Source organism: Streptomyces sp. NPDC102360 (assembly GCF_044766085.1).
Lineage (GTDB): Bacteria > Actinomycetota > Actinomycetes > Streptomycetales > Streptomycetaceae > Streptomyces.
On record NZ_JBIWLG010000005.1, the window covers coordinates 434,869 to 492,539 of the forward strand.

Genomic DNA, 57,671 nt, shown 5'->3' on the forward strand with positions numbered 1-57,671 from the left:
CGTCGAGCACGTGGAGGACCTGGCGGAGATACCGACGCAGCAGGTGCGTCCCGAACTCGACCGGCAGGGGCCCTCCGCGTGGGCGAAGGAACGCTGTGGGAGCGCGGCGCGGCGCGCCGAGGCGGTGGTCGACGGGCGCCGTACGGGGCTGAAGGTGCGTACGGCCGACGCCGTGCTGCGTCCCGGTCAGGCCGGGCTCAGGACGCTGCGCGTGGAGTGCGCGTTCGCGGCGCCGCTGCCGCGCGACGAGAAGGTGCGCGTCGAGCTGCGCACCGGCATCGACAGGGGCCCGGGGTGGCGGGAGATCACGGCGCGCGGCGACCGGATGACGTTGGCCGGCTCGAACGTGCCCGCCAAGTCGACATCGGAGCGCCTGACGCGCTACCCGAAGGACCTGCTGTCCTCTCCCCCGGACCGGACCTCCGCCCGGGTCACGGCCGTGCCCGGCGGCCCGGCCGCCGCGGGCGCCCCGGGCGCCGACGCGAGCGGTGGCGCGACCGGCTCCGAGATCCTTCCCCGCGGCGCCGACCGCTGGACCCAGTCCCTCACCGGCCTGGTGTCACGGCACGAACTCGGCCCCGGCTTCGCGGCGTTGGCCCTCGGCATCGCGTTGGTTCTCGGCGCCCTGCACGCGCTCGCGCCCGGCCACGGGAAGACCCTGATGGCGGCGGCCGCGGCGGCCCGCAGCCGGGCGAGGCTGCGGGACGTGCTGCCGCTCGCCGCGTCGGTGACGGTCACGCACACGCTCGGCGTGATCGCCCTGGGCATCCTCGTCACGGCCGGCTCCGCGGCCGCGCCCTCGGTGATCGCCTGGCTGGGCCTCGCGAGCGGTGTGCTGGTCACGGCGGCGGGAGTGGGCCTGCTCCGCAGGGCGTGGCGGTACCGGACGGCGGCACGGGCGCACACGCATCACCACGAGCACGCGCATGCCCACGACCACACACACCCGCACCCGCACCCGATGCCTCAACCCACGCTCCGGGGAACGATGTTCCTCGGATTCGCCGGAGGTCTCGTCCCCAGCCCCTCGGCGGTCGTCGTGCTCGTCGGCGCCGCCGCGCTCGGCAAGGCGTGGTTCGGCCTGCTGCTCGTGTTCGGATACGGCGCCGGACTCGCGCTCACCCTCACCGCGGTCGGCTTCACCGTGGTGCGGATCGGCGGCCGGATCGCACAGTCCCTCACCGATCTGTCTCGGCCCGGACGGGGCCCGCTCGCCGCGTTCGTACGCCGTGGCCTGAGCCGCGCGGTGCCGTTCGGTTCGGCCTTCGTCGTGGTGGCCCTCGGCTGCGGATTGGTGTTCAAGGGGGCGGCAACAGCGCTCGGTTGAGCTACTTTTGTTCAGACTTGTCGTGCCGCGCTTACTTGTCTTCCCACGAATGGGGGCGCCCGTGGTTGAGCGTGTGGTCGCCGGACGGTACCGGCTGCTCGACCCCCTCGGCGAGGGCGGCATGGGCACCGTGTGGCGGGCCCGCGACGAGGTGCTCGGGCGCGAGGTCGCCGTGAAGGAGGTGCGCGCGCCCGCCGGGCTCCCGGACGCCGAGGTGCAGCGGATGTACGCGCGCCTGGAGCGGGAGGCGTGGGCGTCGGCGCGGATCACGAACCGCAACGTCGTGACGGTCTACGACGTGGCCACCGAGGAACAACGCCCTTGGATCGTCATGGAGTTGGTCCGCGGTGTCTCGCTCGCCGAGCAGCTGGACGCGGAGGGCCCGATGCCCCCGGCGCACGCCGCGCACATCGGCGCCGAGGTGCTCGCCGCGCTGCGCGCCGCCCACGAGGCGGGCGTACTGCACCGCGACGTGAAGCCCGGCAACGTACTCCTGTCGAACGAGGGCAGGGTGGTGCTCACCGACTTCGGCATCGCCATGGTCGAGGGGACGTCGGCCCTCACCATGACGGGCGAGGTCATCGGCTCGCCCGAATTCCTCGCCCCGGAACGGGCGTTGGGGCGCACTCCGGGACCCGAGTCGGACCTGTGGTCGCTCGGTGTGCTGCTGTACGCGTCCGTGGAGGGGCACTCGCCGTTCCGCCAGGACACCCCGCTGAGCACGCTGCGGGCCATCGTGGACGAGGAGTTGCCGCCACCGCGCCGCGCGGGGCCACTGGCGCCCGTGATCGAGGGCCTGCTGCGCAAGGACCCGGCCGAGCGGACCCCGGTGTCCGATGCCGAGCGGGACCTGCGCATCGTCGGTTCGGGCGGCACCCTGCGCGCGGGCCCCGTGCAGGCATCCCCGCTCGCCGCGCGGCCGACGGTGACGTCGTGGCAGGCGCCCGCACCCACTCCTCCGCCGACGCCCGTCCCGATGGGCGCGGCGCAGACGGCCGCCACGACGCCGGTCCCCGCCGACCCCGACCCCCGCTATCCCCGCCGCGCCTCGATGGCCATGATCGCGGGCATCGTGGTCCTCCTCCTCGCCATCGCGGGACTCACGTACGCCATGCTCAACCGCGATTCGAACCCGAACGGGAACACGAACAACGGGGGCGGCACGTCCGGGGACGCGAACAACGGGGGCACCTCCGGCGGCAACAGCGGCGGCAGTGGGGGCGACAACGGCGGCGGAACCGGCGCCAACAACAACGGCGGCAGCGGCGGTTCCACCAACGGAGGAACCGGCGGCAACAGTGGCTCCGGCAGCGGCGGCCACGCGACCACCCCGGCCCAGTCCGTCCGGGTGAGCGTCCGTGCGGTGCGCGGCAGTTACTCGGGCCCGTGCCCGCCGCCGGCCGCGTCCGCCCCCGCGTTCGCCGCGACGATCACAGTGGGCCGCGCGCCGGCCTCCGTGCGGTACCGCTGGGTGGTGCGGAACGGCGCGGCCTCGGACCCCGGCTGGAAGACGCTGACCGTCCCCAAGGGCGCCGCGAACAAGGCCCGCACGGTCACCACCACACAGACGCGCTACGAGGAGGGCGGGACGCTGCGCGGCTACATCGGTGTCGAGGTGCGCAGCCCGGTGGCGGCGACGTCCAACTACGTCTCGTACGCGATCACGTGCAAGGTGGTGACCCCGACGAGCGGGGCCACCACCGGTTCACCCACGTACTGAGGTGCGCGTACCGAGAGGTGCACGTACTGCGGTGCACGCGCTGAGCTCCGCGCACCGAGGTCCGGCTACGCGGCGGAGGCGAACACGGGCAGGTAGCCGCTCGACTGTCCGGTGGCCGTGGGGTGGTACGACTCTCCGATGTTCGACCAGTTGACGCTGTGCAGCCACGCGGCGCCGGAGCAGATTTCGTGCCCGGAGAACGTGCTGGTCACGTCGCCGAAGGAGAAGCCCCGGGTCGCGGCGTTCTGCTTGATGGTGGAGTTGAGGAGGTCGGCGGCGCCGTTGATGGCCGAGCGCTCGTTCTCGGAGAGGCCCGCCACGCAGGTGCCGCTGAGCTTGTAGAAGCGGGGGTAGCCGAGCACCACCACGCGGGCGGCGGGCGCCTTCGTGCTGATCGCCGAGTAGACGTCGGAGAGCTTGCTCGGCAGCGTCGAAGTGACGTACGCGCGGGCTTCGTTGACGCGGTTCAGGCAGGTGGACTCGGAGTACAGGACGCAGGTCGTCATGACGTCGGCGAAGCCGGCGTCGTTGCCGCCGATCGAGATCGACACGAGTCCGGTACCCGCGCCGAGCGGGCCGAGCTGATTGGCGATGACATCACCCGTACGAGCGCCCGAGCAAGCGGTGAAGTTAAAGCTTGAGGGTGAGTGGGCCGCCGCCCACAAGGCGGGGTACGCCTTCGCGGAGCGCTTGCAGGCGCCGCTGCCGGCGTCGTAGCTGCCGGCGCCGACACCGGAGGAGTAGGAGTCACCGAGGGCCACATAGCCCGTGGCGGCGGCGGAATCGGAGGCTTGCGCGGCCGTCGCCCCGGTCAGGGCTGCCACCGCGGCAAGGACGAAAGAGGAGACGTGGGCCGCAATCCGGAAAGATCTCATGGAACCTCCCTTTAGCAGGATCAGCAGGGTCTCTGCCGACCGCCGTTGTTGCAGGTTCATGTCACCGATATGACATACCCTCAGCTCATCGGCGCTACGCCCGTAGAGCGCCGCCGGCCAACTGGACTGCAAGGCTCCGGAGTTGCCCCCGAGCCGCTCCCGAGTCACCCCCTGTTGTGTCCTTGACGCCGCCCCGCCGACTGCGCCACATTGAAGCCCGGCATCCGGCGCTTCGGGGGGCAAAGTCGCCAATGCAGACCATCGGCATCAAGCCGTCTTCATCGGACGGCCCGTACCTGCTCGCGGGGGCGGCCATCGTCGCGGGAGGCGCGGGTCTCGTCCTCGCGCTCTCGCACGCCGGATCTCCGCTGCGCGGACCACTCGCGCTCTTCTTCCTGCTCGCCGCGCCCGGCGCCGCATTCGCGTCCGCCCTGCGCGGTCTCGACCCGTGGGCCCGGACGCTCGTCTCGACGGCCGGCGCGGTCGCGGTCGTCATGCTGGTCGCCCAGGGCATGCTCGCCGTGCACCGCTGGTCGGTGACCGGCGGCGTGCTCACCGTGGCGGTACTCAGCGCTTCCGCTTTTCTTGTGCAATGGATCATCCGGCGGCTGCGTGGGGGCGCGGCCCAGGAGATTCGTAAACGGATCGGGAAAATCCACTAAGAGGGGACGCAAGTTAAGGGAATGACCAAAACAATAAAAACGTGAGTCCTCGTTCCAGGTCTTGCCATACAGTCTCAATCATCAATACCGTCGTACATCCACCCGCATCGGACCGGCACGAAATGCGATCTAGGGGAGGGACCGAGATCGCGAAGGTCCGGAGCGGGGCGCGGCAGGGGGGTGCCGCGTTCCGGTGGGCTCCGCTCGCTTCGGCGTCCTGGGTCGCCGGGTCGCGTGCCGCGCGACCGGTCCGACAAACCGGTGTGTATTGCCAGCTCACCCGGCCTGCACGGAGAGCTCTTCCGGCACGGCCGTAAGTGAGAACCCCCCTTTCGAACCGGACACGAAGCCGGACCGCCCGGGGGCGGGCGGTCCACCGGACGAGAGGGACCAGACTCATGAGCAGTTCCGTTGTGCCTCCGGTGATACCCGAGGGGACACCGCCGGAAGGAAGAATTCCCGCCCGCTACCGGGCCATCTCCACGCACTTGGCGATCGCGCCACGGGTCAGCGTGGTCATTCCGGCCATGAACGAGGCGGAGAATCTTCCGTACGTCTTCAAGACCCTTCCCGACTGGATCCACGAAGTCGTCCTGGTGGACGGCAATTCCACCGACAGCACCGTGGAAGTGGCCAGGGAATTGTGGCCTGAAGTCGTGGTCGTACCGCAGCGCGGAAAGGGCAAGGGGGATGCTCTGATCACGGGCTTCAAGGCCTGCTCGGGCGACATCATCGTGATGGTCGACGCGGACGGCTCCGCGGACGGCCAGGAGATCGTCTCCTACGTCTCCGCGCTCGTCTCCGGCGCCGACTTCGCCAAGGGCTCGCGGTTCGCCAACGGCGGCGGCACGGACGACATGACGCCCATCCGCAAGCTCGGCAACTGGGCACTGTGCTCGGCCGTCAACGCGAAGTTCGGGGCCCGCTACACCGACCTCTGCTACGGGTACAACGCGTTCTGGCGGCACTGCCTCGACGAGATCGAGCTCGACTGCACCGGGTTCGAGGTGGAGACCCTGATGAACATCCGGGTCGTCAAGGCGGGCCTGAGGGTCCAGGAGATACCGAGCCACGAGTACCTCCGGATACACGGGGCGAGCAATCTCCGGGCCGTGCGGGACGGGTTGCGTGTGCTCAAGGTGATTGTGCGGGAGCGGTCCAACCGGCGTGATCTTCGGCGCCGGCCGGCCACTCCGCGGCTCAACCTGGTTCGGGGTGACGGGTCTTGACGGAACGCCCACCTCAAGCCTCTGCGGCGATTGAGCAGCGGGGTCCGGGGCGGAGCCCCGAGGGCGCGCCCCGGCGTGCCGCAACACTCTCGGTGGTCATCTGCGTCTACACCGAAGACCGCTGGGGCGACATCCTCGCCGCCGTCGACTCCGTGCGCGCGCAGTCGCATGCCGCCCTGGAGACGCTGCTCGTCGTCGACCACAATCCGGTGCTGCTGGAGCGGCTCACCAACGAGTTCGACGGTGAGCCGGACATCAAGGTGCTGGCGAACGCCGGCCCGCGCGGCCTGTCCGCCGGGCGCAACACCGGGATCTCCGTCGCCCGCGGCGACATCATCGCGTTCCTCGACGACGACGCCGTCGCGGAGCGCGACTGGCTGCGCTGGTTCGCCGACGGATACGCCGACCCCCGCGTCCTCGCGGTCGGCGGGCACACCGAACCGATCTGGGCCTCGGGGCGCAGGCCCCTCTGGTTCCCGAAGGAGTTCGACTGGGTGGTGGGCTGCTCGTACAAGGGCCTGCCGCGCGGCAAGGTCGAGGTGCGCAATGTGCTCGGCGGCAACGCCTCGTTCCGGCGTGCCGCCTTCGACATCGCCGGCGGCTTCGCGACCGGCATCGGCCGGGACGGCGACAAGCGCCCGCTGGGCTGCGAGGAGACGGAGCTGTGCATCCGGATCACGCGCGCGAGACCGGACGCGGTGCTGCTGATCGACGACCGGGCCGTCATCCACCACCGGGTGCCGGCCGCCCGCGAACACTTCGCCTACTTCCGTACGCGCACCTACGCCGAGGGCCTCTCCAAGGCGCTGGTCACCCGAAGTGTCGGCGTCGACAAGGGACTTGAGACCGAGCGCGCGTACTCGACGCGAGTGCTGCCGGCCGGAGCCGCGCGCGGCGTACGGGACTTCGCGCTCGGCCGGGCCGGCGGCGCGGGCCGCGCCGGGGCGATCGTGGCCGGAGTACTGGCGGCAGCCGGCGGCTACGCACTCGGCAGCTGGCGGGCGCGCGGCGCGGGCGCGACCTTCACCGTGGCGGAGATCGACGCGCCCGCGAAGGAAGCCGGGAGAGCGGAGGCGGCGGCGTGAGCGTGCAGCAGCGGAGGCCCGACGGCGGGTCCGTACCGATCCTCATGTACCACGCCGTCTCCTCCGACCCGAACCCCGAGACCCGTCAACTGTCGGTGTCGCCCGCCCAGTTCGCCGAGCAGATGGAGCTGCTCGCCGACCACGGATGCACCCCGCTGACCACCGCCGAGCTCGCCGCGAGCTGGCGCGGCGGCGGCAGCCGGGCGCTCCCGGACCGGCCCGTCCTGATCACCTTCGACGACGGCTACGAAGGCGTCCACACGCACGCCCTGCCCCGCCTCGCCAAGCACGGCTTCGTATCCACCCTGTTCGTCTCGACGGGGTGGCTGCGCGGCGCGTACGACACCGGGGGCGGGCTCGACGCCATGCTCGACTGGCACCAGGTGCGGGCGCTCGCCGGGCAGGGCGTGGAGATCGGCGGACACAGCCACACGCATCCGCAGCTCGACCAACTCGACGACACCGACCTGGAGTTCGAGCTGCTCCGCTGCCGGGACATCATTACCGGCGAGCTGGGCCTGCCACCGGTCTCCTTCGCGTATCCGTACGGGCATTCCGACCGGCGGGTGCGGCAGGCGGTCCGCGCGGCCGGGTTCGCCCAGTCGCTCGCCGTCGGCAACGCGCTCGCCCGGCGTCCGCAGGGCCCCTACGCCCTGCGGCGGGTCACCGTGCGCCGCTCGACCGATGTCACGGAGTTCGAGCGGCTCATCGACGGCCGGGCCATCGGCCGTACCTTCGCCGGGGACCGCGCCCTCACCAAGGGCTACGCCGTGGTCCGCAGAGCCCGGCAGGCAGGCCGGAGGGCGGCCGCCCTGATGCCCGGCCCGCTCCGCCAGAAGGGCCCACGTACCCGTGTCTGACACGACGACCACCCGCGCCCATGGCACCCCGGCCACCACGACCGACGCCGGAACCCCGGCCGCCGCAGGACGCCGGCTCAGGCTGCCCGGCATAGGGCGCGGCAAGAAGGGCACAGAAGACGGCATGGGCGGGTCGGGGGGCGGGAGCCAGCTGTTCCGGAACGCCTATGCGCTGATGCTGAACACCGGCATCTCCGGCGTGCTCGGCGTCGGCTTCTGGCTGGCCGCGGCGCACTACTACACGGCGGACGCGGTCGGTCAGGGCTCGGCGGCGATCGCGGCGATGAAGTTCCTCGCGGGCCTCACCGCCGTGACGCTGACCGGGGCCCTCGCCCGCTTCATCCCGGTCGCCGGGCGCGCCACGGGCCGGTTCATCTTCCGTACGTACACGGGGAGTTCGGCGGTCGTCGCGTTCGCCGCGCTGATCTTCCTGCTCACGCTCGACGTGTGGGGGCCCTCGTACCGCTTCCTGCACGGAACGCTGCACGGGCTCGGCTTCGTCGCGGCCGTCGTCGCCTGGTCGCTGCTCACGCTGCAGGACGGGGTGCTCACCGGGCTGCGCAGCGCGCTGTGGGTGCCGGTGGGCAACACGGTGTTCTCGCTGGTGAAGCTGGGGCTGCTCGTCGCGTTCGCGGGTGCGCTCGCGACGACCGGGGTGTTCGTCTCGTGGGTCGTCGCGATCGCGTTCTCGGTGATCCCGCTCGGCCTACTCGTGTTCCGGAAGCTCGTGCCGCGGCACATCGCGGCCACGGACGGCAAGGCGGAGCCGCCCTCGTTGCGCGAGATGGGCCGGTTCCTCGCGGGCGACTACACGGGCTCGCTGTTCTCGCTCGCCGTCGTCTACCTGGTGCCGGTGATCATCGCCTCGCAGGTCAGCTCGGCGGACAACGCGTACTTCTACATCGCGACCACGATCGGCGGCACGGTCAATCTGCTGGCCATCAACATGGGCGCCTCGCTGACGGTGGAGGGCTCCCACGACCCGGCGCAGCTCGCCGCCAACACCCGGGCCGCGCTGCGCCGCATGGCCCGCATCATGCTCCCGATCTGCGCTCTGCTCTTCCTCCTCGCCCCGTACGTGCTTCATGTGTTCGGCGCCGACTACTCGGACGCGGCGACGCCGCTGCTGCGCTGGTTCGCGGTCGGGGCGGCGCTGCGGGTCGTCATGGAGACGTACTTCGCGGTGCTGCGCGCGCAGAGCCGCACCTCCGGACTCGCCTGGTTGCAGGGCCTGTTGTGCCTGCTCGTGCTCGGCCTGACGCTGCTGCTCCTGCCCCGGATGGGGCTCACCGGCGCGGGCGTGGCCGAGATCTCCTCGCTCACCGTGATCGTGGCGATCGCGGCGCCGAAGCTGTGGCGCGTGGTGCGCACCGCGCCCGCCGAACGGACGCCCGAGGACGCGCCGCCCGACGGCGACCTGGCCGATCTGGGCACGCCGAAGGCGCGGACCGCCACGGAGGAGAGCCCCAAGTGGGCGCTGCGCGACGCGATGGACTCGGACACGCTGCAGCTCGCGGTGCAGCTGAACCTGGACCACCAGGAGCGCCGCCCGGACGTCCGCCCGGGGCCCGTGACACCGCCGGGCGGTACGCATCGGCCCACCTGGGCCGACAAGCCTCCGTCCGCGTCCGCCTCGCAGGCGTCGAGCGGCATCCACGGTGAGGAGGACGGCTCGGGGGCGCCCGGTGCGCGGGAGGCCATGGGCCTGTCGACGGACGCGGGGCTTTCGGGGGACGCGGGCCGGAACACGGCGATCGCGGACACGGACGGCCCGGCCCTCGACCTCGACCCGCAGCCGGACTCCGTCGACCTGGCCTTCGAACCCGAGGTCGACCCCGCCCCGGCCCCGGAGCCCGCCGCCGCGCCCGTGTCCCCCGCCGCACCGGCGGGGCCGGCCCGCCTCACCCCCACCGTCGTCGTCCTCGCGCTGCTGCTCGTGGCGGCCGTCGGCCTCTACTGGGGGCCCGTACTCGGGATGGGCGACGCCGATCTGGACCGGATGGGCGGGCTCGGCCTGATCTCCGTCCTGTCCCCCGTAACGCTGCTCGGCGCGGCCCTGCTCATCGGCGTCTTCGCCTCACTCCTGTGGCTCGAACGCCCGCACAAACGCCTGCTGATGCTCACGCTGCTCGCCACCGTCGTGTCGCTGCACGCGCTGCCCGCCGTCATCGAGGCGGAGCCGCGGTTCGCGACGGCCTGGCAGCACCTGGGCTTCATGGACTACATCGACCGCACCGGCTCGGCGGTCCCCGACCTGGACGCCCGCTGGAGCTGGCCCGGCTTCTTCGCCGCGGCCGCGTTCCTCGCGAAGGCCTGCGGCGTCAACGACCTCACCGAGCTGATCCGCTGGTGGCCCACGGCCATCCAACTGCTCTACCTGGCACCGATGTTCCTGCTGCTGCGCTCGGTACGGGCGAGCTGGCGTGCCAAATGGTCCAGCGTCTGGATCTTCGTCCTGAGCGGCTGGGTGGGCCAGGACTACTTCTCGCCGCAGGGCTTCACCTACCTCCTCTATCTGGTCTTCGTGGCGATCCTGCTGGTCTACTTCCGGGCACCCCGCATGCTGTGGGGGAACCGGCGCCCCGGCGAGGCCGAGGTCGCGCCGACCGACAGACGGCAGCGCGCGGTGCTGCTCGTCGTCCTGATCGCCCTGTTCGCGGCGACGGTCCCGGCGCACCAGCTGACCCCGTTCGTGATGCTGGGCGTCCTCGCGGTCCTGGTCCTCGTCGGCAGGTCCGAACTGCGCGGGCTGCCCCTCCTCTTCGGCGTCATCGTCGTCGTCTGGCTCGGCTTCCTCGCCGAGCCGTACTGGTCGGGGCACTTCAACGACCTGTTCGGCGGGATCGGCGGCGTCGGCGGCAACGTCACGTCCTCGGTCTCCGGCCGTATCCAGGAAGGCAGTTCGTCCCACAAACTCGTCCTCTACACGCGCGTGCTGCTCGCCGGCGCCGTGCTGGCGTTCGCCTGCTACGGCTGGTGGCGGCGCCGCGACTGGAAGTACCGCGAGCGCTCGCTGATCGTGCTGGCCTTCGTCCCGTTCCTGGGCTTCGGCATGCAGTCCTACGGCGGCGAGATGGCGCTGCGGGTCTTTATGTTCGCCCTGCCCGGCGTCGCACTCCTCTGCGGGCTCGCGCTCTTCCCGCGCACGGGCGCCACGGCGAAGGAGCGCGACAAGGACCGCATCAGCCTCGCCCCGCTGGCCGCGCTCATGGCGGGCCTGATCCTCATGGGCGGCTTCCTGGTGGCACGCTGGGGCAACGAGCCGTTCGAGCGGATCCGGCCGGGCGAGGTCGCCGCGATGGACTACGTCTACGCCCACGACGACCCGACCGTGCGGCTGCTGTGGATGAGCAACGACACGGTCGACAACGTGACGCCCGCGCTGCCGTGGGGCGCCCGTGACATGGAGAAGGTCAACTACGTCCCGACGCTCGCGCCCGTCGACCCGGTCCTGGTCGGCGGCCTCGTCAAGGCGCTCAAGGACGCGGGGCCCAACTCGTACCTGATGCTCAACAAGAGCCAGGTCGTGTATCTCCAGATGGACGTCGGCTACTCCAAGGCCTGGCCCACGCGCCTCGTCGAGAACCTGGACCGGCGCGAGGAACTGAAGAAGGTCTACGTCAACGCGGACGTGACCATGTACCAGCTGCGCAAGGAGCCGACGGGCAAGGTCGCGAAGGCCGAACCCGGGCCGATCGGACCGCAGATCACCTGGACACCGTGGTCGCTGGTGGGCGCACTCGCGGCGGCCGCCCTGATCGTGCTGCTCACGGCACGCGAGGTGGTCCGCGTCGCACTCCGCCCGAGCGTGCGCCAACTCCGCTGGCTGCAGAGCACGTTCTGGTTCTCACTGCCGCTGCTGGCGGTGGTGCTCGCGTCACTGATCCAGCGGTTCATCACGATGGGGCTGAACTGAGTCCTGGGCCAAGGGGGGGCTGCGGTACTACAGGTACAACCCCGCCTCCGAACCGCCCCGTTGGTCCGGGACCGACGTGGGGGAGATGCCGCGCTTCAGGGCGTACAGCTCCGCCAGCGTCGCGCCCTCGCGGCCCACCCCCTCCTCCGACCCCAGCCACTCGACCGCCTCGCGGCGGGTCAGCGGGGAGACCTCGATGCGGGCCAGGCAGCGGCCGGGGCGGACCACCGCGGGGTGGAGCCGCTCCAGGTCCTCGTTCGTGGTGACGCCGACCAGCACGTTGCGGCCCTGGCCGAGCAGCCCGTCCGTCAGGTTCAGCAGCCGCGACAACGCCTGGCCCGCCGTGTGCTTCGCCTCGCCGCGGATCAGCTCGTCGCAGTCCTCCAGGAGGAGCAGGCGCCAGCGCCCGTTCGCCGAGCCGTCGTCCTCGCCGATCGCGATGTCCATCAGGTACCCGACGTCGGAGAAGAGCCGCTCCGGGTCCAGGACGCAGTCCACCTGGCACCAGTCGCGCCACGAGCGGGCCAGGGTTCGCAGCGCCGACGTCTTCCCCGTGCCCGGCGGCCCGTGCAGCAACAGCAGCCGGCCCGCGATGTCCTCGGGGCGCGTCTTCATCAGCCCGTCCATCGCCTCGGCGACCGGCGCCGTGTAGTTGGCCCGCACCTCCTCCCACGTGCCGGCCGAGATCTGGCGTGTCGTGCGGTGCGGGCCGCGGCGCGGTGACACGTACCAGAAGCCCATCGTCACGTTCTCCGGCTGCGGCTCCGGCTCGTCGGCCGCGCCGTCCGTGGCCTGCTTCAGGACCTTCTCCGCCAGCTCCGCCGTCGTCGCCGTCACGGTGACGTCCGCGCCCCTGCTCCACCGGGAGATGAGCAGCGTCCACCCGTCGCCCTCGGCGAGCGTCGCGCTGCGGTCGTCGTCGCGCGCGGAGCGCAGCACCCGGGCGTTCGGCGGCAGCAGCGTCGCCGCGGAGCGCACCCGGTCGATGTTCATCGCGTGCGAGTACGGCTGCTCGCCCGTGGCGAAGCGGCCGAGGAACAGCGCGTCGACGACGTCGGAGGGCGAGTCGCTGTCGTCGACGCCCAGCCGAACCTGCAGCGCGTCGAATGGGTTCGCAGACATGCCGCCATGATCCGGCACGAACGGGCCTCCCGCAGGCAATTTCCGCAGCGTGCCCCATCCTCGTACCGGACGACACCTGCACCCCGGCTGTCGAACCTCGTTACGAGTCCGTGGCAACGGAGCTGGTCCTTCCGCCAACTCTCCTCGTTACTCTTGTCCTTGATGGGACGTCATGGGTGGGAATCGGGGGCGCGGCGATGGCGGCTCGTCGCCCTGCTCGGCGTGGGTATGACCGTACTGGCCCTGGTGCTGACCGTGATCAGCACGCTTCCGGACGGCGGCCGCGACACGGCGGGCACCACGACCGACGGCGACAGGGTGCACGGCACGCCCGGCGAGCCGCCGAAGGAGCTCGGGCCGCAGGCCGGTTGGGGATTCACGCACAACCAGTTCTCCGCCGACGAGGGCGCGTCCGCCGCGACCGAGCGGGCGGAGAAGCTGCTCGGTGAGCGCCCGATGCCGCAGAACCAGGCGATCATGGGCTGGGGGGCGGACAACCCCGAACCGGTGAAGGGGCGTTACGACTTCGGGGCGCTGGATCGCCGCGTCGACTTCATCCGCAAGTCCGGCGGCACACCCGTGGTCACGCTGTGCTGCGCGCCCGACTGGATGAAGGGCGGCAGACCGGGCGTCGGCAACACGGACTGGAGCAAGGCCAGCCTGGAGACCGCGCCGTCCCCCGAGCACTACAAGGACTACGCGAAGCTCGCGGCGACCGTCGCCAAGCGGTACCCGTACGTCCGGCACTTCATCGTCTGGAACGAGTTCAAGGGGTTCTGGAACGACGGCAAGGGCCGCTGGGACTACGAGGGGTACACGAAGCTCTACAACCTCGTGTACAAGGCGCTGAAGGACGTCCGCGAGGACGTCATGGTCGGCGGCCCCTATCTCGTCATGGACAGCCTGAATCCCGGGCAGGCCGACGGCGCCTCCGACGCCGTCAAGGGCGCCTGGGGGCGGCTGGACCAGCGGATCGTCGACGCCTTCGACTACTGGAACAGGAACAAGGCGGGCGCCGACTTCGTGGTCGTCGACGGGTCCAGCTACACGAACGACGACGAGCTGCTGCCGGACGAGTTCGCCGCCACCGACAAGTTCACCGCCGTCGGCAAGTGGATCGAGCGGCAGACCGACGGGCTGCCGCTGTGGTGGGCCGAGTACTACGTGGAGCCCGCCGACAGCAGGGACGAGCGGCAGGGCTGGAGCGAGCCGCACCGCGTCGCCGTGCAGGCGTCCGGGATGATCGCGATGGTCAGGGGCGGGGCGACGTCCGGGTTCTACTGGAACCCCGAGGACGAAAAGGGCGCGAGCTGCGCCGGCTGCCTGTGGCGGCCCACCGACCGCGCCTCCGGCGGGGGCGCGCTGCCGATGTACGGCCTGGTGTCCCGGTTCAACGAGGAGTTCGGGCCCGGCACGAAGTACGAGAAGGTTTCGGTGGCGCGGGACGACGTGCCGAACGTGCGGGTGCTCGCCGACGACAAGACGGTGCTCGTCGTGAACATTTTGAAGAGGCCGATCAGCGCGAAGGTCGATGGGCGGCGGTTCGAGATGCGCGGGTACGAGGTGAAGTGGCTGCGGCGGTAGCACCCCGCTGCGGCCGACCGCTCCCGCGCCACGGGGCTCCGCCCCGGACCCCGCTGCTCAATCGCCGCAGGGGCTCTATTGTGCGTACGCCGCGCGCAACGCGTCCCGGGCCGCACGGAGCGCCGCGTCCTCCGACAGGCCGAGCCGGCGCACCCGCTCCGCGTACGCCTGCGCCGCCGACGACGCCTCCCGCTCCGCCGCATCCCCCGCCGCAGCGATGAACGTCCCGTTGCGCCCCCGCGTCTCGATCACCCCGTCCGTCTCCAAAGCCCGGTACGCCTTCGCCACCGTGTTCGCGGCGAGCCCCAGCTCCTCGGCGAGCCCCCGCACCGTGGGCAGCTTGTACCCGACGGGCAGCACCCCCGACCGGGCGAGCTCGGAGATCTGCGCCCGCACCTGCTCGAACGGCGCCGCGCTGTCGTCAATGCGGATATCGATCTTCATCGTCACGCGGTCGATTCTCCCGCAGCACCGAAAAATAGGAGGCACCCGGTAGCGCGCGGCGCGTAGCGTGCGCCCCCATGACCGTGATCGTGCGCACACTGCGCCCGGACGACCCGGCCGACACCGAGGCATTCGCCCGTATCCGCCGCACCTGCCTCCCCGCCATGCTCGCGACACCGTCCTCCGTCGCGTACGACGCCGCGCACGCCCACCCCGACGCCCACTACCGCCAGCTGATCGCGCAGACCGGCGACGGCGAGGCGATCGGCACGGCGCAGGTGGGCCTCGCACACGACAGCCCGGAGCCGGGCCAGGGCTACGCGAACGTATACGTACACCCGGAGCACACGGGCCACGGCGCCGGCACCCTCCTCCTGCGCACGGCCGAGGAACACCTCGCCCTGCACGGCGCGACGGAGGCGCACTGCTGGGCTCTGGACACCCCGCGCAATCTGGCCTGGGCGGCGGCCCGCGGCTACCGCGCGAGCCGCAGCGCCCACTTCCTCCGCCTCGACCTCACGGCCGGCGGCCTCCCGCCCCACGTGGAGTTGCGCACCGCCTCCGACTACGCGGCGGACCCCCGCCCCCTCTTCGACCTGGACGCGGAGGCCACCACCGACGAACCGGGCGACATCCAGGCCGAACTCACGGACTACGAGCAGTGGTTGCGCGACACCTGGCGCCATCCCCTCCTCAACCACGAGCTGACGACGGTGGCCGTCGTGGACGGCACCCCGGCGGCCTTCACCGCAGCCCTCACCGACGGCGAGGGGCGCTACGTGTCGGGCATGACCGGCACGGCCCGCGCCTTCCGCGGCCGCGGCCTCGCCAAGCTCGCCAAGAACGACTCCCTGCACCGGGCCCGCGCCGCCGGCATCACGGTGGCGTACACGGGCAACGACACCGGCAACGAGCCGATGCTCGCGATCAACAAGTGGTTCGGCTACGTACTCGACGCGACGGAGATCCGCCATGTCCGCACCCTCCCCCGCTGACACCACTGACACCACCCTCCACGTCCACCTGATCAAAGCAGGCCGCACAAAGATCAGTTACCCGGTGGACCTCCTCCACGACGACGGCACCCGCGTCACGGTCCGCGGCCCCTGGGCGGGCGACGGCGTACGCGACTTCGGCTTCGTCCAGTTCGCCCCCGGCGACGTCTTCACGGAGCACTACTGGTGCGACCGCTGGTACTCGGTGAAGGAAGTCCGCGCGGGCGACGGCACGCTGAAGGGCTGGTACTGCGACATCGCCCGCCCCGCCGTACGCACCGCCGACGGCGACATCCGCTGCGAGGACCTCGACCTCGACCTGTGGGTGTCGGCGGACGGCGGCCAGGTGATCCGCCTGGACGAGGACGAGTTCGCCGACAGCGGCCTCACCGACCGGGACCCGGAGGCCGCACGGAACGCGGTCCAGGCCCTCGACAACCTCGAACGCCTCGCCAAGCAGCGCGAATTCACCGCCCTCCTCGCCCACCGGCCGCTCACGTAACAGCGACCACCGCGTACCGCTCGTCCGAGACCTCCCGCCCCCACAGCCGCGCGTCCCCCGACAGCGACTCCCGCCGGACGTCCGCGACGAGCGGCGCCAGCGCGTCCACCAACCGCGCCGCAGGTATCCCGACCGGACTCACCTCGCCCCACACCCCCTCCACCAGCACGAGCCGCCCACCGGGCCGCAGCAACGACACCCACCGCCCCAGCACGGCCGCGACATCGGGCAGCATCCACAGCACGTGCCGCGCCAGCACCACGTCGTACGCCCCCTGCCGCACCGGCGGCTCCGCCGCGTCCCCGAGCAGAAACTCCGCGTCACGCCCCGCGAGCTTGCGCCGGGCGAGCTCCAGCATTCCCGGCGCGTTGTCCACCCCGGTCACCCGATGCCCCCGCTCGGACGCGAGGAGTGACAGACTGCCCGTCCCGCAGCCGATGTCGGCCACGTCACACCCCCGCTCCGGCAGCCACCCGCCAAGCCGCTCGCCCCAGGCGGCCCGCACCTCCGGATCCCGCAGCCCATGGTCGGGTTCCTCGTCGAATTCCCCCGCCATCGAGTCCCAGTCGATCACGCCGTCGACCGTTCCCCCATATGTCGTCATGGCCCCACCGTGACATCCGCCACTGACAATTGCGCATTGAAGGGCCACGCTCCGGGAACAGGTCTACAACGACGCGACGCTGGAACGCGTGTAGGCACAGGAGGCATCATGCGCCGAGTGACCATGCACAAACCGGTCGGGCCAAGCAGCAGCGCACGGCGACTGCAGGACGAGACAGCCGAACGCAAGCATGAACGGCCCGAAGTACGCGCGGACGTACGCAAGACGTGGTGGCCGGACGAGTAGAGCCATGGATCAGATGACGTCCAGACGTTGGCCCCACCCACACGGGTGATGCTGATCGATTGGGCACGCGGGATGGGCACATAGTGGCTAGGTTCTCGGCGTGTCTCGTTTCCGGATGTACCCGACGTGCGAGCAGGCCGACGTCATGCTCGGCCACTGCGCGCATGCCCGTTACGTCTGGAACCTCGCGGTCGAGCAGCGCGCGCACTGGCAGCCGGGGCGCAAGTCCGCACCTGGTTTCGCCGAGCAGTGCCGTCAATTGACAGAAGCCCGACGAGAGAACGCCTGGCTGGCCACAGGGAACGCGGATGTGCAACAGCAAGCTCTGAAGGACTTCTCCAGAGCGATCACGGCAAGGGTCCGTTCCGGGGCCGGCGAGCCGACCTGGCGCAAGAAGTACGTGCACGAAGGTTTCAGAGTGATCGGCACTGGCCGGGTGCCGGAGATGCAAGCAGATGGTTCACCGAAGCTGAACGCCAAGGGCAAGCAGGTGATGGGGCGTTCCGTGGCGGTGCAGAAACTCAACCGCCGGTGGGCGCAGGTCAAGGTGCCGGGTTGCGGCTGGGTGAAGTTCCGCCTCACCCGGCCTGAGCTGCCCCAGTCGAAGACATTCCGGATCACGTTCAAGAACGATCAGTGGCACGTCGCGTTCGCGATCGTGCCCGATCCGATCGACCGGCCAGGCACCGGTGCAGTGATCGGCGTCGACCGGGGCGTAACGATCACAGCGGCGCTCTCGGACGGCCGGAGGCTTAACTGCCCACAGCTGTCCGTCAAGGAAAACGCCCAGATCCGCAAAGGGCAGCGCCGGGCGGCACGGGCGCCGAAAGGGAGCAAGCAAAAGGGGACCGAATGCGCGAAGGTCTCCGTGCTCAGGGCGCGGCAGGTGAACAGACGCAAGGACTGGTGTGAGAAGACCAGCACCATGCTCGCCCGAACCTACGACGTGGTGCGGTTCGAGAAGTTGGACATCAAGAGCATGACCCGCTCGGCGAAGGGCACTTCTTCCGAGCCAGGGACAAGGGTTCGACAGAAGGCCGGGTTGAACCGGAGCATCCTCGCCCAGGCCTGGGGGCTCCTCCACCAACGGACCCAGGAGAAGGCTCGGGGCCGGGTAGAAGACGTCCCCGCCCCGTACACGTCATTGCAGTGCAGTGCCTGCGGCTGGATCGAGAAGAACTCGCGCAAGAACCAAGCCGAGTTCGTCTGTGTCTCCTGCGGGTTTGCCTGCAACGCAGATGAGAACGCAGCCATCAACGTCGCGGCAGGACAGGGCGGGATCTCCCGTCCCCGGTGCTCAGCCGGTGCCGGAGGGGTGACAGCGGCCACCGGTCGTTCGAGCGCCCGTGAACCTCGACCCAGCAGAGTTGAAATCCCCCTCGCTTAGAGGGGGAGGATGTCAAGTTGGGGCCCGTGTAGGCACCGAACGAGTAGTGAAGCCAGTCAGATCAGACCCTGCGCCACCCGCTTGCGGTAGTGGACGCGGTCGTACGGGCCGTCCGTGCGGCGCTCCACGACCTCGTATCCGTAGCGCGGGTACAGCTCTTGGTTCTCCCACATGAGGGCGTTCGTGTAGAGGCGCACCTCGGGGAGGCCCAGTACGCGCGCGTGCTCGTCCACGAAGGCGAGCAGGCGGCGGCCCACCCCCTGCCCGTGGGCGTCGGGGTGGACCGCGATGCTGTCGAGGAAGAGGTGGTCGGGACGGGCCTCGACCACGACCAGGCCGGTGACGTCCGGGGCGCCCGTGACGTGCACCAGGCCCGCCGCCACGTTCGCCGCGTGGTCGGCCTCCATGGGTACCGGTACGACGCCGATGCGGGCGATGTAGTGGTGGTACGCCGCGTCGGTGACCGCCTTGACGGCGGGCACGTCCGCGGCCGTCGCCCGGCGGATCTCGGATTCCCGGCTCTTGTTGGTCATGCCGTCCTGTCTACGTCACTCCCCCTCCCGCGCACCACCAGCTTCTTCAGCAGCGGCCACGCCACGATGAGCAGGACGACCGCGTAGACCGTCACGGAGAACGGGGTGTTGACCAGGCCGCTGACGCTGCCGTCGCTGATCTGGAGGGCGCGGCGCAGCTGTTGTTCGGCGTTCGGGCCGAGGATGACGCCGATGACGGCGGGCAGCACGGGCAGTCCGTAGCGGCGCATGCCGAAGCCGATGAGGCCGATGACCAGCAGAATGACGAGGTCGATGGACTCGCCACCGACCGCGTACGCGCCGACCGCGGCGAAGAAGAGGATGCCGGCGTAGAGGTACGGGCGGGGGATGCGCAGGAGCTTCGCCCAGACGGGGGCCAGGGGGAGGTTCAGGGCGAGGAGCAGCACCATGCCGACGAACAACGAGGCGATGAGGCCCCAGACCAGTTCCGGTTCGCGTTCGAAGAGGAGCGGGCCCGGCTGGATTCCGTACTGCTGGAAGGCCGCGAGCATGACCGCGGCGACCGCGGTCGTCGGGAGGCCGAGGGTGAGCATCGAGACCAGCGTGCCGGCGGCCGATGCGGAGGCCGCCGATTCCGGTCCCGCGACGCCCTCGATGGCGCCCTTGCCCCACTCGTCCTTGTGCTTGGACAGGCGCTTCTCGGCGACGTAGGAGAGGAACGTGGGGATCTCGGCGCCGCCCGCGGGGATCGCGCCGAACGGGAAGCCGATGAGGGGGCCGCGCAGCCAGGACTTCCAGGTGCGCTTCACGTCCGGACCGCCGAGCCAGGGGCGGCCGACCGGGATCGCCTCGCCGCTCGTGCGGCGCAGATGGGCGGCCACCCACAGAGCCTCGCCGATGGCGAAGAGGCCGACCGCGACGATGACGACGTCGATGCCGTCGGCGAGCTGCAACGAGCCGAAGGTGAGCCGCTGTTGGCCCGTCATCTGGTCCAACCCCACCAGGCCGATGGTGAGTCCGATGAGCAAGGACGCCAGGCCGCGGACGCGGGAGGAGCCCAGCACCGAGGTCACCGCGATGAACGCGAGGACCATGATGGCGAAGTAGTCGGGCGCGCCGATGTCGACGGCGAGCGAGGCGACCTTCGGGGCGAGGGCGACCAGCAGGATCGTGCCGATCATGCCGCCCGCGAAGTGTCCGATGGCGGCGGCCGCGAGGGCCTGCGCGCCGCGTCCGGACTTCGCCATGGGGTTGCCCTCCATGGCTGCGACCACGGCGGCGCTCTCGCCGGGCGTGTTCAACAGAATGGAGGTCGTCGAGCCGCCGAACATGGCGCCGTAGTAGATGCCCGCGAACATGATGAACGCGCCGGTGGGTTCGAGTCCGTACGTCACCGGGAGGAGCAGGGCGACGGCCATGGCGGGGCCGATGCCGGGCAGCACGCCGATGGCCGTGCCGAGCAGCACGCCGATCGCCGCCCAGAGGAGGTTGATGGGTGTGAGGGCTGTGCCGAAGCCGTCGAGGAGGGAGTTGAAGGCGTCCATCGCTTTTACAGCACTCCCATCAAGGGGCCGCCCGGCAGGGGGACGCCGAGCAGGTTGTTGAAGAGGACGAAGGTCAGGAGGGAGAGGCCCGCGGCGATCAGGGGGTCGCGCGTCAGGTGGCGGCTGCCGAGCGCGTACGCCGCGCCCCAGAACAGCAGCGCACCCGCGAGCGGGAAGCCGAGCGGTTCGATGAGCACGGCGGTGGCGAGGAAGACGCCCGCGAGCAGCAGCACGGTGCGCCAGTCGGCGGGTTCGGCCAGGTCGACGTCCTCGCCCGCCTCGGCCTCTCCCCTGCCGCCGCGCAGTACGTCGACGGCGAGCAGGACGGCGACGGCGAGGAGTCCGATACCGACGACGACCGGCACGGTCTTCGGTCCCACGGGGCCGCGCTGGGCGATGTCGACGTTCATGGTGAGCGCGTCGGTGAGGACGAGGACGCCGAGCGCCAAGAGGAGTACGCAGACGCCGAGTTCGGAGTGGGCGCGCAGCCAGGACCCGCGGTCCCTGGTGGTCTCCCGGACTTCGGTGGCGGTCACAGGCCCAGCTCCTTCAGTACGGACACGACGCGCTTGTCCTCGGCGTCGAGGAACGTCCCGAACTTGTCGCCGACGAGGAAGGCGTCGTCCCAGCCGTTCGTCTTCAGCGACTTCTTCCACTCCTTGGAAGCGTGCAACTTCCGTACGAGGTTGGTGAGTTTGTCGCGCTGGGTGCCGGAGAGGCCGGGCGGGGCGACGATGCCGCGCCAGTTGGTGAAGTCGACGTCGTAGCCGGACTCCTTGAGGGTGGGCCCGTCGAGTCCGGTGGCGCGCTTGGGTCCGGTGACGGCGAGGAGGCGCAGTTCGCCGCTCTTGATCTGGTCCAGGTACTCGCCGACGCCGGAGACACCGAAGGCGACCTTGTTGCCGAGGATGGAGGCGAGGAGTTCACCGCCGCCGTCGAACGGGACGTAGTTGACCTTCTTCGGCTGGATACCGGCGGCGCGCGCCATCAGCATGGGCGCCAGGTGGTCGGGGCCGCCGGGCGAGGAGCCGCCGCCGACGGGCAGCTTGCCGGGGTTCTTCTTCCAGGCGTCGATGAGCTGCTTGATGTTCTTGTACGGGGAGTCCTTCGCGACCACGACGACATCGGGCTCCTCGGTGAGCCGGGCGATGGGTGTGGTGTCGGCGAGGGTCTTCGGGGAGTGGTTGGAGCGGGCGGCGCCGACGACGCCGAGGCCCATGGACATGGCCAGCTTGCCGTTGCCGTGTTCGCCGACGAGGCGGGTGAGGCCGACGGTGCCGCCGGCGCCGGGCAGGTTGAACACCTCGATGTTGTGGGTGAGTCCGGCGTCCTCGGCGTTCTTGGCGGCGGTGCGTGCGGTGATGTCGTAGCCGCCGCCGGGGGTGTTGGGGACCATGAGGCGCAGGCCGGGTATCTGGGTACCGGTGTCGGCGCCGCTGCCCGAGGTGAGCAGCGGCGGCGCCACCAGGACGAGCAGCGCGGCCCCGAGCAGGGCGAGGGGTGTGCGCAGGCGCACGTGTGCCACCTACTTCTTGGGTTCGTTTTGACGGTGGGTTGGTTGTGAGGTGGCCCACATGTTGCCCACGCGTTAACAAGCTGTCTCCCTTCCGCAAGCAACGAACGTTGTGGTCGTTCTGGTCGCGCACCTACTCTGCGCCAGTGACAAAGGTCTTGATCAAAGTCTTGATCGTGGACGACGACTTCATGGTCGCGAAGCTGCACAGCCGGTGCGTGTCCGCGATGGACGGGTTCGTGGTGGCCGGGGTGGCGCACAGCGGCGCGGAGGCGTTGCGCGCCGCGGATTCGCTGCGGCCCGATCTGGTGCTCCTGGACGTGTACTTGCCGGACATGAACGGCGTCGAGGTATTGCGGGCGCTGCGGGCGGCGGAGGAGCGGGATCCGGCCCGTACCGCGGTGGACGCGCTGTTCATCACGGCGGCGCGGGAGGCGGAGGTGGTGCGGGCGGCGGTGCGGGCGGGGGCGCAGCACTACCTCATCAAGCCGTTCAACCGGGCCGCGCTGCAGGAGCAGTTGAGGCACGTGGCGGCGTTGCGGACCCGCCTCGACGACCTGGACGAGGCCCGTCAGGAGGACGTCGACCAGATCTTCGGCGCCCGGCCGCCGGGTTCGAGGGAGTTGCCGAAGGGGCTCGCGGCGCACACCGCGGATCTGGTGGAGCGGACGCTGCGCGCGCATCCGGCGGGGCTCTCGGCGACGGAGTGCGCCCAGGAGGCGGGCACGCTGTCGCGGGTGAGCGCGCGCCGGTACCTGGAGTTCTTCGCGGGGACGGGTCGGGCGCGGGTGACGCTCCGCTATGGCGGGACGGGTCGGCCGGAGCGGAGGTATCGGTGGGTGTCCTGAGGGCGGGCACGAGGGGCGACCCTGAGGGCGGGCACGAGGGGCGGCCCTGAGGGCGGTGCGAGGAGCGACCTCAGCGGCGGTCCCGAGGGGCCTGAGCGGGCGGTACGAGGGGGTGTCCTGAGGGGAGTCTGAGTGGCGTCTTAAGGGGGCCATAAAGATCCACTCGGAGCGCTCCCAGGGGCCGAACAGGGCGTTTTTTCGGGCTAACTTCCTTGCCGCACCCCCCAATGCACTCGATCAAGGAGTACCCCCATGCCCGCAAGCCGTCGCAAGCTCGCCGCACTCACCACGGTCGGCGCGATCCCCCTCGCGTTCACCGCCCTGTCCGCCACCCCCGCGGCAGCGCACGGCACGCTCGGGGATCCCGCCAGCCGGGTCGCCGCCTGTTACGCGGAGGGCGCCGAGAGCCCCACGTCGGCGGCGTGCAAGGCGGCGGTCGCCGAGGGCGGACCGCAGGCCCTGTACGACTGGAACGGCATCCGGGACGGTGCGGCCGGCGGCAAGCACCAGGAGAACATCCCGGACGGGAAGCTGTGCTCGGCGAACTCGGACGAGTTCAAGGGCATGGACCTCGCCCGCGACGACTGGCCCGCGACAAAGGTCTCGGCGGGCTCGTACACCTTCAAGTACAAGGTGACCGCCCAGCACAAGGGCACGTTCAACCTCTACATGACGAAGCAGAGCTACGACGCGTCGAAGCCGCTGAAGTGGTCCGATCTGGACCTGGAGAACCCGGTCGCGACGAAGACGGACCCGACGGCGTCGGGCGGCTACTACACGTTCTCCGGGAAGCTCCCGGACCGTACGGGCCGCCAGCTGATCTACGGCATCTGGCAGCGTTCGGACAGCCCGGAGGCGTTCTACTCCTGCTCGGACGTGACCTACGGCGGCGCGTCCACGGCCGCGGCGTCCGAGCCCTCGGACCAGCAGATCGCGGCGGACGCCGACAAGTCGACGGTCGACCACAGCGGTATGGACATGGGTGACGACGCCAACGCCCCTGCGGCGCAGGGTGGTTCGCAGAACCTCGCGGAGACGGGGGGCGACTCCACCACGCCGTACATCGCGATGGGCGGCGCGGCTGCCCTGGCGATCGGCGCGGCGGGCCTGTTCGCCTCAATGCGTCGTCGCGCCGCGGGGGGCCGCCACGTCCGCTAGCCCTTTCAAGCCCCTGCGGCGTTTGAGCAGCATCTTTTAAGCCCCTGCGGCGTTTGAGCAGGCCTTTCAAGCCCCTGCGGCGATTGAGCAGGCGGCTCCCGGGCCGAACCCCGGGGCTCCGCCCCGGACCCCGCTGGCTCTCGTTCGAACGGCGGGGCTTGATTTGCTCAGGCCGCCGCAGGGCGGACCGCGGCCGGGCCGAATTTGGTGCGGGCGCGGTCGACGGCCGCCTCGAGGCACCGCGCCCGCTCATCCGCCGGATCGAACAGAAGCTGCCGGGAGGCGAGTTCGGCCGGAACCAACTGCTCGGCCCGCAACGCGAAGGACCGCACACGGGCCCGCTGCAACCCGAGCCGCTCATGGAGCTCGTACGCGAGCGAGGTCAGCGTCGGGGTATGGGCGGACGCCTCACGCAGGCCACGCGTACGGGTCGTCGCACTGCGATCCACATAGCGCACGGTCAGTGCGAGCGCGCCGGCCGCCTGCTCCTCGGCACGCAACCGCAGCCCGAGCCGGTCGGTGAGCGCCAGCAGCGCCGCCCGCTGCCGGTCGCGGTCCAACTCGTCCTGCGGGAAGCCGTGTTCGACGCGGATCGAGCGGGCCGGGGCCGCCGGGACCACCGGTGTCGGATCGAGCCCGCGGGCCGCGTCGTGCAGCCGGCGCCCCGCGGCGGCGCCGAGGATCCGTTGCAGGGTGCCGAGCGGCGCGGCGGCGATCCGGCCGACGCTGTCGAGGCCGTACGAGGACAGGGTGCGGGCGGTCGCGGGCCCCACGCCGTGCAGGGCTGCGGCCGGTTTGCCCGCCAGGAAGTCGGTGACCGCGTCCAGATCGTCGGGGAGTTCACGGACCGCCGAGGGCGGCCCGTCGACGGCGACCATGCGGGCCAGCATCGGGTTCGCGGCGACGCCGATGGTCGAACGGAGCCCGTACAGGCCCCCGGTGCGGGCCCGGATCCGCTCGGCCAGGGCGAGCGCGTCCGTGCCGAAGTAGCGCAGGCTGCCCGTGACGTCGACGAGCGCGGCGTCCGGCGACAGCGCCTGCACGAGGGGCGTGAACTCGGCGAGGAGCGCGAGCAGATGGGCGTAGAGCTGCTCGTCCACCAGGTCGTGGAAGTGGACGTAGAGGATCTGCTGCATCAGGCTTCCAGCCCCTGTCGTCATCCCGCGCTCCCCGGACTCTGGTGCCACAACTTGCGGCTCTGTTTGACGGATTCGCCGGGTGGCTGGAGGTCCGCCCAGGGGTGGAGGTCGTAACCGGTCTCCAGGCGGATACTGCGGCCGTCCGTCGCGGCGGATGCCGGGGCGTGGGCCTCGGTGAGCCGGTCCGTCACCGCCGACAGGCCGCCCGTACGGCGAAGTTCGGCGAGTTCGGCCAGGTCCCAGGCGGCGGAGCCGGTGACCGAGAGCGCCTTGCCGTTGCCGCCGCCGCGGCGCTGCACCACGCCGCGTACGAGGAGCAGCCAGGAGTGGAAGACGGTGTGTGCGCTGGCGTCGTGGCTGTCCTCGAAGAACGCGCAGTCGACAAGGCCCGACGTGTCGTCGAGCGTCGTGAAGATGACGCGTTTGCCGGAGCGGACCGGTGGTGTCTGTACGGCGCCCTTCGCACCGGCGACCAGGACCACCTGCCCGTGCGGCAGGTCCCCCAGCCGGTGCGCGGAGGCCACCCCCAGTTCGTCGAGCAACTCCCGGTGGTCGCCCAGGAGATGACGCGAGGTGTCCATGCCGAGCACGCCGAGCTCGGCGCCGAGCCGTTCGGCGTCGTCGAGGTCGGGCAGCTGGGCGGGGGCGACCTCGGCGGGGGCCTCCCCCGTCTCGCCGAGCGCCAACTGGCCCTGCGCACCGCCCCGTCCGCTCCGCTGCGATTCGGCGATGTGCAGCATCAGGTCCCGCCGGTTGCGCCCGAAGGCGTCCAACGCGCCGACCTGCGCGAGGCGTTCGGCGACCGGCCGGGACGGGCGGGCGCGGGAGAGGAAGTCCTGAAGCGAGACATAGGGGCGCCCCGCGACGATCCGCTCCGCCTCGGCCTCGCTCATGCCGCGCACATCGCCGAGCGCGAGTCGGACACCGTGCACCAAAGCGGGACCGTCCCCACCATTCAGATCAGACACCAGTTCGATTCGATAGGCCAGTTCCGACGCGTTCACATCGAGCGGCAGCACCGGCACCCCCCACCGCCGCGCGTCCGCGAGCAGCAGCCGCTTCGGGTACATGCCGGGGTCGTGCGTGAGCAACCCCGCGTAGAACGCGGCCGGATGGTGCGCCTTCAGCCACGCCGACTGGTACGACGGCACGGCGAACGCGACGGCGTGCGCCTTGCAGAACCCGTACGCGCCGAACGCCTCGATGATCTCCCAGGTCCGCTTCACGACCTCCTCCTCGTATCCGCGCTTGCGGGCCTGCTCCGCGAACCAGGCGCGCACCCGGCCGAGCTGGTCGGGGCGTGAGAGCGCCCGCCGCGTGTAGTCGCCGAAGGCGAGGCCGCACCCGGTCATCACATGCAGCATCTTGATGATCTGCTCGTGGAAGACGACCACGCCGCACGTCTCCTCCAGCGCGTCCTTCAGATCCGGATGCGGGTACGCGGGCGCCTGCTTGCCGTGCCGCGCCTTGATGAACGGGTCGACCATGTTGGCCGCGACCGGTCCTGGCCGGAACAGCGAGATGTCCACGACCAGGTCGTGGAAGGTCTCGGGCCGCAGCCGCGCCAGCAGATCGCGCTGCCCCGGCGACTCGGTCTGGAAGCAGCCCAGAGTCTGGGAGTTCTTGATGAGTTGGTACGTCTTCGGGTCGCCCGGCGGTACCTGTTCCGGGTCGTCCAGGTCCACCCGCTCCCCGGTCGACCGTTCGATCTCGGCGACCGAGTGCGCCATCGCGGACTGCATCCGCACCCCGAGGACGTCGAGCTTGAGCAGGCCGAGGTCCTCCACGTCCTCCTTGTCGAACTGGGCCATGGGGAAGCCCTCGGTACTGGTCGGCACGACCGGGGTGCGGCGCAGCAGGGTCGTGTCGGAGAGCAGCACCCCGCACGGGTGCATGGCGATCCCGCGCGGCAGCGCGTCGAGCGCCTCGACCAGGTCCCACAGCCTCGGCGGGTACGCCTCCGGGTCGATGCCGCGCAGCTCCGGCAGCTCCTGGAGCGCGGAGCGTGCGTCGCGGGCGCGGATGTGCGGGAAGGACTTCGCGAGCCGGTCCACCTCGGCCGGCTCCATGCCGAGGGCGAGGCCCACGTCCCGTACGGCATGGCGGACCCGGTAGGTCTCCGGCATGGACACGGTCGCCACCCGCTCGGGCCCGAAGCGGTCCAGGATCGCCCGGTAGACGTCCAGGCGGCGGGCGGACTCCACGTCGATGTCGATGTCGGGCAGCTCCATGCGCCGCTCGGACAGGAAGCGCTCCATGAGGAGCCCGTGCTCGACCGGGTCGGCGGTGGCGATGCCGAGCAGATGGTTGACCAGCGAGCCCGCTCCGGAACCACGCGCGGCGACCCGGATACCCAACTCCCGCGTATCGGCGACCACTTGGGCGACGGTGAGGAAGTAAGAGGCGTAGCCGAGACGTTCGATCAGCCCCAGTTCGCCCTCCAGGCGCTCCCAGTACCGGCGCTTGTAGTCGTAGCCGCGGGCCAGCATCGCGGCGTCGCAGCGCGAGCGGAGCACCCGGTCGGGGGTGCGCCGGGCGGCGCCGACGAGGCCCGGTTCGGGGAAGTGCACGCGGCCGAGCCCGAGGTCGTCCTCGGGGTCGACCCGGCAGGCGGCGGCGGTGTCCTCGGTGACGGCGAGGAGGCGACGCGCGGTGTTCTCGCGGTAGCCGGCGGCCTCGGACACCTTCAGGGCGATGTCGGCCATGTCCTGGGCGGGCTTGAGCCAGCGTTCACCGCTGTCGAGGGCGCCGCGCGGGTCGATCGGCACCAGGCGGCGCGCGGAGTCGAGCACGTCCGCGACCGGGCCCTGCCCGGCGTCGGCGTAGCGGACGGCGTTGCTGAGTACGGGGAGGATCCCCTGCTCGGCGGCGAAGCCGAGGGCGCGGGCGGCGTGGCGCAGCGAGCCGAAGCCGGTGCCGCTCAGGCCGTGGGAGACGACCTCGATGCGCAGCGCCGCGCTCCCGTACCGCTCCCGCCAGGGCGCGAGCAGCCGGGCCGCGCGGTCCGGGCGCCCCGCGGCGAGCGCGCGGCCGACGTCCGAGTCCGGGCCGAGCAGCACGACGACGGGGCCGTGGTCCGCCCCCAGCACGCCCCAGGGCAACAGGGGGCGGCGGCTCTCCCCGGAGCCGACACCGGTGTCCCGGTGCGCCGCGGTGACGAGCCGGCACAGTTCGGCCCAGCCGTCCGCGCCGCCCTGGGCGAGGAACGTCACGCGCTGCGCCGACTCGTCGACGAACGCGCCGCCCCTGGCCGGTGCGCGCCGCCGTTCGGTGCGCTCGACCGCTTCGGCGGGCGCGGCGACGGCGAGGTCCACCCCGAACAGTGGCCGGATACCGGCCCTGCCCGCGGCCTTGGCGAAGCGGACGGCGCCGCCGAGGGTGTCCCGGTCGGTCAGGGCGAGGGCGTCGAGGCCGCGCTCGGCGGCGCGCTCGGCGAGCGCGTCCGGGTGCGAGGCCCCGTACCGCAGGGAGAAGCCTGAGGCGGTGTGCAGATGCGTAAATCCCCGCATCCGAACCACCTCGCCACTACTCCCCCCTCTATCCGACCTGTCACACCAGCCTCATCAGGGCCGATGCCCTCACCGTAAACCATGTTCGAATACTTGTGCGAGTCGAAACAGCCACCCCGGAACCCGCCGCCCACCCGTTCGGCCCTCCCCGACTGCACGAGCCGGGGCCTCGCCCGAGCGTTGAGGCATGAAGTTCGCCGAAGAGTTCAGATCCGCCGTCACGCCCAGAGCCGCGCTCCTCGTCATCGGCGTCCTGGCTCTCCAGCTCCTGTTCATCACCTCGTACGTGGGGGCGCTGCACAGTCCGAAGCCGAAGGACGTCGCGTTCGGCGTCGTCGCGCCGCAGCCCGCGGCGGCGAAGCAGCTCGCTCAGCAGCTGGACAAGCTGCCCGGCTCCCCGCTGGACACGCGGGTGGTCGACGACGCGAAGACGGCGCGCGAGCAGGTCCTGAACCGGGAGATCGACGGCGCCCTGGTGTTCAAGGCCAAGGGCACGCAGGACACCCTCTACGTCGCGTCCGGCGGCGGCACCGTACTGGCCTCCTCCTTGCAGGGTCTGGCCACCACGATCGACGCCCAGCAGCAGCGCACGGTGCGGACCGTCGACGTGGCGCCCGCCTCGCAGCAGGACTTCGACGGGCTCTCGGCCTTCTACCTGGTCGTCGGCTGGTGCGTCGGCGGCTATCTGTGCGCCTCGATCATGGCGATCAGCGCCGGGTCCAAACCGGCGAGCCCGCAGCGCTCCGCCATCCGGCTCGGCTCGCTCGCGGTCTTCGCGGTCGTGGGCGGCATCGGCGGCTCACTGATCATCGGCGACTCGATCCTGGGCGCGCTGCCAGGGTCCTTCTGGGGCCTGGCCGGGCTCGGCGCCCTGGTCACCTTCGCGGTCGGCGCGATCACGCTCGCCCTGCAGGAACTCACCGGTGTCGTCGGCATCGGTCTCGCGGTCCTGCTGATCGTCATCGCGGGCAACCCGAGCGCGGGCGGCGCCTTCCCGCTGCCGATGCTGCCGCCGTTCTGGCAGGCGATCGGCCCCTGGCTGCCGCCGGGCGCGGGCACCTGGGCGGCCCGCTCCATCGCCTATTTCAAGGGCAACGACCTCACCCAGTCCCTGCTCGTCCTGTCCGCGTGGGCGGTGGTGGGCGTCGTCGGGACACTGCTCGTGTCGGGTCTGCGCGAGAAGCGGCGGGGCGCGAAGGCGCCTCCTGAGCCGGCCCCGGAACCCGCCGCGTGAACCTCTCTCACCTGGTCCCGTAGTACGCCTGCCGCATCAGCCGCTTCATGTCGCCGATCATCGGCATCCGCGGATTGGCGGGCGCGCACTGGTCGGCGTAGGCGTTCATGGCCTGCTGCGGCAGGGCCGCCATGAACTCCCCTTCGTCGACGCCCTCTTCACGGAACGACGCCGGGATCCCGCACCGCTCGCGCAGTTCCTCGACGGCCCTCGCGTACGACTCCACGCCCTCTTCGGGGGTGGCCGCCGGCAGGCCCAGCATCTTCGCGATGTCCTGCAGCCGCTCGGGCGCCCGGTACGTCTCGGCCTTCGGCCACGGCGTCGCCTTGTACGAGACGGTGCCGTTGTGCCGGATGACGTGCGGGAGGAGCAGCGCGTTGGTGCGGCCGTGGGCGACGTGGAAGGTGTTGCCGAGGGTGTGCGCCATCGCGTGGACGAGGCCGAGGAAGGCGTTGGCGAACGCCATGCCCGCGATGGTGGAGGCGTTGTGCATCTTCTCGCGCGCCTCGGGGGCCCTGGCGCCGTCCTTCACGCACGCCTCCAGGTTCTCGAAGACGAGCCTGATGGCCTGGAGGCACTGGCCGTCGGTGAAGTCGTTCGCGTACACGGAGACGTACGCCTCGGTGGCGTGGGTCAGCGCGTCGAAGCCGGAGTCGGCGGTCACCGTGGGCGGCAGGTTCATCGGCAGCATCGGGTCGATGATCGCGACGTTCGGGGTGAGCGCGTAGTCCGCGAGGGGGTACTTCTGGGCGGCGGCCGGGTCGGAGATGACGGCGAAGGGGGTGACCTCGGAGCCGGTGCCGGACGTGGTCGGGATCGCGACGAGCTTCGCCTTCTCGCCCAGCTGCGGGAACGTGTAGGCCCGCTTGCGGATGTCGAAGAACTTCTCCTTCGTGTCCGCGAACTCGATCTCCGGGTGCTCGTACATCAGCCACATGATCTTCGCTGCGTCCATCGGCGAACCACCGCCGAGCGCGACGATCGTGTCCGGCCGGAAGTCCCGCATCGCGGCGGCGCCCGCCTGCACGGTGGCCAGCTCCGGGTTCGGCTCGACGTTGTCGATGACCTGCAACGTCACAGGCGTGGCGCGGGAGTTGAGGATGTCGGACACCTTCCGCACGAAGCCGATGTCGCCCATCGTCCGGTCCGTGACGACGGTGACCCGGTGCACGTCGTCCATCTCGGCGAGGTACTTGACGGCGCCCCGCTCGAAGTAGATCTTCGGCGGGATCTTGTACCACTGCATGTTGGTGTTGCGCCGGCCGATCCGCTTGATGTTGACGAGGTTGACCGCGGAGACGTTGTTGGAGACGGAGTTGTGGCCGTAGGAGCCGCAGCCGAGGGTCAGCGACGGGAGGAAGGAGTTGTAGACGTCGCCGATGCCGCCGAAGGTGGAGGGCGAGTTGACGATGACGCGGATCGCCTTGACGCGGCGGCCGAACTCCTCGGCGAGCTCCTCGTCCTCGGTGTGGATGGCGGCGGAGTGACCGAGGCCGTTGAACTCGACCATCCGCGCGGCCAGTTCGAGCCCGTGCTCGGTGTCGTTCGCCTTGAGTGCGGCGATGACCGGGGAGAGCTTCTCGCGGGTCAGCGGCTCGTCCGGGCCGACCTCCGCGCACTCGGCGACGAGGATCGAGGTGTCCTCGGGAATCTCGAAACCGGCCTGCTCCGCGATCCAGACGGCGGACCTGCCCACCACGGACGCGTTGAGCTTGGCTCCCGAGCAGTCGCTGCCGTGGGCGGTGGTGCCGAAGACGAACTCCTCCAGCTTGGCCTTCTCGGCGGCGGTCACGACATGCGCGCCCAGCCGCTCCATCTCGGCGATGCCGTCCTCGTAGATCTCGTGATCGAGGATCACGGCCTGCTCGGAGGCGCAGATCATGCCGTTGTCGAAGGCCTTGGAGAGCACGATGTCGTGGAGGGCGCGGCCCAGCTTGGCGTCCTTGGCGACGTACGCGGGTACGTTGCCCGCGCCGACGCCGAGGGCGGGCTTTCCGCACGAGTAGGCGGCCTTGACCATGGCGTTTCCGCCGGTGGCGAGGATCGTGGAGACGCCCTCGTGGTTCATCAGGAGGCCCGTCGCCGCCATGGACGGCTCCTCGATCCACTGCACGCAGTGGGCGGGGGCGCCGGCCTCGATCGCCGCGTCGCGCACGATGCGCGCGGCCTCCGCGGAGCACTTCTGGGCGCTGGGGTGGAAGGCGAAGACGATCGGGTTACGGGTCTTCAGGGCGATCAGCGCCTTGAAGACCGTGGTCGACGTGGGGTTGGTGACGGGGGTCATCGCGCAGATGACGCCGACGGGTTCGGCGATCTCGGTGATGCCGCTGATCTCGTCGCGGGATATGACGCCCGCCGTCTTCAGTCCGCGCATCGAGTTCACGACGTGCTCGCAGGCGAAGAGGTTCTTGACCGCCTTGTCCTCGAACAGACCGCGGCCGGTCTCATCGACGGCGGCCTTCGCCAGGTCTCCGTGGTGGGCGAGCGCCGCGAGCGACGCCTTCTTGACGATGTGGTCGACCTGTTCCTGGTCGTACGTCTCGAACATCGCGAGCGCTTCACGCGCTCCAGCGACCAGTTCGTCGACGGTCCCCTGAACTGTCCCCTCGGCATCCACGGCAGGCTCCTTTTTCACGCCTTTTTCGCTGATGCCTCAATTCCACACCTTTATGCTCCGCTGAAGGGGCGGGGAACGTCCCGAGCCCACGGGACCAAGGTCCCGGCGAACGGGGCACTCCGCGCACCCGGGGTGCCCACGGGAAAGCCCCGCCCCCCGGAACCGGGAGGCGGGGCTCACAACATGCGGGTCAGCCGATTTCCGTGCCTGTGGCGGAGAGTGCCTCCGTCACCGGCTGGAAGAAGGTCTCGCCGCCGGCCGTGCAGTCGCCGCTGCCGCCGGAGGTGAGGCCGATCGCCGAGTCGCCGGAGAAGAGCGAGCCGCCGCTGTCACCGGGCTCGGCGCAGACGTCGGTCTGGATGAGGCCGTTGACGATGTCGCCGTTGCCGTAGTTCACGGTGGCGTCGAGGCCCTTCACCGTGCCGTCGTGCACCTGCGTGGTGGAGCCGGAGCGGGTGACCTTCATGCCGACGGTCGCCTCGGCCGCCTTCGTGATCTCCTGCGCGGAACCGTTGTAGAGGTTGACCTCGCTGGGGTGGTCGACGCCGGACGCGTACTTCACGAGCCCGAAGTCGTTGTCCGGGAACTGGGAGTCGGCGTTCGTGCCGATCTCCTGGCCGCTGGAGTCGGTCCAGGTGGAGATCGACTCGGTGCAGTGGCCCGCCGTGAGGAAGAACGGCTCGCCGCCCTTGGTCACGTTGAAGCCGAGGGAACAGCGTCCGCCGCCGCCGGTGATGGCGTCGCCGCCCGCGACGAACGGCTTGAACTCGCCCTGGCTTCGCTTGAGTTCGGCCTTGCCGCCGAGCTTCTCGACGACTCCGGTGAGCTGGTTCCAGTCGGATCCCTTGACCGTACGGTCGGCGGTGACGACGACCTTGTTGGTGGCGGGGTTCACGGCCCAGGACGTACCCGGGATGGTCGCGTCCTGCTTCAGGGTCGTCCGTGCGCCCTTCAGGTCGGCCAGGGAGTTCTGGACGACTCTGGCCTTCGCGCCGGCGGCCTCGGCCGTCTTCGCGGCGCCCTCGTCGAGGACGTTGACGACGAGCTGCTTGGCCTTGGCGTCGTAGTAGCTGCCCGCCGAGTCCGCACCCAGGTCCTTCGTCAGGGACGAGGCGAGAGTTCCGGCCTTGGCGATCGAGAGCTGCTGCACGGCCACGTCGGGTACGTCGGTGCTGGCGTTCGCAGTCTGGAAGGTGATGCCGGCGGCGGCCAGGGCGAAGATTCCCGCTCCGACCACTGCGGCGCGCCGCTTGGGTATGCGTCGGTGCTTCAACTCACGTCCTCCTGTGGGGGGTTGGGATGCCGGTTCGAGTGGGGCCGGACCGGATCCGTGAGGCTGACTGGCCCACTATCCCGACCGTCACAGCGAACACACAAGGTCGACTTCCGGACGCACGTTCGTCAACCGTCGTACGCCCTCTCCCGCTTGAGTGCGCCCCCGCGCCGCACGTCGATCCCCACTGCAAACACACCGCGCGTTCTTGGATGGGCGGAGGGTGAGGTCTAGTCCTGTCCGGATTTCGCCCCTGCTTGGCCGCCGTTCCCCGCGGGTTCGGGGGCACTTGCCCCGGGCTCGGGGGCGCTCGCCGCGCCCTTCTCCTCGAACGCGGGCTCGGGCGCCGGTGCCTCGGTCAGCCCCGGCAGCGTCCCCTCGGCGAGTTGCGTGACGGCCGAGCGCGCCGCGTGCTCCGCGTCTCCGGGCGTGGCCCGCTCCAGGAAGCGCAGCAGCTCGACCGGGAAGGGCAGCACCAGCGTGGAGTTCTTCTCCGCCGCGACCGCCACCACCGTCTGCAGCAGCCGGAGTTGGAGCGCGGCCGGCTGGTCGGACATCACCTCGGCGGCCTGGGCAAGCTTCTTCGAGGCCTGCAACTCGGCGTCGGCGTTGATGACACGAGCCCTGCGCTCACGGTCCGCCTCGGCCTGCCGGGCCATCGAGCGCTTCATCGTCTCCGGCAGCGACACGTCCTTGATCTCGACCCGGTCGATCTGCACACCCCAGCCCACGGCCGGGCTGTCGATCATCAACTCCAGCCCCTGGTTGAGCTTTTCGCGGTTGGAGAGCAGATCGTCGAGGTCGCTCTTGCCGATGATGGAGCGCAGCGAGGTCTGCGCCATCTGCGAGACGGCGAACCGGTAGTCCTCGACCTGCACCACGGCCTCGGCCGCGTCGACGACCTTGAAGTAGATGACGGCGTCCACCCGCACCGTCACGTTGTCCCGCGTGATGCCGTCCTGCGCGGGCACCGGCATCGTCACGATCTGCATGTTGACCTTACGGAGCCGGTCCACGAACGGCACGACCATCGTGAACCCCGGCCCGCGCACGGACTTGGTGAGCCGGCCGAGCCGGAACACCACCCCGCGCTCGTACTGTTTGACGACCCGCGCCGCGGACATCGCGTAGACCCCGCCGGCGCATACGACGGCCACTCCCGCCGTCACCAGTTCCTCGACCATCTCACGGTCCCCCAGGGTCCGAAGTGGGCGCAAAAGGCGTGTACTTCGACGGTAGCCCCGTAAGGGGCACATAGGGAGAGCCCCGCACACACAGGAAGAGCCCCCGCCGGGCCGAAATGGCCGACGGGGGCTCCCACTGCTGGCTGCGACTGCGGAACGTACGACGGGGTGGAGCGGTCGGATCAGTAGACGCTCACGCCGTACGCGCTGAGTGCCTCGGTCACCGGCTGGAAGAACGTGGTGCCGCCGGAGGAGCAGTTGCCGCTGCCGCCGGAGGTGAGGCCGTAGGCCTTGGTGCCGCCGTAGAGCGGGCCGCCGGAGTCGCCGGGCTCGGCGCAGACCGTGGTCTGGATGAGGCCGGAGACGATGTCGCCGCCGCCGTAGTTCACGGTGGCGTTGAGGGCGGTCACCTTGCCGCTGTGGATGCCGGTGGTCGAGCCGCGCCGGGTGACGGTCGTCCCCACGGACGGGGTCGCCGCGCTCGTGATGTCCTGGCTGCCGACGGTGCCGGCGTGCGCGACACCGCTCGCGTACTTGACGATGCCGTAGTCGTTGCCGGGGAAGCTGGACCCGGTGGTGCTGCCCACGGTCGAGGTGTGCGCGGAGTTGGACCACCAGGTTCCGGCGCCGTCGGTGCAGTGACCGGCGGTCAGGAAGTAGTAGGTCCCGGCGCTGTTGCGGACGTTGAAGCCGAGTGAGCAGCGCCAGCTGCTCGCGTAGATGGCGTCGCCGCCGGATATCAGCTTCTTGAAGGTGCCCGCCGTGCGCTCGACCTTGAGGGCGCCCGCGGTGTCGCCGGCCGCCTTCTCGATCTTGTTGATCTCGGCCTGCGAGACCGTGCTGTCGACGGTGACGACGACCTGTTTGGTCTTGGAGTCGACGGCCCAGGCGGTGCCCGCCACATCGGCGGACCGGACGGCGTCCCGGGTCTGGGTGAGTTCGGCGGCGCTGAACGTGTGCGACGCGTCGGACGCGTTGGCGGAGGGAATCGCGAAGGCTGCCACGGCGAGCAGACCGGAACCGACGGCGATCAGCCGGGTCGATCTGGTTCTGCCACTGCGGGGGGTGCTGCGCTTGATCCTCACTGCTCGTTCCTCCAGGGAACTCGGGGGCCCTCGTGGGGATGGGGCCCGTGAGGCGCAGTCAGGAACCGACGGCTGTCCGGATTCCGGACCCGCCGTGCTCCTGACAATCGCTGACGGGAGTATTCGCCCGCTCAACCGCCGTGCACAAGAGCGCCTTTTGGACTTCCGCCAGATCTCCGCAATACGCCCCCGCCCCGCTGGAGGAGGTGCGGGGCGGGGGCGTTCCGGGTCAACGGGACAGCGCCGACACCCGCCGCGGCCGCGTGCGCACCCCGATCACCTGGTCCATCAGCGCGCCGAGCACATCGCGTACGGACGCCCGGGTCCGGGCGTCGCACTCGATCACCGGAACGTCGTCACCGAGCCCCAAAGCCTCGCGGATCTCGGCCAGTTCGAACCGCTCGGCGCCCTCGAACCGGTTCACGGCGAGCACGAACGGCGCCCCTTGCGCCTCGAAGTAGTCGAGCGCGGGGAAGCAGTCCTCGATCCGCCGGGTGTCGACGAGCACGACGGTCCCGAGCGCGCCCTCCACCAGGTCGTCCCAGAGGAACGAGAACCGGTCCTGCCCCGGCGTACCGAACAGATACAGCGCGAGAGTCGGATCGAGTGTGATGCGCCCGAAGTCGAGAGCGACGGTCGTGGTGGTCTTGTCCTCGACCCCCTCGAGCGAGTCGACGCCCACGGAGACCTGCGTGATGGAGGCCTCGGTGTCCAGCGGTTCGATCTCCGAGACCGCCCCGATGAACGTGGTCTTGCCGACGCCGAGCCCACCGCTGACCACGATCTTCACGGCCAGCGGGGCGATGCGTTCAGAGCGCCCTGACATGGTCCCTGATCCTTTCGAGGGTGTGGAGCGGCAGCTCCGCGGGTTGCGAACACGACAGGCGGCCGCCGACGACGAGGTCGGCCACGAGCACCTTGGCGACTCCGAGCGGAACCCCCACCGCCTCCGCGATGTGCGCGACGGTGGTGGGTTCCTGACACAGCGTCACGATGCGCTGGTGCTCGAACGCGAGCGGCGCGGCCCCCTCCGCCGCGTCGAGCGCGACCACGAGGGTCTCCATGCGCAGATCGGCCTGCGCGGGCAGGGAGCGTCCACCGGTGATGATGAAGGGGCGGACGAACTGCCCCTCGTCCGGCACGTGCGACGGTTCGCTCATCGCGGCAGCGTCTCCCGCAGGTCGGCGATGAGCGTCGGCGTGAGGAGGTCTCCCGCCCGTTCGGCGAGGACGGCCATCTCGTAGCCCACGAGCCCGAGTTCACCGCTGCTGTCGGCGAGCACACCGAGGCAGCTGCCGTCGCGGATCGCCGAGACGAGCAGGAAGCCGCGCCCCATCTCGATCATGATGAGTTTCACGCCGTCGAAGCTGTACCGCTTCGAGGCGCTGCGGGCGAGGCTCGAGAGCCCCGACACGATGGCGGCGAGCCGGTCCGCCTCGGTGCGGTCGAGCCCGTCCGACACCGCGATGAGCAGCCCGTCGGAGGAGACGGCGACGGCGTCGCGCACACCGTCGGTGGAGCGGACGAAGTTGGCGAGCAGCCAGTTGAAGGTCTGCGAGTCGCCCCGCATGTCGACGGTGGTCACTTGGTGTCGTCCTGCCCTTCGGCGCCGTCCCCGGCCTCGGTGTTCTCCTGCTTGCCCCGCGTGGCGGCGCGCTCCTTCTCTACGCTGATGGAGCCGCGCATATGGGCGCTGCGCAGACCCGACAGCATCCCGGACACGCCTTCGGGGGTGCGCTCGGCGGCGGGTCCTTCGGGCGCGGGCGACGGTGGCGGTGCCGTCTCGTGCACGGCCTTGGAGATCGCGCTGCGCTGCGGCCGTTTGACCAGTCCGTTGCGGGTGCGGGAGGCGGAGGACGCCGAACCGGCGGGTTTCGTACGGGACTTGGACTCGGCGCCCGCGGCGACCGGCGTCCGCGCTTCCTTGCGCGGGGCGGGCAGCTTGGCGGGCTGCACGGCCGGCTCCTGGGGCTTGCCGTCCTTCTCCGCAACCTGGGCGGGCTCGGCGGTCTCCCCCTTCCCGACCTTGGGCCCGGCGTCCGTGAGCAGCCCCGCGGGCACCAGCACCCGGGCCACCACACCGGCGGCGGGTGCCTCGCCGAGCCGCACCTCGATACCGCACTTGCGGGCGAGCGCGCCGACCACGAAGTGGCCGAGGAAGCGGGTGGGTTCGGCCATGAAGCTGGCGTTCCCCGAGAGTCGTACGTTGGCCTCGGCGAGGGCCCGGGTATCCATGCCGAGCCCGTGGTCGACGATGGCGACGAGATAGCCCTCGCTGGTGCGCCGCCCCTCGATCTCGACGTCGGAGTCCGGCGGCGAGAAGCTGAGCGCGTTCTCCACCAACTCGGCCAGCAGGTGCGAGAGTTCGGCGACGACCGAGCCGGAGATGTGGGCGGGCTCGACGCGCCGCAGCGTGACCCGCCGGTACTCCTCGACCTCGGACAGCGAGGCCCGCAGCACATCCGTGACGGACAGCGGCGTCGACCAGGTGCGCGGGCTCGACTCACCCGCGAGGACGAGCAGCGATTCGGCGTTGCGGCGCATGCGGGTGGCCAGGTGGTCGAGTTCGAAGAGGTTGGCGAGGGTGTCGGGGTCGGCGTCCTCGTGCTCCAGCTTGTTGATGAAGCTGATCTGACGGCGCACCAGGTTCTGGTTCCGCCGCCCGAGGCTGACCAGCGAGTCGGTGGCGTTCCTGCGCAGCACGGCCTGCTCGGTGGCGAGGTCGAAGGCGGCGCTCTGCACCCGGTCGAAGGCGTCGGCGACCTCCCGGACCTCGGCGCCCGCGCGGGCGTCCAGGGCGAGCGGCGCGGGCGGTTCGGGCGAGGCGTCACCGGCCGTCTGCACGGCGGCGACGGCCCGCGGCAGCCGCGCCCCTGCCACCTCACGCGCCTCCCGGGCCAGCCCGGTGAGCGGCGCGGACACGGAGCGTACGCAGTCGTGGGCGAGCGCGCCGAGGGCGGCGATGACGGCGAGCGCGAGGAGCACGAACAGCAGCAGGTCGCGCTGGGCCGAACTCTCCAGCTGCGCGGCCCTGTTCTCGACGTCGTCCCCGATGGAGACCTGCACGTCCCGCAGCCCGTTGATGGTCGACGTCATCGAGTCCCACCAGGCCATGGGCGGTACGTCGCGGGCACTGAGCCGGCCCGCGCCGTGCACGGCGGTCGACTCGTAGCCGAGGGCCCGCTCGGCGTCGGGCGTGGCGAGCGCCGCGTCCAGGCGGCGTTCCTGCGCGTCCGTCGCGGTGCGCGGGAACGTGTCGAGCGCGGCGAGCCGGCCGGAGCGGATCTCCATGAAGGCGCTGTAGTCGTCGCCGCGGAAGTGCCCGCCGGCCCGGACCGAGCCGAGCACGATGGCCCGCTCCTGCCCCATGAACTCCTTCGCGGAGCCCAGGGTCTGGAGTGACTGGTAGGAGTCGCGCAGGGGCCCGTCGGCCACGTCGTCGAGGGCCCGGCCGAGTCCCGCGAGTTCGGCGATGGTGTGCGTGAAGTAGTCGAAGGTGGGTTTCACCTGCCCGGAGCCGTCGTCCGCGCTCTTGCGGATCCCGGCGAGCGAGTCGAGCCGCCCGAGCGCGTCGGACGCGGCCGCGGAGGTGCCCCGCTCGTCGAGCGCGTCCTGAAGGGCGACGCGCGCGGTGTCGGTCGACTTGCGCTGGGCGGGCAGCTTCGCGCTGAACTGCCGTACCCCGCCGACGTATCCGGTGGTGAGGCCGCGCTCCTTCTGCAGCTCGTGGACGAGCCCCTGGAGGGTGACCTCCAGGCGGGCGTCGGCGGCGGTCGCCGCGGCGTTGCGGTAGCCGGAGATCTGCTCGGCCGCGAAGAAGCCGAGCAGGGCGAGGAGCACGGCCGTGGCCAGGGTGAGGATGCGCAGGAGTCGAGTGCGGATGGTTCTGGGTCGGGAGGAAGCGGTGACGGATGCCGTCACCGACGAGACGAGGTCCACTGAAATGCCTTATGGAGAGGGCGAGTTGACGGTGCGGAAACGGTGCTTCCGCGTCGGGCCAACGAGCCCTCACCGGCCCCGGTCACCTCATCAGGTGGTTGTTTTACACCACCGAAACATCCTTTCCGAAGGCGTGCAGGTGACCCCGCATCACCCGTTCGGTCCACTGCGGGCCCGTATACAGGGCCAGCGCCTCACACCCCGCAGTCACAGCACGAGCAGCAATCACAGCAGTCGCAGCAGTCGGGTCCGTCGCAGTTGCGGCAGCAGCCCTCGCGCTTCTTCCGGGACCAGGCCCCCTCGTACTCCTCGGCGCAGCACGCCTTGCAGGTGCAGCACAGCCCGATCGCGACGGCGCACCCGGCGAGCAGCCCCCGCTTCCCCGGCTTCGGCGACTTCCCGAACGGATCGCCGCCGGAGCCGCCGGGACCGCCGGGCCCACCCGGCCCGCCGGGGTCACCGGGGACACCGCCGCCGTGAGGATCGCCACCGTAGGGATTGCCGCCGCCGTACGGATGGTGGGATCCGTGCGGCCCCGAGCTCCCGGGCCCGTACGGCGTCCGCGGCGCGGAGCCGTCGCCGTGCCGCGGCGTCGACGCCGCCCCGGAGTGCGCGTGGGCGGTGGCGCAGCCCCCGGTCCCGAACGCCCGGTCCACCGAGCGCCCCAGCTCGTGCGCGAGCAGCAGATGCGCCAGCTCGCCGTCCACGAAGTCGACGTCGCGGAGCGCGAGCCGGATGCCGTGCAGGGCGTCGTCGGCGAGCCGCCGCGCCTCTTCCAGCGGGGTCTCCGTGGCGGTCAGCGGGTTCCACGCGCCGGACGCGGCGTCGGCCTCCCGGTCCTCGACGGCGTCCAGCAGATGCGCGAGCCGCCCGAACAACCGGCCCACCTCGGTGAGCGGCTCGGCGTTCCCCGGCCGCCCGGCGAGCGTCGCGGTGTGCGCGAAGGCGGCGGCGGTCGCGGTCTCGGTCGGCTCGGTCACGGCGAGCACGGGGGTGCCTGGTCCCGCGAGCGCCTCGACGCCGGCCTGCCGCTCGACGGCCTCGGCCAGGACCGCCGTATCGAACCCGACGTCAGATCCCGTGCGGGCCCCGGCCCTTGCCCAGCTCGCGGCGACCCTCCGCGCGGCGGCGGCCACGGGCCCGCGCGCGAACAGCCCGTCCCGGTCGTCGACGTGGTCGCGCACCTTCGCAGAGGCGAGGGCCAGGGAGACGGCTGCGGCGAGCCGCGCGCCCTCGCCCTGCGCGACGGACGCGCCGCGCATGCCCCTGAGCGGACAGGGCCCGGCCTGCCGCCGCCCACCACCGGCCGCGCCGGACCGCTCGCTCTGAGCCTCCGTCAGAACAGAGACGAGCAAACCGTCGTAGTTGGTGACGACACGCGCGAACTGCCCGTGGTCACCGCGCAGTGCCAGACAGAGCCCGCAGAGGTGGGCCATCCACTGGGCGCCGAGGCTCTCACCGAGCCGATGAGAGCAGGGCCGAACCATGCCGAACAAGAAGACTCCCCCGTACGCCGAGTGACGGCCCGTCAACTCGGCCGCGCGACGACGGCATCGTATCGAGCCCTTGCGCGGCACCTTCGTTCACCCGTACGCACCCGATGTCACCCATACGCCGTGAAGAATCATATTTCACTCACCATCAGCAGCCGTATCCCGTACAACCCTTGGGAACTGGGGGACAACGTCACGCAGACTGTGCACCAGTACCGTCACGAAACCCCCGCGCGGCGACTATCCCCTTGGCGTCGCATCTGCATCATGGACGAACATTGGGGATGCACGACATGCGGAGTGCGGAACGCAGAGGAACCGCTTGAGAGGAGGCGTCCATGGGATCGGTGCGCAAGGCGAGTGCCTGGCTTGGCCTCGTCGACGACAACGATGAAGAGCGTTACTACGACGACGACTACGACGAGGGGCCCGAGCCCGCCGCCGCCGGCGACGCGGCCTGGGTCACGGACCCGCGCGTGAAGGTCGCCTCCGAGGAGGCCCAGGAGAAGGGCCGCCGGATCGGCACGGTGACCCCCGACAGCTTCCGGGACGCGCGCAGGATCGGCGAGATGTTCCGGGACGGCGTTCCGGTGATCATGAACCTCACGTCGATGGAGGCGGGCGACGCCAAGCGCGTGGTGGACTTCGCGGCGGGCCTGATCTTCGGGCTCCGGGGTTCGATCGACCGGGTCGCCACGCGGGTGTTCCTGCTGAGTCCCGCGGACACGCAGATCGTCTCGGGCCGTGACGCCAAGGAACCGACGGACGGTTTCTTCAATCAGAGCTGAGCGGTTCGGGGGCCTCCCCCGGACCGCACGTCACGCGGCCGAGGACGCCGAAGACTCCGCCGGTGACGAAGCCCGCCGCGGCGCCGCCACGTCCGCGTCGTCCGCCGCGGGGGCCTCGCACTCCATCCGCCGGGGCAGCCGCAGCGCGGCGAGTGCCCCGAGGAACAGCAGCACCCCGCTGACGATCAGCGTGACGTGCAGACCGTGCACGAACGCGGCGCGCGCGGCCTCCCGCAGCGCGTCCCCCGCCGTGCGCCCGAGCCGCGCCGCGATCTGGTACGCCTCCCCCAGAGAGTGCCCGGCGGCCGTCGACGTGCCGTCCGAGACCCCCGGCACATTGCCGAGTCCGGGCGCGTACGCCGCGTTCATCACGGAGCCGAGCAGCGCGATGCCCATGCCGGCGCCCAGCTGGTACGAGGTCTCGCCGATCGCGGCCGCGCCTCCGGCATCGTCCGCGGGCGCTTCCGTGAGCATCGACTCGTAGGCCCCGAACAGCGTGCTCTGGAAGCCGAAACCGAGCAGGACGAAACCGAAGCCGAGCAGCCACGGCTTGTCCTGCTGGCCCATCGCGCAGAGCATCAGCACGGCGCAGGCGGTCAGCGCGAAGCCGGACGACACCATGGCGCGCGGGCCGAAGCGGCGCAGGAGCGCCGATCCCAGGACGCCCGCGGTCATCGCGGCGAAGGTCAGCGGCAGCATCCGCAGGCCGGTCTCGAGCGGGCTGAGGTCGAGCACCAGCTGGAGGTACTGGACCGCGATCAGTTCGAGGCCGACGAGGGCGAGCATCGCGATGACGATGCAGCCGACGGACGTGGAGAACGCGACCCGCGAGAACAGCTTCATGTCGATGAGCGGGTGCTCGCGGCGGCGCTGGCGGCGCACGAAGAGGAAGAGCAGCACGACGCCGGCGACGAATGGCAGCACGGCCTCGGCGTCGAGCAGATCGCGCTTGGTGCCCAGCTCCTTGATGCCGTAGACGACACCGAGCACGCCGAGCGCGGCGAGCAGCGCGCCGAACAGGTCCCACGGACCGTCGCTGCGCCCCTTGGACTCGGGCACGAGGACCCGGCACAGCGGCAGCATGATCAACATCAGCGGGATGTTGATCAGGAAGACGGAGCCCCACCAGAAGTGCTCGACGAGGAAGCCGCCGAGTACGGGTCCGGTGGCGGCGCCGACCGCGGCGACCGCGGTCCACACGCCGATCGCGACGGCCCGCTCGTGCCGGTCGGGGAAGACGTCACGCAGGATCGAGAGCGTCGCGGGCATGATCATCGCGCCGCCGATGCCGAGGATCGCGCGGGCCACGATGAGCACCTGCGCGGTGTCGGAGAACACGGCGAGCGCGGAGGCCGCGCCGAACAGGGCGTAGCCGAGCAGCAGAATCTTCCGGCGGCCCACTCTGTCGCCCAGCGTGCCGAACAGGATCAGCAGCGAGGCGCACACCAACGGATACGCGTCGCCGATCCACAGCAGCTCGACGGACGTGGGCTTGAGGTCCTCGGTGACCGCGGGCAGCGCGACGTAGAGGATGGTCGAGTCGAGGGCGACCAGGAGGAGGCTCGTACACAGGACGACGAGGACGACCCAGCGGTGGGGGCGGGTGCCCATGGCGGCCAGGCGTCCGAGCGCGCGCCCGGAGGCCGTGTTCGTCCCGGACATGTACGTACCTCCCAGTGGTCCTCGCGTTCGGCGGATCCCAGAACTGGGGACGTCCTCGGTCTTCGGCTCGGAAGGAGCGGCCTCCCGGCCCCGCGGCGACATGGCGAGTAAGCCGTCAGCGTACGCGAGTTCTCGCCAATGACACGTGGCGGACCTCTCATGGCATCCGCACGCGGGTGTGGCGTGCACCACTTGAGGGAAAGGGGCCTGCTGGTGGGGCTGATGGGGCGGACGCCGATAATCGGGGCCGTGACGGACGTGGACCAACGACATCGACCCTCGCCGCGGCACGCCGCGCCCGCCCTGCTCGGATACGCCGCGGTGCGGGCGCTCGGCCTGCTGGTGCTCTGGGTGTGGAGCGCGGCGACGGGCAAGAGCGCGCACACGCTGCTCACGGCCCGCTGGGACTCGCTCTGGTACACGCGGATCGCCGAGCACGGCTACGGCTGGTCGGTGACGCTGCCCGACGGCACCGTGCACTCGAACCTCGCGTTCTTCCCACTGCTTCCGTGGCTCGAACGTGCCGTCTCGGCGATCAGCCCTCTCTCGTACGCGGACGCGGGCCTCGTGGTGAGCCTGCTCGCCTCGCTCGCGGCGGCGTGGGGGATCTTCGCCGTCGGGGATCTGCTGCACGGGCGGGCCGCCGGGGTCTGGCTCGCCGTGCTGTGGGGTGCGCTGCCCGTCGGGATCGTGGCGTCGATGGCGTACAGCGAGGCGCTGTTCACGGCGCTCGCGGCGTGGGGTCTGTACGCGGTGCTGCGCCGGCACTGGGTGTACGCGGGGGCGCTCGCGGCGCTCGCGGGCCTGACCCGGCCGATCGGGGCGGCCGTCGTGGTCGCGGTGTGGGTGGCGGCGGCGCTGTGGATCGCGCGGGAGCGGCGGGCGTCGTGGCGGCTCGTGCTCGGGGTGCTGCTCGCCCCGGCGGGCGCCGCGGCGTACGTGCTGTGGGTCGGGCAGCGGACCGGTGGCGGGCTCTTCGGCTATCTCGACGTGCAGGCGCAGTGGGGCAACGGCTTCGACGGGGGCGCGGCCTTCGCCGGGTTCGTCGCCGATCAGTTCACGTCACCGCTGGGCGCGCTCGCCGGGGTGGGCCTGATCGTCGGGGTCGCGCTGGTGATCTGGCTGTATGTCGCCGGTGTGCGGCAGCACCAGCCGGTGCCGGTGCTCGTCTACACCGGCATCGTGGTCGTGCTCGCGCTGTGCGCCTCGGGGTACTTCGGCTCGAAGCCGCGGCTGCTGCTGCCGGCGTTCCCGCTGCTGCTGCCGCTCGCGGTGGCGCTCGCCCGGTGGCGTACGGCCAGGTCGGCATGGGTGGTCGGCGGTCTCGCAGTGTTGTCGGCGGTCTACGGAGCGTTCTGGTTGAACGGGTCGGGGCCGCCATGAACGGTGAGTGAACGGCCAATTCCGCACGGGTATCAGGTGAACGCATTCATAAGCGTCATATAATGAGCCCCGGAAACGATCTTTGAATTCGGGAATCTTTCCTTCCGGGTAGCCGAAATCGTGGGAATAATCGGCCATCTGAGATCAATCCCACATCACATCGTCATCACAAAGCCCCTGATTCGCGTCGGTCCACCTGTCGGCCGCTGTAGCGTCGATTGGGTGCGTACCGAACGAAACGTGACCCGCCGTGTGGAGCGGGTCTTCGCCAGGCTCGATCGCGAGCCCGAACGACCGGCTCAAGTGGACATGCCCCACATGAGCCGGCACCGGGTCGTGCTCTTCGGGCTGACCCTGTCCTTCTACCTCACGATCGTGGTGGCGGTGCTCACCACGTCGTGGCTCGTCGCGGTCGACTGGCAGGTCATGTTCTTCCGGCCGTACCAGCAGTGGCCCGACATCCACGCCTTCCTCGACTACTGGGTCGTCCTCGGCCAGCGCGGTCCGACGGCCGTGATGGTGACGGCCTGGCTGGGCTGGCGGTCCTGGCGGCAGCACACGCTGCGGCCGCTGCTGATGTTCGGCACGGCGCTGCTGCTGCTGAACGTGACGGTGGGCGCCGCCAAGTACGGCATGGGCCGCGCGGGCCCGCACTACGCCACCACCATCGGGGCGAGCGAGATGTGGCAGGGCGGCGACATATTTCCCTCGGGCCACACCGCGAACGCGGTGGTGACCTGGGGCATCCTCGCCTACCTCGCCTCCACCCCGCGGGCCAGGCGCTGGCTGTCCGCGGTCTCCGCGGTGATCTCCCTGAGCGTCGGCCTGACCACGGTCTATCTCGGTACGCACTGGCTGAGCGATGTACTGCTCGGCTGGGCCGCGGGCCTGCTGATCCTGCTCGCACTGCCCTGGTGCGAGCCGCTGGTGGCCCGCGCCGAGGCGTGGATCCTCTCGTGGCGCGACCGCCTGCTCAGCCGCCGCCCCGGCGCCCGGCTGCCACAACCGGAGTCCGATCCCGTCCCGGCCCCCGCGATGACCCCGGCCCGCGCGCGCGAGCCCGTCGGCGCCACCAGATCGAACCGTCAGCTGCTTCCGCAGGGGCCGCACACCCCACGCGGGGAGCGCACGCCGATCACCCCGGCGGGCAGCCGCCGGCCGGCCACGGAGAGAGTCACGCGCGCGACGCCGTCGACGAGAACGGTGTCCTGAGCGCGCCCACCAGACGGCGGGGCCCGGTACGCACAGCCAAGCCCCGCACCGCGAAGGCCCCCGAACCTCATTCAGGTTCGGGGGCCTTCGCACGTTCCGGGGGCTGTCGGCTCGGCGCCTCAGCCCTTCCAGCAGCGCGTCACCTTGCCCTCGGTGACCTCGAAGTTGAGCCGCCCTGCCAGGTACTCCATGGTGATGATCGCGCCCGGCGGCAGCTGCCTGACGGTGGACCAGCCACGCGCGCCCGCCCGCGACTCGGCGCTGTGCGCGTCGAGCCCGACATACGCGTCCGGATTGTCCTGTGGTTCCGCCGGCGGGGTGGGGATGGGTGCCATGCGGCCACGGTAGGCCGCGGGTCACGCTTTTGTCACAAGATCACGACAGTTGTTTTTAAGATTCCCTCACACGATCGGGCACTCTCCGGCTCTTACTCGCTTCTTACTTTCCGCATTCCCCAGGGTGCCGCGCCGGAATTCCGTGCGGCCACGCGAGCCCTTTACCCAATTCCCCGCGCATTCCGAATCCAACGGCCGCGCGGGCGAGTTGAGGCCGTCCGGGAATTGTCTGTCCATGCCAGAAACAGGGGTACGCCCTCTGTCGCCACGGGGGTGGACGCGCGCATCATGTCGTGAGTCCGCAGCAGGCCCGAGGCGCGCAGCCGAGCAGCGAGGGGGCAAGCGATGGGTACGACCGGGGTGCAGGCCGGGCCTGCGACGGCGGGGGCGCCGCGCGAGCGGCGGCCGGGGCGGATCGTCGTGGACTGGCTGACCACGACCGACCACAAGAAGATCGGCCACCTCTACCTGGTCACGTCGTTCGGCTTCTTCCTGATCGGCGGGGTCATGGCCCTGCTCATGCGGGCCGAACTCGCCCGCCCCGGACTGCAGGTGCTCTCCAACGAGGAGTACAACCAGCTGTTCACGATGCACGGCACGATCATGCTGCTGCTGTTCGCGACGCCGACCTTCGCGGGCTTCGCCAACGAGATCATGCCGCTGCAGATCGGCTCGCCCGACGTCGCGTTCCCGCGCCTCAACATGTTCTCGTACTGGCTGTTCCTCTTCGGCGGCCTGATCGTGCTCGGCTCGCTCGTGGTGCCGGGCGGGGCCGCGGACTTCGGCTGGTTCGCGTACGCGCCGCTGAACAGCCTGACCCGCTCCCCGGGCGTCGGCGCCGACATGTGGATCATGGGGCTCGCGCTCGCCGGGTTCGGCACGATCCTCGGCTCGGTGAACTTCCTGACCACGATCATCGGGATGCGGGCGCCCGGCATGACGATGTTCCGGATGCCGATCTTCACGTGGAACACGCTGTTCACGTCGATCCTGGTACTGCTCGCGTTCCCGGTGCTCGCGGCCGCGCTGCTCTGCCTGGAGGCGGACCGGCGGTTCGGCTCCGTGGTGTTCGAGGCCCAGTACGGGGGTGCGCTGCTGTGGCAGCACCTCTTCTGGTTCTTCGGGCATCCGGAGGTCTACATCATCGCGCTGCCGTTCTTCGGGATCATCAGCGAGATCCTGCCGGTCTTCAGCCGCAAGCCGATCTGGGGCTACACGATGCTGGTCGGCGCGACGATGGCGATCACGGGCCTGTCGGTGGTCGTGTGGGCGCACCACATGTTCACCACCGGCGGGGTGCTGCTGCCGTTCTTCTCCTTCATGACGTTCCTGATCGCCGTGCCGACCGGCGTGAAGTTCTTCAACTGGATCGGAACGATGCTGAAGGGCTCACTGTCCTTCGAGACGCCGATGCTCTGGTCGATCGGCTTCCTGGTCACGTTCCTCTTCGGCGGACTGACCGGCGTGATCCTGGCCTCGCCACCGATGGACTTCCACGTCTCGGACTCGTACTTCGTCGTCGCGCACTTCCACTACGTGGTGTTCGGCACGGTCGTCTTCGCGACCTTCGCCGGCTTCTACTTCTGGTGGCCGAAGCTGACGGGGAAGCTGCTCGACGAGCGGCTCGGCAAGATCCACTTCTGGACGCTGTTCATCGGCTTCCACACGACGTTCCTGGTCCAGCACTGGCTGGGCGCGGAGGGCATGCCGCGCCGGTACGCGGACTACCTGGCGGCGGACGGCTTCACGGCGCTCAACACCCTCTCGTCGATCGGCGCGTTCCTGCTCGGCCTCTCCACGCTGCCGTTCCTCTACAACGTCTGGCGGACGGCGAAGTACGGCGTGAAGGTCGAGGTCGACGACCCGTGGGGGTACGGCCGTTCGCTGGAGTGGGCGACGGCCTGCCCGCCGCCGCGCCACAACTTCGTCACGCTGCCGAGGATCCGCTCGGAGTCCCCGGCGTTCGACCTGCACCACCCGGAGTTCGCGGCCTTCGAGGACCGGCCGCTGGAGTCCGGTCACAAGGACTGAACTAGGCCCTGATCCAAACGACAGGCCCTAGCTCTGGACCGCGCTCACCTGCACCGAAAGGTCGTTGGCGCCCGTGTAGTAGGCCTCCGCGGTCAGTTCGCCGCGGCCCGCGACCGTCACTCGCGCCACCGGGTACGTGAAGATCGGCTTCTTGTCGGCGATGTCGTCGAGCAGCCGGGCGAGCCGCACCCGGGGGCCGTCGTCCCCCGCGGGCCGCAGCCACAGGTCCCAACGGCCCTCGCGCAGCTCGTCGTAGCCGATGCGGAGCGTGAACCGCGGTCCGTCCCAGTCCAGTTCGCCACGCAGTACGGGGCCGCGCACCGCGCGGGAGCGGATCTCGGCGTACGCCTTCGCCGTGAAGGCGGCGCCGTAGACCCGCCCGTGCACGGTCAGCTCGCCGTCGGCGATGAGCAGTTCACCGGACTCCGCGTGCGGCGCCCGCAGCCAGCTGCGCACGGTGAGGTTGCCGTTCTTGGTGACGTACGGGATGCGTACGGCGACATAGCCGCGCGAGCCGCTCGGCGCCCGGTCCACCAGGGAGCGCAGATCGTTGACCCCCGGCATGAGCCGCACCGGCTCGTCCCCCGCGACCTGCGCGTACGCGTCCCAGCGGCCCTCCTCGAGGGAGACGCTTATCGGCAGCGACGCGCGCAGCCGCCCCTCGCCCGTCGGCGTGAGCGGCAGCCGCACCGTGTGCCCCGAGGCCCGGTCGACGAGCACCAGGCTGGCCGGGTCGGGCGACCCGTGGTCGGTGACGTCGAAGGTGAGCCCGCCGGCGGAGTCGGCGATGCAGTCGGCTCGGGGCGGCATGCGGACGCTCCTGTCGCTGTCTTCGGGGCACGGCGGAGGCGGGGCCGTGGGGGCTGTCATGCGGGGTGTCCCTTCCGCTGCGGTCGTAGGGCGTCGCGCACCGCGTAGGCGCCGCCGAGGAGCGAGCCGCGGGCCCGGTGCAGCAGGCCGACGGAGCCGCCGCGCGCGGTGAGCGAGCCGAACAGGTCCTCGTAGCGCTCGGCGATCCGCGCGGGGTCGAAGCGCTCGGAACGGCTGAGGGCGCGGGCGCTCATCTCCTGGCGCAGCGCGTCGTTGTTGATGAGTTCGAGCAGGCCGCCGGAGATGGCCTCGACGCTGCCGACCTTGACGAGCCGGCCGTCGACGCCGTTCTCGATGATCTCGCCGGGGCCGTGCGGGCAGTCGGTGGCGACCACCGGCAGACCGCAGCGCATCGCCTCGACGATCGTCATGCCGAAGGACTCGAACCTCGACGTCACCGCGGCGAGGGAACCTTTCGCCCACTCCGGCTCTATGGGGTGGGCGGGCCCCATGAGGTACACGTGGTTGTAGAGGCCGAGCTCGTCGATGAGCGTGCGCAGCTTGTCCTTCTGCTTGCCGCCCCCGTAGATGCGCAGGCGCCAGTCGGGCCGCTCGGCGCGCACCTGGTCGAAGGCGCGCACCAGCAGGTCGTAGCGCTTCACGGGTGCGAGCCTGCCGGCCGCCACGACCCATTTGCCGCTGCCGTCGGCGGGCGCGATGCCGGGCTCCGGTACCGGGTTGGGCATCGCCTCTATGCGTACGCCGGGCAGCCGCAGCTGCTCGCGGTAGGCGTGGGCGTCGGCCTCCGTGGTCGTGGTCAGCGCGTCGAGGCGCGGATAGCTGCCGCGCAGTTCACGGCGGAGTTCAGTGGAGTGCGTGCCGAGGGTGAGGTGCTCCTGGCCGACGCGCAGCACTCCGCGCCTGGTGTCCCGGGCGAGGTGCACATTGAGCCCGGGCCGGGTGCCGACGACGACATCGGCGTCCAGGGAACCGAGGTGCTCGGCGATCCGCCGGTCGGTGAGCGCGCTGTACTGCTCGTAGCGCCCCTCGCTGCGCGGGAAGACCGTGGCGGAGCGCTGGAACTCCGGGTCGTCGCCCTCGTACCCGGCGGCGCCCTTGCGCAGGTCGACCAGGTGGCGCACCCGTACGCGCGGGTCAGGCGAGAACACCGGCTCGTCGCGGTGCCGGAAGACGGACACGACCTCCACGTCGTGGTGGTCGGCAAGCGCGCTGGCAAGGTTGTACGTGGTGCGGATCGTCCCTCCGATCCCGTACGCATTGTGAATCAGGAAAGAAATCTGCATGCGCCCTCGTATCTGTCTGAACAGTCCGCCTTCTCCGCCTACCGGGTAGTTAGACGGAGATGACCTGGCGAGGGTTGTTCCTCATCATCATGTTGTTCCTGAACGGATGCCTGATTGGTAGGCGTTTTCGGGAACCAACTCGCCACATCACGCATCAGTCGTCACTTCATGGCTGGTAGGAGAGCTGCGGGACATCAGAACAGGTGTGCGTCATGTCACCGTTCTGGGTGACCCAGCCTTCCGCGTCGGTCCAGCGCGCGACGGACAGGCACGTCTCTCGAGTTCTCGGCGGCTCCGCGAGCCTCTCGAACGTCACGGGAAGCAGCAGGCCATCGGCCGAGTACCGTGCGCGGCGCTCCATGAAACGGTCGACGCACGCGCGCGTGACCGCCCGGCAGGAGCGGGCGGCGTCCGTGAACCACATGGCGGCGGCCCAGCCCTCCAGTTGCCACTGCGAGTGCGTCTTCAGGTGCTTCGTGGCGGCGCGGAAGGCACGGACGGCGGGGTGCCCGGTGTCCTCGTAGTTGCGGCTCGCGCCGGTGGCCCACAGGGAGGCGCGGCAGTGCGGCGCGTCCTTGTAGGCGGACCGGACGGACGAGGTCCAGTTCTGTACGTTCGTGACCTTCGCGGTGACGCGGGCGCCGACCTGGTCCATGGCCTCGCAGAGCCGCGCGTTGCCGTGCGCGTCGACGGCGTCGAAGACGAGGTCGACCTTCGCGTCCTTCAGGTCGGCGGCCGCGGCCCGGAAGTTCGGCAGCGCGAAATCGAGCTGCTCGGTGATCACCTTGTAGCCCTCCGCCTTGAGGCCGCGCGTCACCAGACGGGCGTACGCGGCCGAGGCGGCCTGGTTGTAGGAGACGACGGCGGCGGTGCGGGCGCCGTGCTCGCGCTTGAAGTAGCGGTAGACCTCGGTGCCGCCGTACAGCTTCCCGTCCCAGCCCGGTTTCCCCTGACGCGGCGCGAGGCTGCCGTAGATCCCGTACAGATGCGGATACGTGTCGTAGGCCGCGCCGATCGGCTGGCCGCCGATGTCGGGCACGCGCGCGTGGGAGACGCGTTCCGCGCCCGCGTAGTCCAGCGATGTGGTGGCCACCAGGGCGACGACCTTCTGCTCGTCGACGAGCTTGTGCACGCAGGAGGTGTTGCCGACGCCGCTGCCGCCGTCGTCGCACAGATGCACCTCGACGCGGCGCCCCTGGATGCCGCCTTGGCGGTTCAGGTTCCGGAAGTACGCCTGTGCGCCGTCGCGGGTGTCGGTGAAGGTAGCGCCGCCGACGGGGCTGGTGGCGCTGGTGATGATGCCGACACGGAGGGGCGCGGTGGAGCGCGGCGCGGGCGCGGAGCGGTCCTCGAAGTCACTCTCCGGAAGCCGGGACCCGCAGGCCGCGACGGCCACCAGGACCAGACCCGTCAGGCTCCCGGCGAGTACCTCAGCAGCCCGGGCCCGGCGACGCATTGCCGCTCAACTGCACCAGCGCGCACAGGGTGTTCACGGACACCCTCCAGGTGCCGTCCTGCTCGACGGACGTCCCCTTGGCGTCGGGCAGCACGGTGGCGCCCTTGAGGGCGAGCGCGTACGTCACGTCCGCCTCGCTGCCCGAGGTGAAGGCGACCTTGGTGACGGTGGCCTCCACCTGACCGCCGCGCTTGTCGCCGCTGAAGCTCTTCAGGACGGGCCCCATCTTGGCGCCGTCCTCAAGGACAGCCTGCTTCTCCTTCGTCGACACCTTCGGGTCGAAGAACTTCTTCCAGTTGGCCTTGATCTCCTTCTCGGCGGCGGCCCGGTCCTCGGGCGCGCGGTCGCTCGGCCGCTGCGACGAGGGCTCCGCACTCGTCGGCTCCTTGCTCGTGGGCGCCTTCGAGCCCGGCGTCGGCGGGGCGCTGTCGTCACCGCCGCTGTCGTCGCCGCAGGCCGCCAGTGCGGGGCCGAGAACCAGGGACAGGGCGAGCGCGAGCGCCACTCCCGGTCGTGTGCGAGGTGTACGAGGTGTACGAGGTGTGCTCCCGAAAACCATCAGGCTCACCGCCGGGTGTCGGTCCGGGCGGGGCCGACAGGATCGAAGCAGTCGGCCAACTGTCCCCGGAGCTTTCCGAGTTGGACTCCAGAAGGCATAGTGCAAGCGATCGGCTGACAAGGCCAGACACACGCGCGCACCAGTGGGGGCCGGCGATGCGGACTGCCCGACTACGTTCTGTGCACCCCGCCCTGTGGGCGGGCCCCGCGGCGCTCGCGGTCGGAGCGGTGCTCTGCGTGGTCGGCTGGTACGGCATGTCGGGCGAACGCTTCGCCGAGCGCCAGCTCCCCTATCTGGCCTCCTGCACGGTGCCGGGCGCGGCCCTGATCATCGCGGGCGCGGTGCTCCTCACACACGGCAGGAGCACGCTCGCCGCGTCGCGCGTGGAGCGCCTCTACGAGCTGCCGGCCACGGCCGATCCGGCGCCCGGCACCCCGGATCCCGCACCCCCGCTCGCCTCCAGCGGCAGGCTTCTGATGGTGCCCGGCGGCACACTGTGGCACCGCGCCGACTGCCCGCTCGTCGAGGGCAAGCCGCAGGCCGTACCCGCGGACGCGGGCGCGATCACGGAGGCGGGCCTCGACCCGTGCCCCATCTGCGAACCGCCCACCGGGAGTTGAGGGGGCGGGGTGGTGTCGTCCCTCACGTACGACCTCACGCTCGCCGGTCTCTCGGTGGGAGCGGCGGCGGCACTCACCGGGATCGGCCTGATCGTCACCTACCGGGCGACGGGTGTCCTCAACTTCGCGCACGGCGCGATCGCGATGCTCTGCGCGTATCTGCTGCGGCAGCTGGTGGTCGTGTGGGACGTACCGCTGTGGGCGGCCGCGGCGCTGGTGCTCCTGGTGGTGGCGCCGGGGTTCGGACTCGCCCTGGAACGCTGGGTGTTCAGGCCCCTGACCCTGTCGGGCGGCGACGCCCCGGCGCGCACCCTGGTCGCCTCGATCGGCGTCTTCGTCCTCCTGGTCGGGGCGGCGGCGCTGCTGTGGGGCACGGGCGCGCAGGAGGACGCGCCGAGGCTGCTCCCCGGGGAGCCGTGGGGGCAGCTCGCGGTGGTCTGCGCGATCGGGGGCGCGGTGTGGGCGGTGACCCGCTGGACGCGGTTCGGCGGTGAGCTGCGGGCGGTCGTCGACAACCGGCGGTTGGCCGTGCTCGGCGGGATCGACGCGGACCGGGTCGCGGCGGCGGGCTGGGCGTTCGGCACGTTCACCGCGGGCCTGACGGGCGTACTCCTGGCCCCCTACGTACGCCTCGACCCGTACGGCCTGCCGTTGTTGGTGATGGAGGTCGTGGCGGTGGCGGTCGTGGCGGGGATGCGGCGGCTCGGGGTGGCGGTGGGGGCGGCGCTCGCGATCGGGGTCGCACAGAGCCAGTTGACGCGGCTGCATCCGCGCGGGTGGGCCGAGCCGCTCGTCCAGGCGGTGGGGGCGAATCTGTTCGTGGTGGCGCTGCTGGTCGCGGCGCTCGCGCTGCCGGGGGTGGGCGGGAAGGGGGCGCTGCCGACGGCGGTGACGCGTCCGGTGCGGGCCGCTCCGCGGGAGGCGTGGCTGGTGGTGGGGGTGCTGTTCCTGCTGCCGCTCGGGTTCGCGGGTTCGGACCTGCGGACGTCGATCCAGGTGCCGGCGCTGGCGTTGATCCTGCTGTCGTTGGTGGTGGTGACGGGGAGGGCGGGCCAACTCGCCCTCGGTCAGGGCGCATTCGCAGGCCTGGGTGCCCTGTTCGCGTCGCTACTCACCACGGGCAGCTTCCCTGGCCTCCCCCAACTCCCTGGACTGCCCGCCCTCTTCCTGGCCGTGGCGATGGTGGCACCCCTGGGGCTGCTGACCGCCGCGCCCGCGATCCGGCGGCACGGTCTCGCGCTGGCGTTGGCGACGTTCGCGGTGGGGGTCGGGGTGAGCCGGTTCGTGTTCGCGCAGCCGTACGCGGCGTCGGGCCTCACGCCGTCGCGGCCCGCGGGTTTCGCGGACGACCGGGTGTTCTACGTACTCGAACTAGCCCTGCTGGGCGGGGCGTTGGCGGTCGTGGCGGGTCTGCGGCGGGGGCGGACGGGCCGGGCGCTCGCGGCGGTCCGGGACCATGAGGCGGGGGCGTCGGCGGCGGGGGTCGGGGTGCCGGGCCTGAAGGTCGCGGTGTTCGTGGTGGGGGCGGGGCTCGCGGCGCTGGGGGGCGGGCTGCTGACGTTCGGCCTGGGCTCCTTCGACCCGTCGGCGTACGACCCGGTGCGGGGCCTGCTGTGGTTCGCGGCGGTGGTGGTCCTGGGCGCGGACAGCCCGTTCGGCGCGTTGGTGGGGGCGGGTCTGCTGGTGGGCCTGGACGCGGGGGCCCGGGGCGGAGTGGCGGCACTGGCGGTCGGCGCCCTCGCGGTCCTGCTGGTCCGCACCCTGGGCCATCCGCTCCGTCGCGCGGCACCGGGGGCCGCCTTGCCCACCCTGCCGCCCAAGGCGGCAGATTGCCCAAGTCGACGCGGCACACGAAGCCACGCATCTCAAGCCCCTGCGGCGCTTGAGCAGGCCTTTCAAACCCCGGCGGCAGGCAAGCCAAATCAAGCCCCTGCGGCGATTGAGCAGCGGGGTCCGGGGCGGAGCCCCGTGACGTCGGGACGGCCCACCGCAACAAGACGGCCCCCGGTACTCACCGCCACCCACCTCACCGTCACCTACGCCACCCGCCCCGTCCTCCAGGACATCAGCATTCGACTCCCCACCGGCAAGATAACCGCCGTCACAGGCCCCAACGGCGCCGGCAAGAGCACCCTCTTCCACTGCCTCGCCGGCACCGTCCGCCCCGACACGGGCCACGTCCACCTCGGACCGCACGACGTGACCCGCCTCCCGGCCCACGCACGCACGCGCCTCGGAATCGCCCGCACCTTCCAACAACTCGTCGTCTTCCCCTCGTTGACCGTGGCCGAGAACATTCGAATCGGCGCCGAGCAGGGCCACGTACGGGACCCGGCGGCCACGGAACGAATGACGCGGCTGTTCGGACTGCGGGCCGAGCAGGAAACGCCCGGCCTCCCCACAGGAACCTTGCGCCGCGTCGAACTGGCCCGCGCCCTGGCCGGCGCCCCGCACGTACTCCTGCTCGACGAACCGACCGCAGGCCTCGACCCCGCCGAGGTCACCGCCCTCGCACGCCTGCTGAAGGCACTCGCCGCCGACGGCACCGCCGTGCTCGTCGTCGAACACGATCTGGACCTCGTCGCCGAACTCGCGGACACCGTGCACGTGATGGCGGCGGGCCGCATCGTGAGCTCGGGCGCCCCAGCCTCCGTCCTCGACCGCACCCCTGAGCGCTCATGACGTCCGGACCCGGCAGCGGCGGTATCCAACTGCGCGACGCCCGCGTCCGCTACGGCCCCCTGGAAGCGCTCCACGGCGTCACCCTCGCCGCCCCCGCCCACGCGATCACGGTCCTGCTCGGGCCGAACGGATCCGGCCGCACCACCGCCCTGCGCGCCCTCGCCGGCACCGTACGGCTCACGGCCGGCTCCGTGGTGTGGGACGGAGCCGACGTCACCCGGCGCACCGCGCACGCCCGCGCCGCGGCAGGCCTGCGCTTCGTACCCGACCGACAGGCCGTCTTCGCCGACCTCACCGTCACCGAGAACCTCCGACTGGCCACGGGCACGGGCGACGTCACAGCGGCCCTCGACGCCTACCCCGAACTGCGCCCCCTCCTGGCCCGCCGCGCCGGCACCCTCTCCGGCGGTGAGCAGCGGATGCTCGCCGTCTCCCGCGCCCTGCTCGCCCCCGCCCGCGTCGTCCTCGTCGACGAGCCCACTCAGGGCATGGCCCCGCCGGTCGCCACCCGCACGTACGCCCTGCTGCGCGAACTCGACGCCTGCGTGGTCCTCGCCGAGCAGCGTCTGCCGTCCGGCCTGCGCGGGGTGCCCGGCGGGGCGCCCGTATTCGTGTACGAACTCGGGCGCGGCACGGTCGTGTTCCGGGGCGAGGCCGCCGAACTCCCGCCGACCACTCCGAACCCGCCGAACCCTCCGGCCCCTACGCCTTCCCCGGGTCGGGAATGACCAGCGTCATCCCCTCCTCGAGCCGGTCCGGGTGGTCCCCGATCACGTCACGGTTGGCCTTGTAGAGCGCCTGCGCGCCGCCCTCCACCTCGAAGCGCCGCGCGACGGACGCCAGCGTGTCGCCGCGCTGCACCACATGGACGCGGCCCTCAAGGCCGTACCGCTTGGAGCAGACCGGCCACGCCTCCCAGCCCTGGGTGCGCAACACCTCCTCCGCGACCTTGATCTGCTCGGCACGGGTCGCGAGGTCGGCGCGCGGCGCGTACTCGAGGCCGCCGTGCTCCTCCCAGGTGGACTGCTTGAACTGGAGGCCCCCGTAGAAGGAGTTGCCGGTGTTCTCGTCCCAGTCGTTGCCGCTCTCGCACTCCGCGAGGCAGGACCACGGCCACTCCGTCTTGGCGCAGTCGGACGGCTCGGCGGCATCCGCCCTTGCGGCGAGAGCCGGAAGCGCGGCCAGTGCGAGCAGCACGCCCAGCAGGGCCGCCGCCCACCGCCGCGGGCCGTGCGCCTTCG

General features: G+C 71.0%; 47 protein-coding genes (2 of these 47 only partly in view). 21 read left to right on the forward strand and 26 right to left on the reverse strand.

The window, feature by feature from the left end; all coding sequences use genetic code 11:
* Positions 1-1,327, forward strand: partial view of a nickel transporter gene (locus tag ACIRHA_RS22890; RefSeq protein WP_403848668.1) — the 3' portion only. Its footprint begins 167 nt before the window's first position; 1,327 of the gene's 1,494 nt are visible here — the last part of the coding sequence; its start codon lies off the left edge, out of view; its stop codon occupies positions 1,325-1,327.
* Between the two features lie 49 nt (positions 1,328-1,376).
* Positions 1,377-3,047, forward strand: a complete 1,671-nt coding sequence (locus tag ACIRHA_RS22895; protein WP_403848671.1) for a serine/threonine-protein kinase — start codon at positions 1,377-1,379, stop codon at positions 3,045-3,047.
* 65 nt (positions 3,048-3,112) lie between these two features.
* On the opposite strand, the gene ACIRHA_RS22900 is transcribed toward ACIRHA_RS22895, so the two are convergent.
* The gene (locus tag ACIRHA_RS22900; RefSeq protein ID WP_403848674.1) at positions 3,113-3,922 is read right to left on the reverse strand and encodes an SGNH/GDSL hydrolase family protein; all 810 of its coding nucleotides are present in this window, start codon (positions 3,920-3,922) and stop codon (positions 3,113-3,115) included.
* A 251-nt stretch (positions 3,923-4,173) separates the two neighbouring features.
* Between ACIRHA_RS22900 and ACIRHA_RS22905 the strand changes: the two genes are divergently transcribed.
* From ACIRHA_RS22905 to ACIRHA_RS22925, 5 genes are all read left to right on the forward strand, one after another.
* Positions 4,174-4,584 (forward strand): hypothetical protein, encoded by a 411-nt coding sequence (locus ACIRHA_RS22905; RefSeq protein ID WP_403848676.1) that lies wholly within the window; start codon positions 4,174-4,176, stop codon positions 4,582-4,584.
* A 398-nt stretch (positions 4,585-4,982) separates the two neighbouring features.
* Positions 4,983-5,813 (forward strand): glycosyltransferase family 2 protein, encoded by an 831-nt coding sequence (locus ACIRHA_RS22910; RefSeq protein ID WP_403848679.1) that lies wholly within the window; start codon positions 4,983-4,985, stop codon positions 5,811-5,813.
* Between the two features lie 92 nt (positions 5,814-5,905).
* Positions 5,906-6,898: a glycosyltransferase family 2 protein gene (locus ACIRHA_RS22915; RefSeq protein WP_403848682.1), complete on the forward strand. Its 993-nt coding sequence runs from the start codon at positions 5,906-5,908 to the stop codon at positions 6,896-6,898.
* A gap of 44 nt (positions 6,899-6,942) precedes the next feature.
* Positions 6,943-7,758, forward strand: coding sequence for a polysaccharide deacetylase family protein (locus ACIRHA_RS22920; protein ID WP_403848931.1), 816 nt, complete (start codon positions 6,943-6,945; stop codon positions 7,756-7,758).
* On the forward strand, positions 7,751-11,674 hold the full coding sequence (locus ACIRHA_RS22925) for a lipopolysaccharide biosynthesis protein (RefSeq protein ID WP_403848685.1): 3,924 nt from the start codon (positions 7,751-7,753) through the stop codon (positions 11,672-11,674). Before ACIRHA_RS22920 ends, ACIRHA_RS22925 begins: the two co-directional genes overlap by 8 nt.
* A 27-nt stretch (positions 11,675-11,701) precedes the next feature.
* Here the strand turns inward: ACIRHA_RS22925 and ACIRHA_RS22930 are convergent, their stop codons facing one another.
* Positions 11,702-12,796, reverse strand: coding sequence for a DUF5925 domain-containing protein (locus ACIRHA_RS22930; protein ID WP_403848688.1), 1,095 nt, complete (start codon positions 12,794-12,796; stop codon positions 11,702-11,704).
* Between the two features lie 162 nt (positions 12,797-12,958).
* Between ACIRHA_RS22930 and ACIRHA_RS22935 the strand changes: the two genes are divergently transcribed.
* Positions 12,959-14,380, forward strand: a complete 1,422-nt coding sequence (locus tag ACIRHA_RS22935) for a xylan 1,4-beta-xylosidase (protein ID WP_403848690.1) — start codon at positions 12,959-12,961, stop codon at positions 14,378-14,380.
* A 75-nt stretch (positions 14,381-14,455) separates the two neighbouring features.
* Here ACIRHA_RS22935 and ACIRHA_RS22940 read toward each other — a convergent pair whose 3' ends face one another.
* Complete coding sequence (locus ACIRHA_RS22940) at positions 14,456-14,824, reverse strand: GntR family transcriptional regulator (RefSeq protein WP_403848934.1); 369 nt, start codon at positions 14,822-14,824, stop codon at positions 14,456-14,458.
* A 77-nt stretch (positions 14,825-14,901) separates the two neighbouring features.
* Here ACIRHA_RS22940 and ACIRHA_RS22945 point away from each other — a divergent pair, with 77 nt between their 5' ends.
* Both ACIRHA_RS22945 and ACIRHA_RS22950 read left to right on the forward strand, forming a co-directional pair.
* Positions 14,902-15,819, forward strand: coding sequence for a GNAT family N-acetyltransferase (locus tag ACIRHA_RS22945; protein WP_403848693.1), 918 nt, complete (start codon positions 14,902-14,904; stop codon positions 15,817-15,819).
* A complete protein-coding gene (locus ACIRHA_RS22950; protein WP_403848695.1) occupies positions 15,797-16,321 on the forward strand; it encodes a DUF402 domain-containing protein in 525 nt (174 codons plus the stop codon). Before ACIRHA_RS22945 ends, ACIRHA_RS22950 begins: the two co-directional genes overlap by 23 nt.
* Here the strand turns inward: ACIRHA_RS22950 and ACIRHA_RS22955 are convergent.
* Positions 16,314-16,925: a class I SAM-dependent methyltransferase gene (locus ACIRHA_RS22955; protein ID WP_403848698.1), complete on the reverse strand. Its 612-nt coding sequence runs from the start codon at positions 16,923-16,925 to the stop codon at positions 16,314-16,316. The two genes, ACIRHA_RS22950 and ACIRHA_RS22955, sit on opposite strands and share 8 nt — an antisense overlap.
* Before the next feature lie 346 nt (positions 16,926-17,271).
* On the opposite strand from ACIRHA_RS22955, the gene ACIRHA_RS22960 reads away from it, so the two are divergent.
* Complete coding sequence (locus ACIRHA_RS22960) at positions 17,272-18,558, forward strand: RNA-guided endonuclease InsQ/TnpB family protein (protein WP_403848701.1); 1,287 nt, start codon at positions 17,272-17,274, stop codon at positions 18,556-18,558.
* A 56-nt stretch (positions 18,559-18,614) separates the two neighbouring features.
* On the opposite strand, the gene ACIRHA_RS22965 is transcribed toward ACIRHA_RS22960, so the two are convergent.
* From ACIRHA_RS22965 to ACIRHA_RS22980, 4 genes are read right to left on the reverse strand one after another with little or no spacing between them, the layout of a single operon-like run.
* A complete protein-coding gene (locus ACIRHA_RS22965; protein WP_403848704.1) occupies positions 18,615-19,091 on the reverse strand; it encodes a GNAT family N-acetyltransferase in 477 nt (158 codons plus the stop codon).
* Positions 19,088-20,596, reverse strand: coding sequence for a tripartite tricarboxylate transporter permease (locus tag ACIRHA_RS22970; RefSeq protein WP_403848706.1), 1,509 nt, complete (start codon positions 20,594-20,596; stop codon positions 19,088-19,090). Before ACIRHA_RS22970 ends, ACIRHA_RS22965 begins: the two co-directional genes overlap by 4 nt.
* Before the next feature lie 5 nt (positions 20,597-20,601).
* The gene (locus ACIRHA_RS22975; RefSeq protein ID WP_403848709.1) at positions 20,602-21,132 is read right to left on the reverse strand and encodes a tripartite tricarboxylate transporter TctB family protein; all 531 of its coding nucleotides are present in this window, start codon (positions 21,130-21,132) and stop codon (positions 20,602-20,604) included.
* Positions 21,129-22,112 carry a Bug family tripartite tricarboxylate transporter substrate binding protein gene (locus tag ACIRHA_RS22980; protein WP_403848937.1) on the reverse strand — a complete coding sequence of 328 codons (984 nt, stop codon included), beginning with the start codon at positions 22,110-22,112 and terminating at the stop codon, positions 21,129-21,131. Before ACIRHA_RS22980 ends, ACIRHA_RS22975 begins: the two co-directional genes overlap by 4 nt.
* A 155-nt stretch (positions 22,113-22,267) precedes the next feature.
* Here ACIRHA_RS22980 and ACIRHA_RS22985 point away from each other — a divergent pair, with 155 nt between their 5' ends.
* A complete protein-coding gene (locus ACIRHA_RS22985; RefSeq protein WP_403848940.1) occupies positions 22,268-22,957 on the forward strand; it encodes a response regulator in 690 nt (229 codons plus the stop codon).
* 252 nt (positions 22,958-23,209) lie between these two features.
* Positions 23,210-24,115 carry a lytic polysaccharide monooxygenase gene (locus tag ACIRHA_RS22990; protein ID WP_403848711.1) on the forward strand — a complete coding sequence of 302 codons (906 nt, stop codon included), beginning with the start codon at positions 23,210-23,212 and terminating at the stop codon, positions 24,113-24,115.
* Positions 24,116-24,282: 167 nt separating this feature from the next.
* Here ACIRHA_RS22990 and ACIRHA_RS22995 read toward each other — a convergent pair whose 3' ends face one another.
* On the reverse strand, positions 24,283-25,275 hold the full coding sequence (locus tag ACIRHA_RS22995) for a DNA polymerase thumb domain-containing protein (protein ID WP_403848713.1): 993 nt from the start codon (positions 25,273-25,275) through the stop codon (positions 24,283-24,285).
* Entirely contained in the window at positions 25,272-28,763 is a 3,492-nt protein-coding gene (locus tag ACIRHA_RS23000; RefSeq protein WP_403848716.1) for a DNA polymerase III subunit alpha, read from the reverse strand. The genes ACIRHA_RS22995 and ACIRHA_RS23000 overlap by 4 nt, the downstream gene beginning before the upstream one ends.
* A gap of 187 nt (positions 28,764-28,950) precedes the next feature.
* Here ACIRHA_RS23000 and ACIRHA_RS23005 point away from each other — a divergent pair, with 187 nt between their 5' ends.
* A complete protein-coding gene (locus ACIRHA_RS23005) occupies positions 28,951-29,997 on the forward strand; it encodes an ABC transporter permease (protein WP_403848719.1) in 1,047 nt (348 codons plus the stop codon).
* Between the two features lie 7 nt (positions 29,998-30,004).
* On the opposite strand, the gene adhE is transcribed toward ACIRHA_RS23005, so the two are convergent.
* From adhE to ACIRHA_RS23050, 9 genes are all read right to left on the reverse strand, one after another.
* The gene (adhE, locus tag ACIRHA_RS23010) at positions 30,005-32,614 is read right to left on the reverse strand and encodes a bifunctional acetaldehyde-CoA/alcohol dehydrogenase (protein WP_403848722.1); all 2,610 of its coding nucleotides are present in this window, start codon (positions 32,612-32,614) and stop codon (positions 30,005-30,007) included.
* Between the two features lie 190 nt (positions 32,615-32,804).
* Positions 32,805-33,887, reverse strand: coding sequence for a S1 family peptidase (locus tag ACIRHA_RS23015; protein WP_403848724.1), 1,083 nt, complete (start codon positions 33,885-33,887; stop codon positions 32,805-32,807).
* A 230-nt stretch (positions 33,888-34,117) separates the two neighbouring features.
* Positions 34,118-35,071, reverse strand: coding sequence for an SPFH domain-containing protein (locus ACIRHA_RS23020; protein WP_403848727.1), 954 nt, complete (start codon positions 35,069-35,071; stop codon positions 34,118-34,120).
* Between the two features lie 182 nt (positions 35,072-35,253).
* Positions 35,254-36,156, reverse strand: coding sequence for a S1 family peptidase (locus ACIRHA_RS23025; RefSeq protein ID WP_403848730.1), 903 nt, complete (start codon positions 36,154-36,156; stop codon positions 35,254-35,256).
* Between the two features lie 229 nt (positions 36,157-36,385).
* Entirely contained in the window at positions 36,386-36,982 is a 597-nt protein-coding gene (locus tag ACIRHA_RS23030) for a GTP-binding protein (RefSeq protein ID WP_403848732.1), read from the reverse strand.
* Complete coding sequence (locus tag ACIRHA_RS23035; RefSeq protein ID WP_403848735.1) at positions 36,966-37,316, reverse strand: DUF742 domain-containing protein; 351 nt, start codon at positions 37,314-37,316, stop codon at positions 36,966-36,968. Before ACIRHA_RS23035 ends, ACIRHA_RS23030 begins: the two co-directional genes overlap by 17 nt.
* Positions 37,313-37,741 carry a roadblock/LC7 domain-containing protein gene (locus ACIRHA_RS23040; RefSeq protein ID WP_403848739.1) on the reverse strand — a complete coding sequence of 143 codons (429 nt, stop codon included), beginning with the start codon at positions 37,739-37,741 and terminating at the stop codon, positions 37,313-37,315. Before ACIRHA_RS23040 ends, ACIRHA_RS23035 begins: the two co-directional genes overlap by 4 nt.
* The gene (locus ACIRHA_RS23045; RefSeq protein WP_403848742.1) at positions 37,738-40,095 is read right to left on the reverse strand and encodes a nitrate- and nitrite sensing domain-containing protein; all 2,358 of its coding nucleotides are present in this window, start codon (positions 40,093-40,095) and stop codon (positions 37,738-37,740) included. The genes ACIRHA_RS23040 and ACIRHA_RS23045 overlap by 4 nt, the downstream gene beginning before the upstream one ends.
* A 194-nt stretch (positions 40,096-40,289) precedes the next feature.
* Positions 40,290-41,591 carry a DUF5685 family protein gene (locus tag ACIRHA_RS23050; RefSeq protein WP_403848745.1) on the reverse strand — a complete coding sequence of 434 codons (1,302 nt, stop codon included), beginning with the start codon at positions 41,589-41,591 and terminating at the stop codon, positions 40,290-40,292.
* A gap of 335 nt (positions 41,592-41,926) precedes the next feature.
* Between ACIRHA_RS23050 and ACIRHA_RS23055 the strand changes: the two genes are divergently transcribed.
* Positions 41,927-42,376 (forward strand): cell division protein SepF, encoded by a 450-nt coding sequence (locus ACIRHA_RS23055; protein ID WP_403848748.1) that lies wholly within the window; start codon positions 41,927-41,929, stop codon positions 42,374-42,376.
* 30 nt (positions 42,377-42,406) lie between these two features.
* Here ACIRHA_RS23055 and ACIRHA_RS23060 read toward each other — a convergent pair whose 3' ends face one another.
* Positions 42,407-44,038, reverse strand: coding sequence for an MFS transporter (locus ACIRHA_RS23060; RefSeq protein ID WP_403848750.1), 1,632 nt, complete (start codon positions 44,036-44,038; stop codon positions 42,407-42,409).
* 249 nt (positions 44,039-44,287) lie between these two features.
* Between ACIRHA_RS23060 and ACIRHA_RS23065 the strand changes: the two genes are divergently transcribed.
* Positions 44,288-45,421 (forward strand): hypothetical protein, encoded by a 1,134-nt coding sequence (locus ACIRHA_RS23065; RefSeq protein ID WP_403848753.1) that lies wholly within the window; start codon positions 44,288-44,290, stop codon positions 45,419-45,421.
* A 222-nt stretch (positions 45,422-45,643) separates the two neighbouring features.
* On the forward strand, positions 45,644-46,633 hold the full coding sequence (locus tag ACIRHA_RS23070; protein ID WP_403848755.1) for a phosphatase PAP2 family protein: 990 nt from the start codon (positions 45,644-45,646) through the stop codon (positions 46,631-46,633).
* Between the two features lie 119 nt (positions 46,634-46,752).
* On the opposite strand, the gene ACIRHA_RS23075 is transcribed toward ACIRHA_RS23070, so the two are convergent.
* Complete coding sequence (locus ACIRHA_RS23075; protein ID WP_403848758.1) at positions 46,753-46,968, reverse strand: I78 family peptidase inhibitor; 216 nt, start codon at positions 46,966-46,968, stop codon at positions 46,753-46,755.
* Positions 46,969-47,313: 345 nt separating this feature from the next.
* Between ACIRHA_RS23075 and ctaD the strand changes: the two genes are divergently transcribed.
* Positions 47,314-48,999, forward strand: coding sequence for a cytochrome c oxidase subunit I (gene ctaD, locus ACIRHA_RS23080; protein WP_403848760.1), 1,686 nt, complete (start codon positions 47,314-47,316; stop codon positions 48,997-48,999).
* A gap of 27 nt (positions 49,000-49,026) precedes the next feature.
* Here ctaD and ACIRHA_RS23085 read toward each other — a convergent pair whose 3' ends face one another.
* The 4 genes from ACIRHA_RS23085 to ACIRHA_RS23100 form a co-directional block, all read right to left on the reverse strand.
* Positions 49,027-49,809, reverse strand: a complete 783-nt coding sequence (locus ACIRHA_RS23085; RefSeq protein ID WP_403848763.1) for a hypothetical protein — start codon at positions 49,807-49,809, stop codon at positions 49,027-49,029.
* A 56-nt stretch (positions 49,810-49,865) separates the two neighbouring features.
* Positions 49,866-51,113: a glycosyltransferase family 4 protein gene (locus tag ACIRHA_RS23090; RefSeq protein WP_403848765.1), complete on the reverse strand. Its 1,248-nt coding sequence runs from the start codon at positions 51,111-51,113 to the stop codon at positions 49,866-49,868.
* 166 nt (positions 51,114-51,279) lie between these two features.
* On the reverse strand, positions 51,280-52,569 hold the full coding sequence (locus tag ACIRHA_RS23095; RefSeq protein WP_403848768.1) for an ABC transporter substrate-binding protein: 1,290 nt from the start codon (positions 52,567-52,569) through the stop codon (positions 51,280-51,282).
* Positions 52,544-53,128 (reverse strand): hypothetical protein, encoded by a 585-nt coding sequence (locus tag ACIRHA_RS23100; RefSeq protein ID WP_403848770.1) that lies wholly within the window; start codon positions 53,126-53,128, stop codon positions 52,544-52,546. Before ACIRHA_RS23100 ends, ACIRHA_RS23095 begins: the two co-directional genes overlap by 26 nt.
* Positions 53,129-53,283: 155 nt before the next feature.
* Here ACIRHA_RS23100 and ACIRHA_RS23105 point away from each other — a divergent pair, with 155 nt between their 5' ends.
* Genes ACIRHA_RS23105 through ACIRHA_RS23115 form a run of 3 tightly spaced genes read left to right on the forward strand, consistent with a single transcriptional unit; the run spans position 53,284 to position 57,158 of the window.
* Positions 53,284-53,748 (forward strand): hypothetical protein, encoded by a 465-nt coding sequence (locus ACIRHA_RS23105; protein WP_403848773.1) that lies wholly within the window; start codon positions 53,284-53,286, stop codon positions 53,746-53,748.
* A 12-nt stretch (positions 53,749-53,760) separates the two neighbouring features.
* The gene (locus ACIRHA_RS23110) at positions 53,761-56,430 is read left to right on the forward strand and encodes an ATP-binding cassette domain-containing protein (RefSeq protein WP_403848776.1); all 2,670 of its coding nucleotides are present in this window, start codon (positions 53,761-53,763) and stop codon (positions 56,428-56,430) included.
* The gene (locus tag ACIRHA_RS23115; protein ID WP_403848779.1) at positions 56,427-57,158 is read left to right on the forward strand and encodes an ATP-binding cassette domain-containing protein; all 732 of its coding nucleotides are present in this window, start codon (positions 56,427-56,429) and stop codon (positions 57,156-57,158) included. Before ACIRHA_RS23110 ends, ACIRHA_RS23115 begins: the two co-directional genes overlap by 4 nt.
* Here ACIRHA_RS23115 and ACIRHA_RS23120 read toward each other — a convergent pair.
* A protein-coding gene (locus ACIRHA_RS23120) for a transglycosylase family protein (protein WP_403848782.1) crosses the window boundary here: on the reverse strand, positions 57,133-57,671 show its 3' portion. 22 nt of this gene lie beyond the right edge of the window; 539 of the gene's 561 nt are visible here — the last part of the coding sequence; its start codon lies beyond the right edge, outside the window; the stop codon is at positions 57,133-57,135. The genes ACIRHA_RS23115 and ACIRHA_RS23120 overlap by 26 nt on opposite strands.

Coding starts and splice junctions, on each gene's coding strand:
- ACIRHA_RS22895 (WP_403848671.1), top strand. CDS start 1,377: ATGGGGGCGCCCGTGGTTGAGCGTGTGGTCGCCGGACGGTACCGGCTG.
- ACIRHA_RS22900 (WP_403848674.1), bottom strand. CDS start 3,922: ATGAGATCTTTCCGGATTGCGGCCCACGTCTCCTCTTTCGTCCTTGCC.
- ACIRHA_RS22905 (WP_403848676.1), top strand. CDS start 4,174: ATGCAGACCATCGGCATCAAGCCGTCTTCATCGGACGGCCCGTACCTG.
- ACIRHA_RS22910 (WP_403848679.1), top strand. CDS start 4,983: ATGAGCAGTTCCGTTGTGCCTCCGGTGATACCCGAGGGGACACCGCCG.
- ACIRHA_RS22920 (WP_403848931.1), top strand. CDS start 6,943: ATGTACCACGCCGTCTCCTCCGACCCGAACCCCGAGACCCGTCAACTG.
- ACIRHA_RS22930 (WP_403848688.1), bottom strand. CDS start 12,796: ATGTCTGCGAACCCATTCGACGCGCTGCAGGTTCGGCTGGGCGTCGAC.
- ACIRHA_RS22935 (WP_403848690.1), top strand. CDS start 12,959: ATGGGACGTCATGGGTGGGAATCGGGGGCGCGGCGATGGCGGCTCGTC.
- ACIRHA_RS22940 (WP_403848934.1), bottom strand. CDS start 14,824: ATGAAGATCGATATCCGCATTGACGACAGCGCGGCGCCGTTCGAGCAG.
- ACIRHA_RS22945 (WP_403848693.1), top strand. CDS start 14,902: ATGACCGTGATCGTGCGCACACTGCGCCCGGACGACCCGGCCGACACC.
- ACIRHA_RS22950 (WP_403848695.1), top strand. CDS start 15,797: ATGTCCGCACCCTCCCCCGCTGACACCACTGACACCACCCTCCACGTC.
- ACIRHA_RS22955 (WP_403848698.1), bottom strand. CDS start 16,925: ATGACGACATATGGGGGAACGGTCGACGGCGTGATCGACTGGGACTCG.
- ACIRHA_RS22965 (WP_403848704.1), bottom strand. CDS start 19,091: ATGACCAACAAGAGCCGGGAATCCGAGATCCGCCGGGCGACGGCCGCG.
- ACIRHA_RS22970 (WP_403848706.1), bottom strand. CDS start 20,596: ATGGACGCCTTCAACTCCCTCCTCGACGGCTTCGGCACAGCCCTCACA.
- ACIRHA_RS22990 (WP_403848711.1), top strand. CDS start 23,210: ATGCCCGCAAGCCGTCGCAAGCTCGCCGCACTCACCACGGTCGGCGCG.
- ACIRHA_RS22995 (WP_403848713.1), bottom strand. CDS start 25,275: ATGACGACAGGGGCTGGAAGCCTGATGCAGCAGATCCTCTACGTCCAC.
- ACIRHA_RS23000 (WP_403848716.1), bottom strand. CDS start 28,763: ATGCGGGGATTTACGCATCTGCACACCGCCTCAGGCTTCTCCCTGCGG.
- ACIRHA_RS23005 (WP_403848719.1), top strand. CDS start 28,951: ATGAAGTTCGCCGAAGAGTTCAGATCCGCCGTCACGCCCAGAGCCGCG.
- ACIRHA_RS23020 (WP_403848727.1), bottom strand. CDS start 35,071: ATGGTCGAGGAACTGGTGACGGCGGGAGTGGCCGTCGTATGCGCCGGC.
- ACIRHA_RS23030 (WP_403848732.1), bottom strand. CDS start 36,982: ATGTCAGGGCGCTCTGAACGCATCGCCCCGCTGGCCGTGAAGATCGTG.
- ACIRHA_RS23035 (WP_403848735.1), bottom strand. CDS start 37,316: ATGAGCGAACCGTCGCACGTGCCGGACGAGGGGCAGTTCGTCCGCCCC.
- ACIRHA_RS23055 (WP_403848748.1), top strand. CDS start 41,927: ATGGGATCGGTGCGCAAGGCGAGTGCCTGGCTTGGCCTCGTCGACGAC.
- ACIRHA_RS23060 (WP_403848750.1), bottom strand. CDS start 44,038: ATGTCCGGGACGAACACGGCCTCCGGGCGCGCGCTCGGACGCCTGGCC.
- ACIRHA_RS23075 (WP_403848758.1), bottom strand. CDS start 46,968: ATGGCACCCATCCCCACCCCGCCGGCGGAACCACAGGACAATCCGGAC.
- ctaD (WP_403848760.1), top strand. CDS start 47,314: ATGGGTACGACCGGGGTGCAGGCCGGGCCTGCGACGGCGGGGGCGCCG.
- ACIRHA_RS23085 (WP_403848763.1), bottom strand. CDS start 49,809: ATGCCGCCCCGAGCCGACTGCATCGCCGACTCCGCCGGCGGGCTCACC.
- ACIRHA_RS23090 (WP_403848765.1), bottom strand. CDS start 51,113: ATGCAGATTTCTTTCCTGATTCACAATGCGTACGGGATCGGAGGGACG.
- ACIRHA_RS23095 (WP_403848768.1), bottom strand. CDS start 52,569: ATGCGTCGCCGGGCCCGGGCTGCTGAGGTACTCGCCGGGAGCCTGACG.
- ACIRHA_RS23100 (WP_403848770.1), bottom strand. CDS start 53,128: ATGGTTTTCGGGAGCACACCTCGTACACCTCGTACACCTCGCACACGA.
- ACIRHA_RS23105 (WP_403848773.1), top strand. CDS start 53,284: ATGCGGACTGCCCGACTACGTTCTGTGCACCCCGCCCTGTGGGCGGGC.
- ACIRHA_RS23115 (WP_403848779.1), top strand. CDS start 56,427: ATGACGTCCGGACCCGGCAGCGGCGGTATCCAACTGCGCGACGCCCGC.